General features: G+C 60.6%; 50 protein-coding genes, 1 pseudogene and 1 riboswitch (1 of these 52 running past the window's edge). Of the genes and pseudogenes, 34 read left to right on the plus strand and 17 right to left on the minus strand.

All coding sequences use genetic code 11. The features are described 5' to 3' along the window. Positions 1–377 precede the first annotated feature (377 nt). Positions 378–629, plus strand: coding sequence for a HypC/HybG/HupF family hydrogenase formation chaperone (locus tag BUB04_RS13585; protein WP_073040420.1), 252 nt, complete (start codon positions 378–380; stop codon positions 627–629). Between the two features lie 73 nt (positions 630–702). Here BUB04_RS13585 and asnS read toward each other — a convergent pair whose 3' ends face one another. Further along, on the minus strand, positions 703–2,109 hold the full coding sequence (asnS, locus tag BUB04_RS13590; RefSeq protein WP_073040423.1) for an asparagine--tRNA ligase: 1,407 nt from the start codon (positions 2,107–2,109) through the stop codon (positions 703–705). Positions 2,110–2,278: 169 nt separating this feature from the next. Here asnS and BUB04_RS13595 point away from each other — a divergent pair, with 169 nt between their 5' ends. From BUB04_RS13595 to BUB04_RS13605, 3 genes are read left to right on the plus strand one after another with little or no spacing between them, the layout of a single operon-like run. Continuing rightward, positions 2,279–3,526: a 3-deoxy-D-manno-octulosonic acid transferase gene (locus BUB04_RS13595; protein ID WP_073040425.1), complete on the plus strand. Its 1,248-nt coding sequence runs from the start codon at positions 2,279–2,281 to the stop codon at positions 3,524–3,526. Positions 3,527–3,535: 9 nt separating this feature from the next. Beyond that, positions 3,536–4,363: a nickel pincer cofactor biosynthesis protein LarB gene (gene larB / locus BUB04_RS13600; RefSeq protein ID WP_073040427.1), complete on the plus strand. Its 828-nt coding sequence runs from the start codon at positions 3,536–3,538 to the stop codon at positions 4,361–4,363. 10 nt (positions 4,364–4,373) lie between these two features. Then, complete coding sequence (locus tag BUB04_RS13605; protein ID WP_245795198.1) at positions 4,374–4,766, plus strand: hypothetical protein; 393 nt, start codon at positions 4,374–4,376, stop codon at positions 4,764–4,766. A 9-nt stretch (positions 4,767–4,775) separates the two neighbouring features. On the opposite strand, the gene BUB04_RS13610 is transcribed toward BUB04_RS13605, so the two are convergent. Continuing rightward, the gene (locus BUB04_RS13610) at positions 4,776–6,737 is read right to left on the minus strand and encodes an ATP-dependent helicase (protein ID WP_073040429.1); all 1,962 of its coding nucleotides are present in this window, start codon (positions 6,735–6,737) and stop codon (positions 4,776–4,778) included. Positions 6,738–6,878: 141 nt separating this feature from the next. On the opposite strand from BUB04_RS13610, the gene BUB04_RS13615 reads away from it, so the two are divergent. Beyond that, the gene (locus BUB04_RS13615; RefSeq protein WP_218588467.1) at positions 6,879–7,850 is read left to right on the plus strand and encodes a pyridoxal-phosphate dependent enzyme; all 972 of its coding nucleotides are present in this window, start codon (positions 6,879–6,881) and stop codon (positions 7,848–7,850) included. A 42-nt stretch (positions 7,851–7,892) separates the two neighbouring features. Here the strand turns inward: BUB04_RS13615 and BUB04_RS13620 are convergent, their stop codons facing one another. Genes BUB04_RS13620 through thiW form a run of 6 tightly spaced genes read right to left on the minus strand, consistent with a single transcriptional unit; the run spans position 7,893 to position 12,258 of the window. Next, positions 7,893–8,354, minus strand: a complete 462-nt coding sequence (locus tag BUB04_RS13620; RefSeq protein ID WP_073040433.1) for an inorganic phosphate transporter — start codon at positions 8,352–8,354, stop codon at positions 7,893–7,895. Next, positions 8,354–9,007: a DUF47 domain-containing protein gene (locus BUB04_RS13625; protein ID WP_073040435.1), complete on the minus strand. Its 654-nt coding sequence runs from the start codon at positions 9,005–9,007 to the stop codon at positions 8,354–8,356. Before BUB04_RS13625 ends, BUB04_RS13620 begins: the two co-directional genes overlap by 1 nt. A gap of 56 nt (positions 9,008–9,063) precedes the next feature. Then, positions 9,064–9,645 (minus strand): hypothetical protein, encoded by a 582-nt coding sequence (locus BUB04_RS13630; RefSeq protein WP_073040437.1) that lies wholly within the window; start codon positions 9,643–9,645, stop codon positions 9,064–9,066. Then, on the minus strand, positions 9,645–10,319 hold the full coding sequence (locus BUB04_RS13635) for an energy-coupling factor transporter transmembrane component T family protein (protein WP_073040439.1): 675 nt from the start codon (positions 10,317–10,319) through the stop codon (positions 9,645–9,647). Before BUB04_RS13635 ends, BUB04_RS13630 begins: the two co-directional genes overlap by 1 nt. Beyond that, positions 10,316–11,779 (minus strand): ABC transporter ATP-binding protein, encoded by a 1,464-nt coding sequence (locus BUB04_RS13640; RefSeq protein WP_073040441.1) that lies wholly within the window; start codon positions 11,777–11,779, stop codon positions 10,316–10,318. Before BUB04_RS13640 ends, BUB04_RS13635 begins: the two co-directional genes overlap by 4 nt. Next, a complete protein-coding gene (gene thiW / locus BUB04_RS13645) occupies positions 11,776–12,258 on the minus strand; it encodes an energy coupling factor transporter S component ThiW (RefSeq protein ID WP_073040443.1) in 483 nt (160 codons plus the stop codon). Before thiW ends, BUB04_RS13640 begins: the two co-directional genes overlap by 4 nt. Before the next feature lie 117 nt (positions 12,259–12,375). After that, positions 12,376–12,478: riboswitch (TPP riboswitch) on the minus strand. A gap of 183 nt (positions 12,479–12,661) precedes the next feature. Here thiW and BUB04_RS13650 point away from each other — a divergent pair. The 11 genes from BUB04_RS13650 to BUB04_RS13695 all read left to right on the plus strand — a co-directional run bounded on the left by BUB04_RS13650 (position 12,662) and on the right by BUB04_RS13695 (position 24,130). Then, positions 12,662–13,624: an ABC transporter substrate-binding protein gene (locus BUB04_RS13650; protein ID WP_073040445.1), complete on the plus strand. Its 963-nt coding sequence runs from the start codon at positions 12,662–12,664 to the stop codon at positions 13,622–13,624. Between the two features lie 629 nt (positions 13,625–14,253). Further along, entirely contained in the window at positions 14,254–15,183 is a 930-nt protein-coding gene (locus BUB04_RS13655; RefSeq protein WP_218588468.1) for an ABC transporter permease, read from the plus strand. Between the two features lie 20 nt (positions 15,184–15,203). Then, entirely contained in the window at positions 15,204–16,001 is a 798-nt protein-coding gene (locus BUB04_RS13660) for an ABC transporter ATP-binding protein (RefSeq protein WP_073040515.1), read from the plus strand. Positions 16,002–16,039: 38 nt separating this feature from the next. Next, positions 16,040–17,302 (plus strand): glycosyltransferase family 4 protein, encoded by a 1,263-nt coding sequence (locus tag BUB04_RS13665; RefSeq protein ID WP_073040449.1) that lies wholly within the window; start codon positions 16,040–16,042, stop codon positions 17,300–17,302. 238 nt (positions 17,303–17,540) lie between these two features. Further along, the gene (locus BUB04_RS13670) at positions 17,541–18,608 is read left to right on the plus strand and encodes a mannose-1-phosphate guanylyltransferase (RefSeq protein WP_073040451.1); all 1,068 of its coding nucleotides are present in this window, start codon (positions 17,541–17,543) and stop codon (positions 18,606–18,608) included. Next, entirely contained in the window at positions 18,609–19,181 is a 573-nt protein-coding gene (locus BUB04_RS13675) for an NUDIX hydrolase (RefSeq protein ID WP_073040453.1), read from the plus strand. 119 nt (positions 19,182–19,300) lie between these two features. Beyond that, positions 19,301–20,383: a dTDP-glucose 4,6-dehydratase gene (rfbB, locus tag BUB04_RS13680; RefSeq protein ID WP_073040455.1), complete on the plus strand. Its 1,083-nt coding sequence runs from the start codon at positions 19,301–19,303 to the stop codon at positions 20,381–20,383. Between the two features lie 39 nt (positions 20,384–20,422). After that, positions 20,423–21,526: a glucose-1-phosphate thymidylyltransferase gene (locus tag BUB04_RS13685; RefSeq protein ID WP_218588470.1), complete on the plus strand. Its 1,104-nt coding sequence runs from the start codon at positions 20,423–20,425 to the stop codon at positions 21,524–21,526. A 267-nt stretch (positions 21,527–21,793) separates the two neighbouring features. Further along, positions 21,794–21,964 (plus strand): hypothetical protein, encoded by a 171-nt coding sequence (locus BUB04_RS19410; protein WP_178371994.1) that lies wholly within the window; start codon positions 21,794–21,796, stop codon positions 21,962–21,964. Between the two features lie 345 nt (positions 21,965–22,309). Next, complete coding sequence (locus BUB04_RS13690) at positions 22,310–22,513, plus strand: hypothetical protein (protein WP_073040456.1); 204 nt, start codon at positions 22,310–22,312, stop codon at positions 22,511–22,513. A 258-nt stretch (positions 22,514–22,771) separates the two neighbouring features. After that, positions 22,772–24,130, plus strand: coding sequence for a phosphomannomutase/phosphoglucomutase (locus BUB04_RS13695; RefSeq protein WP_073040517.1), 1,359 nt, complete (start codon positions 22,772–22,774; stop codon positions 24,128–24,130). Positions 24,131–24,796: 666 nt separating this feature from the next. Here BUB04_RS13695 and BUB04_RS13700 read toward each other — a convergent pair. After that, positions 24,797–26,110, minus strand: a complete 1,314-nt coding sequence (locus BUB04_RS13700) for a nucleotide sugar dehydrogenase (RefSeq protein WP_073040458.1) — start codon at positions 26,108–26,110, stop codon at positions 24,797–24,799. 122 nt (positions 26,111–26,232) lie between these two features. Here BUB04_RS13700 and BUB04_RS13705 point away from each other — a divergent pair, with 122 nt between their 5' ends. The 4 genes and pseudogenes from BUB04_RS13705 to BUB04_RS13720 all read left to right on the plus strand — a co-directional run bounded on the left by BUB04_RS13705 (position 26,233) and on the right by BUB04_RS13720 (position 32,174). Next, positions 26,233–27,201, plus strand: a complete 969-nt coding sequence (locus tag BUB04_RS13705) for an NAD-dependent epimerase/dehydratase family protein (RefSeq protein ID WP_218588471.1) — start codon at positions 26,233–26,235, stop codon at positions 27,199–27,201. Positions 27,202–27,352: 151 nt separating this feature from the next. Beyond that, positions 27,353–27,907 (plus strand): annotated as a pseudogene (locus BUB04_RS20315) (superoxide dismutase); the annotation flags it as partial. 551 nt (positions 27,908–28,458) lie between these two features. Continuing rightward, entirely contained in the window at positions 28,459–31,050 is a 2,592-nt protein-coding gene (locus tag BUB04_RS13715; RefSeq protein WP_073040464.1) for a [protein-PII] uridylyltransferase family protein, read from the plus strand. A gap of 104 nt (positions 31,051–31,154) precedes the next feature. Further along, positions 31,155–32,174 (plus strand): J domain-containing protein, encoded by a 1,020-nt coding sequence (locus tag BUB04_RS13720; protein ID WP_073040466.1) that lies wholly within the window; start codon positions 31,155–31,157, stop codon positions 32,172–32,174. Between the two features lie 301 nt (positions 32,175–32,475). On the opposite strand, the gene BUB04_RS13725 is transcribed toward BUB04_RS13720, so the two are convergent. From BUB04_RS13725 to BUB04_RS13745, 5 genes are all read right to left on the minus strand, one after another. Beyond that, complete coding sequence (locus BUB04_RS13725; RefSeq protein ID WP_073040468.1) at positions 32,476–34,023, minus strand: methyl-accepting chemotaxis protein; 1,548 nt, start codon at positions 34,021–34,023, stop codon at positions 32,476–32,478. 20 nt (positions 34,024–34,043) lie between these two features. Further along, positions 34,044–34,511, minus strand: a complete 468-nt coding sequence (locus BUB04_RS13730) for a cytochrome c family protein (protein ID WP_073040470.1) — start codon at positions 34,509–34,511, stop codon at positions 34,044–34,046. Positions 34,512–34,734: 223 nt separating this feature from the next. Beyond that, positions 34,735–35,691, minus strand: a complete 957-nt coding sequence (meaB, locus tag BUB04_RS13735) for a methylmalonyl Co-A mutase-associated GTPase MeaB (RefSeq protein WP_073040472.1) — start codon at positions 35,689–35,691, stop codon at positions 34,735–34,737. Between the two features lie 135 nt (positions 35,692–35,826). Then, positions 35,827–36,246 carry a cobalamin B12-binding domain-containing protein gene (locus tag BUB04_RS13740; RefSeq protein ID WP_073040474.1) on the minus strand — a complete coding sequence of 140 codons (420 nt, stop codon included), beginning with the start codon at positions 36,244–36,246 and terminating at the stop codon, positions 35,827–35,829. Between the two features lie 107 nt (positions 36,247–36,353). Then, positions 36,354–38,042, minus strand: coding sequence for an acyl-CoA mutase large subunit family protein (locus BUB04_RS13745; protein ID WP_073040518.1), 1,689 nt, complete (start codon positions 38,040–38,042; stop codon positions 36,354–36,356). 1,222 nt (positions 38,043–39,264) lie between these two features. Here BUB04_RS13745 and BUB04_RS13750 point away from each other — a divergent pair. The 13 genes from BUB04_RS13750 (at position 39,265) to BUB04_RS13805 (ending at position 52,471) form a co-directional block, all read left to right on the plus strand. Continuing rightward, positions 39,265–39,501, plus strand: coding sequence for a hypothetical protein (locus BUB04_RS13750; RefSeq protein ID WP_073040476.1), 237 nt, complete (start codon positions 39,265–39,267; stop codon positions 39,499–39,501). A gap of 10 nt (positions 39,502–39,511) precedes the next feature. Further along, positions 39,512–41,107 (plus strand): sodium:solute symporter family protein, encoded by a 1,596-nt coding sequence (locus tag BUB04_RS13755; RefSeq protein ID WP_073040478.1) that lies wholly within the window; start codon positions 39,512–39,514, stop codon positions 41,105–41,107. A 61-nt stretch (positions 41,108–41,168) separates the two neighbouring features. Further along, positions 41,169–41,399, plus strand: coding sequence for a hypothetical protein (locus tag BUB04_RS13760; protein ID WP_073040480.1), 231 nt, complete (start codon positions 41,169–41,171; stop codon positions 41,397–41,399). Then, positions 41,396–42,319 (plus strand): hypothetical protein, encoded by a 924-nt coding sequence (locus tag BUB04_RS13765; RefSeq protein WP_073040482.1) that lies wholly within the window; start codon positions 41,396–41,398, stop codon positions 42,317–42,319. The genes BUB04_RS13760 and BUB04_RS13765 overlap by 4 nt, the downstream gene beginning before the upstream one ends. 43 nt (positions 42,320–42,362) lie before the next feature. Next, on the plus strand, positions 42,363–43,706 hold the full coding sequence (locus BUB04_RS13770; RefSeq protein ID WP_073040484.1) for a CaiB/BaiF CoA transferase family protein: 1,344 nt from the start codon (positions 42,363–42,365) through the stop codon (positions 43,704–43,706). 42 nt (positions 43,707–43,748) lie between these two features. Continuing rightward, positions 43,749–45,071 (plus strand): CaiB/BaiF CoA transferase family protein, encoded by a 1,323-nt coding sequence (locus tag BUB04_RS13775; protein WP_073040487.1) that lies wholly within the window; start codon positions 43,749–43,751, stop codon positions 45,069–45,071. 691 nt (positions 45,072–45,762) lie between these two features. Further along, complete coding sequence (locus BUB04_RS13780) at positions 45,763–47,568, plus strand: DUF294 nucleotidyltransferase-like domain-containing protein (protein WP_073040489.1); 1,806 nt, start codon at positions 45,763–45,765, stop codon at positions 47,566–47,568. Next, positions 47,568–48,170, plus strand: coding sequence for a 3'-5' exonuclease (locus tag BUB04_RS13785; RefSeq protein WP_073040491.1), 603 nt, complete (start codon positions 47,568–47,570; stop codon positions 48,168–48,170). Before BUB04_RS13780 ends, BUB04_RS13785 begins: the two co-directional genes overlap by 1 nt. A gap of 160 nt (positions 48,171–48,330) precedes the next feature. Beyond that, positions 48,331–48,483, plus strand: a complete 153-nt coding sequence (locus tag BUB04_RS19415; RefSeq protein ID WP_178371993.1) for a hypothetical protein — start codon at positions 48,331–48,333, stop codon at positions 48,481–48,483. A 97-nt stretch (positions 48,484–48,580) separates the two neighbouring features. Then, entirely contained in the window at positions 48,581–49,408 is an 828-nt protein-coding gene (locus tag BUB04_RS13790) for a transporter substrate-binding domain-containing protein (RefSeq protein WP_073040493.1), read from the plus strand. A gap of 96 nt (positions 49,409–49,504) precedes the next feature. Continuing rightward, positions 49,505–50,506, plus strand: coding sequence for an amino acid ABC transporter permease (locus BUB04_RS13795; RefSeq protein ID WP_073040495.1), 1,002 nt, complete (start codon positions 49,505–49,507; stop codon positions 50,504–50,506). Then, the gene (locus tag BUB04_RS13800) at positions 50,503–51,234 is read left to right on the plus strand and encodes an amino acid ABC transporter ATP-binding protein (RefSeq protein ID WP_073040497.1); all 732 of its coding nucleotides are present in this window, start codon (positions 50,503–50,505) and stop codon (positions 51,232–51,234) included. Before BUB04_RS13795 ends, BUB04_RS13800 begins: the two co-directional genes overlap by 4 nt. Positions 51,235–51,610: 376 nt before the next feature. Next, positions 51,611–52,471 carry a universal stress protein gene (locus BUB04_RS13805; RefSeq protein ID WP_178371995.1) on the plus strand — a complete coding sequence of 287 codons (861 nt, stop codon included), beginning with the start codon at positions 51,611–51,613 and terminating at the stop codon, positions 52,469–52,471. Between the two features lie 78 nt (positions 52,472–52,549). Here BUB04_RS13805 and BUB04_RS13810 read toward each other — a convergent pair whose 3' ends face one another. The 3 genes from BUB04_RS13810 to BUB04_RS13820 all read right to left on the minus strand — a co-directional run bounded on the left by BUB04_RS13810 (position 52,550) and on the right by BUB04_RS13820 (position 57,179). Then, complete coding sequence (locus BUB04_RS13810) at positions 52,550–53,575, minus strand: uroporphyrinogen decarboxylase/cobalamine-independent methonine synthase family protein (protein WP_073040502.1); 1,026 nt, start codon at positions 53,573–53,575, stop codon at positions 52,550–52,552. Positions 53,576–54,150: 575 nt separating this feature from the next. Next, positions 54,151–55,782: a hydroxylamine reductase gene (gene hcp / locus BUB04_RS13815; protein ID WP_073040504.1), complete on the minus strand. Its 1,632-nt coding sequence runs from the start codon at positions 55,780–55,782 to the stop codon at positions 54,151–54,153. 251 nt (positions 55,783–56,033) lie between these two features. After that, complete coding sequence (locus BUB04_RS13820; protein ID WP_073040506.1) at positions 56,034–57,179, minus strand: radical SAM protein; 1,146 nt, start codon at positions 57,177–57,179, stop codon at positions 56,034–56,036. Positions 57,180–57,522: 343 nt separating this feature from the next. Between BUB04_RS13820 and BUB04_RS13825 the strand changes: the two genes are divergently transcribed. Then, positions 57,523–57,671, plus strand: the start of a protein-coding gene (locus tag BUB04_RS13825; RefSeq protein WP_073040508.1) for a recombinase family protein. It continues 172 nt past the right edge of the window; only the first 149 of its 321 coding nucleotides appear in the window; it begins with the start codon at positions 57,523–57,525; the stop codon falls past the right edge of the window.

Below are 57,671 nucleotides of genomic sequence, written 5' to 3' on the forward strand. Positions count from 1 at the left end.
GTATTTTGACTTTTACAACAACGAACGTCCCCATCAGAGCCTGAAAGGCAGAACACCGGCGGAGGTTTACCGGGGAAAAGCCCTAGAGAATGCGGCATGAATGGAGCCTTCCGAGCCGTCGCGGAGGGCCGCCTCCGACGAGCCACGGTTGGGCCCATTCTCGGCGCCCCTCCGCGACTCGGTCTACCGCGAGGGCACGTCTCTTAATGCATATTGGGAACCCGGCCACCCAATCCGGGACCAGAGAGCCAAGGAAACTGGAGGCGGGGTTGTGAAGAATCAAGGCAACACCTTAAATTTCTCCAAACGTTGTCTTGACAATGGGGTCCACCTTAAAGACCCCTTCACCTACGGACGAAAACGAGGATCGATGAACCATGTGTTTGGCTATTCCCGCTGAAATCGTGGAAATCCAAGATGAGATGGCCACCGTGCGCGTGGGGGACGCCGTGCGGCGCGCCTCCCTCACCCTGCTCCCCGAACCCGCCCAGGTGGGCGACTATGTGATCGTCCATGCCGGCTTTGCGCTCCACAAGGTGGACCCGCAGGAGGCGCAGGAGTCTTTGAGGCTTCTTCGAGAGTTGGCCGCCCATGCGGACCCGCTCCCGCCGGAAGGGGATGTGGACTAGGAGTTTGAATGTGGTCGGGGGCCTCCGCCCGGCGACCACACAAAACCACCCCTCTGCATCTCTTGAGACGGCTTCAGAACTCCGCATGCCCCGGGGTTCTCGGAAACGGGATGACTTCCCGGATGTTGCCCAGTCCCGTGGCGAATTGCACCAGCCGTTCCAGTCCCAACCCGAAACCCGAATGGGGTGCGGATCCGAACCGGCGAAGATCCACGTACCACTGATACTCTTCCACCGGGATGCCCTTGAGTTCCATCTGCTGGAGCAGCACGTCCAGCCGTTCCTCCCTTTGCGACCCGCCGATAATCTCTCCCACCCGGGGGACCAGCACATCCATGGCCGCCACGGTTTTTTCGTCCTCGTTCACCCGCATGTAGAAGGGCTTGATGGCGCGCGGGAAGTGGATGATCGCCACCGGTTTTCGGAATTTTTTCTCGGTCAGGTACCGTTCGTGTTCCGACTGCAGGTCGGACCCCCACTCCACCGGATAGTCGAAGGATTCGCCGGATTTTTTCAGCAGCTCCACGGCTTCCGTGTAGGTGATGACCTCAAAGGTTTCCCTAACCAGGGTTTCCAGGGTTTCCATGAGGGTGGGTTCCACGAACCGGGCGAACAGCTGGAGATCCTCGGCGCAGTCCTCCAGAACGGCCGAGATCACGTATTTGATGAAAGATTGGGCCAGCTCCAGATTGTCCTGCAGGTCGTAGAAGGCCATCTCGGGCTCGATCATCCAGAATTCAGCCAGATGGCGGCTGGTGTTGGAATTTTCCGCCCGGAAGGTGGGCCCGAACGTATAGACCTTGCCCAGGGCCAGGGCATAGATCTCGGCCTGCAGCTGTCCGCTCACCGTGAGAAAGGCGGGCTTTTCGAAGAAGTCCAGGCTGTAGAGGTTCCCATCCCGGCCTTGCGGCGAGGGCGGGTTGGCGGGATCCAGCGTGGTCACCCGGAAGACCTCGCCCGCCCCTTCGCAGTCGCTGGACGTGATGATGGGCGTGTGCACATAGACAAAGCCTTCCTTTTGAAAAAACTGGTGGACGGCGAAGCTCAACCGATTGCGCAGGCGGGCCACGGCGCCCAGCGTGTTGGTGCGCGGGCGAAGATGGGCGATGGTCCGCAGGAACTCGAAGCTGTGCCGTTTCTTCTGCAAGGGATAGATGGCGGGATCCGCCCACCCGAAAAGGACGATTTCCCGGGCATGGACTTCGATGCTTTGGCCCTTGCCGGGGGAGGGCTTCACCACGCCCCGAACCTGAACGGAACAGCCCGTAGCCAGCCGGTCCACCACCCGGGTGAGTTCCGGGTCGGTTCTTTCGGCGATCACCTGGAGGTTCCTGAGGCACGAGCCGTCGTTGACCTCGATGAAACTGATGCCGGCCTTGGAATCCCTCCGGGTGCGGACCCACCCCTGGATGGTCACTTCCTTTTCCTTGTGCGCCTCTTCGTTTTGAAAGAGCTGGGCGATGCGGACGGCTTTTTCCATGGGTGTTTTCTTCCCTTTCTTTCTTTTGCATGAACAACCCGGCGTCTTTCCCATTCACAAATGACGCCGTTGCTGCTATCGGTGCCTTCACGCCGGTGTGATTTTCCGGAAAACCGAGCGTGTTTGAAAAGATAGAATGAAATTTGACGGGAGGGCAAGGATAGAGTTCATGAAAGGCTGGGAGCGCCGATTCTGGCAAAGGCGCCTTTTCCCCCGGATGGATGGTGCGGCGGGGAGGGGCCGCCCCCGACTGTGGCTTCACGCCTCTTCGGTGGGGGAAGTCACGGGCGCCCTGGCGGTGATCCGTCGGCTTCGCGCCGCGCGGCCCCAGGCCGCGATTTTTCTTACCGTGGGGACGCCGCAAGGGTGCCGTTTTGCGCGGGCTCAGGTGCAGGACGAAGTGACGGTCCTTCCTGCGCCGATGGATTTTCCCTGGTCCGTCCACCCCCTTCTCTCTTCCCTTTCTCCGGATCTCTTTGTGGCCTTCGAAAGCGAATTCTGGCCGGTGCTCCATGGGGCTCTCAGGAGACGCGGCGTGCCCGTCGTTCTTCTCAACGGCCGCCTTTCCCAAAGATCACTGGAAAGTTATCGAAGGTTTCAGGGAATCTTCCGCCCGCTCTTTCGATCGCTACGCCTGGCCGCCATGAAGTCCGAGGAGGACAGGCAGAGGCTGCTGCTCCTGGGCGTTCCGAAAGACCGGACGCATGTGACGGGAAGCGCCAAGGTGGACACGCTCATGGACCGCGCCGATCCGCAGGCGGAGATTCTCTGGCGCGAGCGCCTGCAGGTGCCGGAGGGCGTGCCGGTGATGGTGGCGGGAAGTCTTCGGGGCCGGGAGTGCACGGATCTCCTCCAGGTTTTCAGCCGCCTCAAGGAATCCACGCCCGGCCTTCTGGGCGTGTTCGCTCCCCGCCACCTGGACCGGGTGCCGGTCTTGCGGGAATGGCTTCGTGCCAGGGGGATTCCCTACGACGATCTCTCCACATTTCTGGAATCCGAGAAGAGGCGGCGATCCGCGGACGTGATCGTGGTGGATCGAATCGGCCATCTTTTCGACCTCTACGCCTTGGGGGACTTGATCTTTTGCGGCGGGAGTCTCGTGCCCGTGGGCGGCCACAACATCCTGGAGCCCGTCGCCTGGGGCAAGACGGTTTTTTACGGGCCGCATGTGCAAACCGTGATGGAAGAGCATGAGATCCTGAGCCGGGCCGGGGTGGGGGTGTGCGTTGCAAGCCGGGAGGATCTGTTGACCCGCTGGAGGGCTCTCTTGAGCGAACCGGACCGCATGGGGGTGCATCGGCGGAGGGCTCTGGAGGCCATCCGGAAGATGGCGGGGGTGGCCGACCGACAGGTGGCGTTGGTTCTGTCAGTCCTGGATGACCCGCGCGGACGGCGGGCCGAACACGGGGAAAGCTGAGAGGACAGGATGCGTCGACTGGTGGAGATTTTGGAAGCGTACAAGCGGGGCACGGTGGATCTGGAGGCGGTTCTTGCCTTTCTCAAGCGGTTGCCCTTTGAAGACCTGAGCTTTGCCAAGGTGGATCACCACCGGAGCCTGCGCAGGGGCTATCCGGAGGTGATCTACGGCGAAGGCAAAAGCGCGGAGCAGATACTGAAAATCCTGCAGGCCATGGACCGAGCCGGCGGGCCGTTATTGGCCACGCGGGTGAGTTCGGAAAAGGCCGAAGAAGTGCTGAAGCATTTTCCCGATCTCTCTTATGACGCCGCGGCCCGGGTGATCTACCGGAAGGATCCCCGTGGGTGTGAGCGCCCCCCGGCCAGGAGGTCGGTTCAGGTGCTTTGCGCCGGGTCCAGCGACCTTCCGGTGGCTGAGGAGGCGGCCATTACGGCCGAGGTTTTGGGGCAGAAGGTGGAGCGCTTTTACGACGTGGGGGTGGCCGGCCTCCACCGCCTGCTCAGCCTGCGGGAGGAATTGGACCGGGCGGCGGCCTATGTGGTGGTGGCGGGCATGGAGGGGGCGCTTCCCAGCGTGGTGGCGGGCCTGGTGGCCCGGCCCGTGATCGCCGTGCCCACCAGCGTGGGCTATGGGGCCTCCTTCGGAGGGATTGCGGCCCTTTTGGGCATGCTTAACAGTTGTGCTCCCGGGGTGGCCGTGGTAAATATCGACAACGGTTTCGGCGCCGGCTATCTTGCCAGTATGATTGCGGATATGGCGGATGCGGCGCCGCATGAAAGGCTTCGACCTCATGGGCCGGAGCGCGGGGGATGCCATGGCACGAGAATACAGACCTAATGTGAGGGAAATGTCCGTGATCTCGAGGCTGGATCAGGCCAAGGAGGCGCAGCGCGCCCGGGCCCTCCAGCTGCTGAGGGATCACATGGATGCACTGAGCGATCGCATCGCCACCAAGCTCATCGAGACCAAGCTGGTGGAAACCACCAGCAAGTCGGAGCTGGAAGGCCAGATCCACTGGTGCCTGGAGAATCTGCTGAACGCCGAAGAGTTCGACGTGCAGTACCAGGTGGCCAACGTGCGGGATCTGGTGCCTCGGCCGCACTTTGTGAGCCTCTACGTCACGGCCTACATCATCGAGAAGCTCATCGACCACCGATGCATCGTGGACGTTTACGGCACGGACGAAGAGATCTATCGGTGCGTAAACGCTCAGGTGATCCGCTTCATCCCGCTTCAGTAAAGGGGCCTTTCAAGCCTCTCTCCTGACCAGTTCCCCCAGCCGTCCGATTTCAAAAAGAAACCGGGACGGCCCTCCCGTGGCCAGCGAATAGAAGGACGCCGGGCCTTGGACCTTGGGGGCCACCAGATAGAGGTGCCGTTTGGCACGGGTGGCCGCCACGTAGAAAAGGCGTCGTTCCTCTTCGATGCCGTCGTCATCGTTCAAGGCATAGGAAGACGGCAAATGGCCGTCTACCAGGTAGATGATGAAGACCGTCTCCCATTCCAGACCCTTGGCCGAATGGATGGTGGAAAGCACCACATGATCCTTGCGCCGGCGTGGGGTGTCTTCGCCTGCCAGGGCCTGTTCGGGGGATTCCAGGGTGAGGTCCGCCAGGAGGGCCTCCACGCTTTCGTAGCGCTCGGCCATCTGCGCCAGGGATCGAAGGTCCGGGGTCCGCTTGGGCGCGTCGTCGTACTTGGCTTCCAGCAGAGGCTGGTAGGTGGTGAGGACCGCCTCCATCTTTTCCGACACCGGTTCCCGGCCGGCGGCCAGGCGAGTCATGGTGTCGTGGAAGGCCTGGAGGGTCGCCGCGTACTTTCTCTTTTGAAGGGGCTTGGAAACCAGGGCCTCCAGTCCCTTTTTGTGCACGCTTTCGGCCAGCCGTTTGGCGGTGGTGGGCCCCACGCCTTCGATGAGCAGCAGGATCCGATGCCAAGAGACGGCGTCGGCGGGGTTGAGCGCCGCCTTGAGAAAGGCCAGGACGTCCTTGATGTGCGCCGCCTCAATGAATTTCATGCCGCCGTACTTGACGAAGGGAATCCCGTTCTTGTTGAGGAGCACCTCCAGATCGTTGGAATGCCAACCGGCCCGGAAGAGCACGGCGATCTCGTGGGCCGGCACCCCGTCCTGCAGGTGCTTTTGGATCTTTTGGAGCACGTAGAGGGCCTGGGCGATCTCGCTGGAGGGGCGGGCATAGACGGGCTTGGTGCCGCCCGCCGTCCGGGTGAAGAGCTGCTTGCTGTATTTTTCCCGGGCGTTTTGAATCACGGCGTTGGTAAAGCTGAGCACCGGCTGGGTGCTTCGATAATTTTCCTCCAGGGTGACGACGGTGCAGTCGGGAAAGCGCTTCGGGAAATCCATGATGTTTCGGAAGTCGGCGCCCCGAAAGGAGTAGATGCTCTGGCAGTCGTCTCCCACGGCCATGATGTTGCCGTGTTCCGAGGCCAAAAAAGCGCCGATTTCGGCCTGAACCGCGTTGGTGTCCTGGAACTCGTCGATCAGGATGTGTTCGTAGGTCCAGGAAATCCGCCGGCGCACATCGGGATGGTCCCGGAGCAGATCCCGGCACTTGGTCAGGAGATCGTCGTAATCCATGACAGCCCGTTCCTGCTTGTAAAGGGCGTAGGTCTCGGCGATCTTTTCGATTTCCGGCGCCAGGTCCTCATACTGAGGGTATTCTTCGGCCAGCACCGTGCCCACGGGGACCTGGCAGTTGGCGGCGCGGGAGATGATGTTCATGAGCGCCCGCTTCTTGGGAAACCGGGCTTTGTTTTTGTGAAATCCCAATTCGGTGCGGATCAGGTTGACCAGATCTTCGGCGTCGCTTCGGTCGGCGATGGTGAAAGAGGCCGGGTAGCCCAGGAGGGAGCCGTAGCGGCGCAACGTGAGGTTGGCGAAGGAGTGGAACGTGCCCCCGGCCACCATCTCACAGCGGGCGTCCAGGATCCGTGAGGCCCGTTCCATCATTTCCTGGGCCGCCTTGCGGGTGAAGGTGAGCAGAAGGATGGACCGGGGATCCACGCCCCGCTCCACCAGGTAGGCCACCCGATAGACCAGGGTGCGGGTCTTTCCGGTGCCGGCCCCCGCAATCACCAGCAGGGGCCCGCCGGGGTGGGTTACAGCCCGGTATTGCGCTTCGTTCAGCGCCGACGCGAAACGGGTGCCCGGCGCTTGTCCGTGATTCGGTATCGGGCTCGGGTCTTTGCCCATGGAATGTCTCCTTTCGGCGGGATGCCGGTTCTGAACCTTCAATATAGCGCATCCCCTGGGATTCTGTCAGTATGGAAGCCGGGCCCGGAGGATCTTGGAGGAGACGGCACGCCTCGTTCTTGATTGCAGGGAGGAAAAGAGTTGAAGACGGCGGCAGATCTTTTCAAGCGCATCCTTGATGCTCAGGAGCGCCTACGCGGACAGGCCCACGTGACCCCAGTCATGGGCTGCCGAACCTTGGACAAAATGTTGGGAGCGCGCTTCCATTTCAAATGTGAGAACCTGCAGCGGATAGGCGCTTTCAAGTTCCGGGGAGCCTTCAACGCCTTGAGCCGGCTTTCCCCGGAGGAGAGACGCCGGGGCGTGGTGACCATTTCCAGCGGCAACCACGCCCAAGCCGTGGCCTTGGTGGGGCGTGAACTGGGAATCGACACAACCGTCCTCATGCCCGCCAATGCTCCGGAAATCAAACGCAGGGCGGTGGAGGGCTACGGGGCGACCATTGTTACCTACGATCCAGCCACAACCCGCCGGGAGGAGGCGCTGCGGGCGGTGGACGGCGGGGAGAGGGTCTTTATCCCTCCCTTTGACCATTGGGATGTGATTGCCGGCCAGGGTACCGCCGGCTTGGAACTGGCCCAGGCGGTTTCCCATCTGGACATGCTGCTGGTGCCGTGCGGCGGCGGGGGGCTGTTGAGTGGTTGTGCGGTTGCCGTCAAAGGCTACTTCCCGCGGTGTCGCGTGGTGGGCGTGGAGCCGGAGTCGGCGGACGACGCCACCCGCTCCTTTCGCATGGGAACTTTGCAGGAAGTCCACAACCCTCCCACCATCGCGGATGGTGTGAGAACTCCTCGGCTGGGCGACATCACCTTTCCTCTCGTCCTGGCCCATGTGGACGACATGCGGACCGTTTCGGAAGAAGCCATTCGGGAGGCCGTGCGCTTCTTGTTCTATCGCATGAAGCTGGTGGTGGAGCCGTCCGGCGCATTGGGTTTGGCGGCGCTTTTGAGCGGTGCAGTTAAACCTACAGGGGATGTGGGAATCCTTTTGAGCGGGGGGAATGTGGACGGCCAAACCATGGCGGGGATTCTGTCGGAAAGTCCGGGAAGTTGAGCGAAGCCGCACCGGGGCGGTTCGGCGGCCTCTTGGGCGCCCTTATCCGGCATGGGGGACGTACTGGAGATGGACCAGGAAGTCGAGCATTAAGGTGGTCAGGCAGGCCACCGCCGGTGTCACGATCCAGGCAAAAAGGATGTTGCCCAAGGTGCGGATCCGGATGGTCTGGGCTCCCTTAAGGATCCCGATGCCCAGGACCGCCCCCACCACGGCCTGGGAGGTGGAGACGGGAAGGCCCAGCAGGGTCATGAGGGTCACCGTGAGGGCGGCGGCCACGGAAACCACCATGGCGTGGGTCATGTCCACTTGGGTCAAGGACTGAAGGGTCGCGATGCCCCGGTGGCCCTCCATCCACGCGCCCGCCACCACGAAGACGGCCGCCAGCACGGCCGCCGTCCAGAACCGCACCATGCGCGACGATACGGCGGTTCCGAACACGTTGGCCGCATCATTGGCCCCCAGGGACCAGCCCAGAAAGATTCCACCCAGCAAAGACAGCACTACACCCGCCTTTTCATGTCAATGATGTGGAGGCGCCGAGAGACCTTGTCGGCCATATCGGCTAGCTTGCCCACCAGTCCGATGAGTTCCTTGATCTGTAGCTTGACGAAGGGGTTCAGTTCATGGTCGGCAAAAAGCCTGGAGATGAGACGCCGCTCCAAGTGGTCTCCCTGACTTTCCTTCTTGTCGATCAGATCCCCCAGGGCCTTGAGATCATCATCCCGCTGGAAGAGTGCCCGCACCTGTCGAGCCGCCAGGTCGCAGGCATCCATGGACAGGTCGATGAGTTCCATGAAGTCCTCGCGGATGAATTCCGGGATACACAGCCTTTGGGTCTGGATCGTGTAAAGGATGGTCTCCAACTGGTTCGGGATGTCGTCCAGCGCGTCCAGCAATTGCAGCATGTCTCCGCGGGACTCGGGAATCAGGGCCTTGGCGTAGATCAGATCCTTGATTTCGTCCCGAATGTCGTCGGCGCTGGACTCGAACTTGTGCGTCCTTTCGATGTGAAAATCGAAATTCTTGCACTGAGGATTGACCAGGCATGTCTGCAGGGCCTCATAAAAGCTCGCCTGGGTCTTTTTGAGTGTCTCCAAATACTTAAAGATCAAGTCGATGACAATCTGTTCCCGTTTGAAAAGAAAACTCAACATGCCTCGCCCCTTTCATCCTTCCGCGATTCTTCCCTATGCAGGGGAATCGGCAGAATCTAGTCTTCTTTTGAATGCTTTTCCAGAAATATCAGATGATCGCAGTGGAGCATGAGGGTCCACATGGCCGAGCGTTCCCGTTTGGAGAGGGCGTCCTCGCCCAGGCTCGTGCCGAAGTAGCCGTTCACGACCCGGGTTTCCACGCGGGAGAGCCAGTCCAGGAGTCGCAGGGGGGAGCCGCCCTGGAGGTAGAGGGAGGCATCGTTCACAAAAAGGTGGGTGGGCTTCAGATCCAGGGCTTGGACAAAGAGCGGTTCGATTCGGCGGGCGTTTTCCCGGGCCAGGGCGGCCTTTTCCTCGTCGTCCCGGCCGGTGAGGCGGGGAGCGTGCAGTTCCGTTGTCAGGACATGGACGTGGGGCGCCGAAGGGGTCTGGAGCCTTCCTCCGATCCCCGGCCTGCCGATGCGCCGGGCCAGGTCGGGCGGAATCTGCGGAGCCAGGTCCACCACCACCAGTGGCCCCGATTCATGGCGTGCCACTTCGTGGAGCAGATCCCGGGTCAGAGTGGTCTTTCCGCTGTTCACCTCTCCGACGATGAGCGTGAAGCGGTCGCGGATCCTATCCGGAGTCGGTGTTTCCATCACAGACCACCCTTTCGGTCCCACCAGATCAGCAGAGTGCACAGAAGGGCGGCGGCCAGTGCGGCCCCCGCATCCCTGATTCCCAGCCTGCCCGAAGGCGTCTCCGTTCGCTCCCTTCTGGAAAAGCCACGGGATTCCATGGCCAAAGCCAGGTGATCGGCCAGGATGAAGGCCTGGAACAGCAAAGGGATCACCAGGGCGGTGAAGTGGCCGATGTTGCCCGGGCGGAACCGAAGGTCGATGCCGCGGGCCGTCTGGGCGTCGCGGATGTTGCGGATTTTCCGTCCCATGAGAGGAACGTATCGCATGGCCGTGGTCAACATGAAGACGAAGACGTAGGGCACTTTCATGGCCCGTAGAGCCCCTGCCAGCTCTTCGGCCGTAAGCATCCGGAAGAAGACGAAGGAGGCGGCGAAGAGATTGTGCAGCCGGACAGAGAGGTCCACGGCCGTTTTGAGATCGAAGGCGAGCAAGGAGACGAGGAAGACGATGGCGATCATGGGCAGCGTCAGGCGGAGGGAAGCGCCCCAGGGTCTCAATAGGCCCAGGAGCGGGATGAGCGTCAAGAGTCCGGCGGCTTCCAGCAGCAGAACGGTCCGGGAGTGGGTGGCCAGCACCGTTGCAACGAAAAGAAGGCCCAAGCCCAGTCGGATGCGAGGATCCAATGCCTTCATGCCGAAAACCTCAATTTCTTCATCCCCTCTTCCGGCAGGGAGGTGTCTTGGGTGAGCCGGCCGTCTTCCAGCAGCAGCCATCGGGTGCACGTGGCTCGGGCGAATTCCAGGTCGTGGGTCACCACCAGGGTGGTGGTGCCGCGCTTCGAAAGTTCGCCCATCAGCCGGGCCAGATCCTGGCGGAACCGGCCGTCTTGACCCGCGGTGGGCTCGTCCCAGATGAGGACTTTCGGGGCCATGGCGGCGATGGAGGCCAGAGCCACGCGCTTCTTCTCGCCTTCGCTCAGGCGATACGGGGACCGTTCCCATAGCGGATCGATCCGGAAAAGACGGCGGACCTCCTCCACCCAGCTTTCGGCAGGGGCCAATCCCTTGGAGGCGAGCAGGCGGACTCCGGCGAGCACCTCGTCCCCCACCCGGGGTTTGAAGAACTGGTCGTTGGGATTTTGAAAGGAGACGCCGATTCGGGAGGCGACCCGGTGGGCGGGTAGGCCATGGACCGGTTTGCCTTGGCAGAGCACTTGGCCTCTCGAGGGTTTGAGAAGGCCGCTCAGGTGCTTGACCAGCGTGGTCTTGCCCACGCCGTTTTTTCCCAGGATGGCCACCCTTTCCCCCCGGCGAAGGACGAAGGAGACGTCTTCCAGGATCGTCCTTCCGGAACGTTGGCAGGTCAGATCGAGGACCTCCAGCAGGATTTCGGCGGCGGGGTTCGGTTCCGGGCGTGAAATCGGAGGATAAGCCGGCACGATTCCCGCCGCCTGCAGATGGGCCAGGCACCGGTCCGGGGGGCCGTCGAAACGGATGGAGCCGCCGTCCAGCACGATCACCCGGGAGACGTCCTGCAGGTAGGCGTCGGAGAGATGTTCCGCCACGACAAGGGTGGTGCCGGCCGAGTGGATGTCTCGGAGGATCTTTCGAACCAGGGTCCTGTTGGGCGGATCCAGGTGAGCGAAGGGCTCGTCCAGGATCAAGACCCGGGGCCGAAGGCACAGGACGGAGGCGATGGCCACCAGTTGCTTTTCGCCTCCGGATAGATCGTGAGGGGGGCGATCCAGGAGATGTTCCAAGGGGAGCCGGCGGCACATTTCCAGGGTACGGGATTGAATTTCGGCAGGGGGCAGTCCCAGGCTTTCCAGACCGAAGGCCAGCTCGGTCCGGACCGAGCCGGAAAAGAGGTGGGCGTCCGTGTTCTGGAGGACCAGCCCCACATGGGGCAGGAACTGAGACGGCGAAGTGTGTGCCACGTCCAGGCCGCACACCGAGGCCCTGCCTTTCAGCTTGCCGCCGAAAAAGTGGGGGATCAGGCCGTTGAAGACGTAGGCCAGGGTGGATTTTCCGGAGCCGCTGGCGCCAAAAAGAGCCACATACTCGCCCTGCCGGACTTCCAAGTGGATGTCGTTCAGAACCCACGGGGGAGGCGAGGGATGGTAGCTGTAGGAAAGGCCCTCCAGAAAGATCACGGATGCCAGATGCCTCCCTTCCGAAGGACATGCAGGGCCGCGATGCCCAGGATGGTGCCGCCCAGGGTACTCACGGAAAAGGCGATCATCAGGGTGGCCAACGGCATGGTTTTTCCCATGAAAACGGGCGCCACCAGCCAGACGCTGGCCAGGGATCCCAGCAGTCCGGTGCCTATCACCTCACCGAGTCCGGCCGCATAGATGTTGCGCGTGGCCTTGTAGGCCAGTCCGGCCAGCAGGGCGCCGATCATGCCCCCGGGAAAGGCCAACAGGGTGCCCAGTCCCAGGAGGTTGCGGATCACGGCCGCAAGGGCCGCCACCGCCACGGCGTATCCGGGGCCGAGCATCACGGCGCTCAGCACGTTGATCATGTGCTGGGCGGGAAAGCACTTGGAAATGCCCACCGGGATGAAGATGGGGGACAGGGCCACCGCGATGGCCACAAAGATAACGGCTCGTGCCACTTTCCGCGTTTCCATGCAAGACTCCTTTCCGCTTCGGGTTTCGACAAAAGAAAAACCGCATTTCCCACGGGAAAGCGGCACGTCAAAGCCCGCCCCGCACAAGAACGGTCTTCGTGCGGGTGCCTTCGGCAGTCTTTGTCCGTGTCACTTCCCTACGCTGGTATTACCCAGATCAGGTGATGAGGGTTGCCCCGCCGCCGCGGGACTCTCAGCAAAACCACCCCTAGTGACCCTTCGGCTCATATCACGACGGCCTTCGGGAATCAATGTTGCCATGGTCCTTTTTGACGAAAAGGAATGGCGCATTGCGAGGTTGACAGAAAAGGGGTGCAAATGTATTTTCCTGCCAGTGTTTTTGAGGGCTTAGAAAGGTATGGGGGGCAGTTGTCGGATTCTTCGGACACAAAGGAGCGGGACCATGAAGATTGTGAAGGCCATCGGGTTGTGTGCCCTTGTCTTGGCGCTGGTTGTTCCGGCCGCGGCCCAGGACAAGATGATCACCATCGGCATCAGCCAGATCGTGGAACATCCGGCCCTGGATGCGGCCCGTCAGGGCTTTATCGACGCACTGGCCAAGCACGGCTATGTGGAAGGCAAGAATGTGACCTACGATATCCAGATCGCCCAGGGCAACATGGCCACCGCCAACAGCATCGCCAAGGCGCTGGTGGGGAAGAAGGTGGATCTCATCCACAGCATCGCCACCCCCACGTCCCAGGCGTGCGTGAACGCCACCAAGGAAATTCCCATCATCATCTCGTCCGTGACCGATCCGGTGGGCGCCGGTCTGGTGGAAAGCCTGGAGCGGCCGGGGGGCAATGTGACCGGCACCACGGACCGGAGCCCCGTGGACCGGCAGGTGGACCTCATCCTGGAGGTTGTGCCGAATCTCAAGAAGCTGGGCTTCATCTACAATTCGGGCGAGGACAACTCCATCTCGTCACTCAATCAACTGAAGGAGGAATGCGCCAAGCGCGGCATCGAAGTGGTGGAGGCCACGGTGAGCAATTCCAGCGGGGTCTTCATGGCCGCCAAGAGCCTGGTGGGGCGTGTGGATGCCATCCACATTCCCACGGACAACACGGTGGTTTCCGCTTTCGAGTCCGTGGTCAAGGTGTGTGAAGACAACAAGGTCCCGCTTTTTGCCGCCGATATTGATTCGGTGCCGCGGGGCGCCATCGCCGCCTTGGCCATCGACTACTACCGTTTGGGCCTGCAGAGCGGTGAGATGGCCGTGCGGGTGCTGCAAGGGGCGGATCCCGCCACCATGCCCGTAGAAACCCTGAAAGACCTCAATCTCTACGTGAATACCCAGGCCGCCGAAAGGATGGGAGTGAAGCTGCCGGAAGCGGTCGTCAAAAGGGCGGACAAGGTGCTCTAGGGCGAACTTCGGATAGAGGGGCGAAGGGGAAAGGGACGGCCAAGTCCCTTTTCCCCTTCTTTTTGTCACGAGATGAAGACCTAGACGGAGCGTTTTTTCCATCGGGTTTCTCTATCTCCGCGCCCTTGGCGGGCGGGGATAAACTCTGCCCCTATCCAGGGTGTTAATGGGTTTTTGCAGGGGCGGGCTTTACGCCCGCCCTTCAGGACCGCGCCGCGAGAATTAATTTGAAAGAGAACCGCGAATGAACGCGAATAGACGCAAATCTTCTTAGTTGTAGAAACTGCGAAGGCTGCAATGAGGATGCCCGGCAATGCAAGGGGCGCGCAGCGACTCATAGAGAATGGCATATCGCGGCGTTCCGACAAATGCCCTTGCTCCGGCCCGCTCTTTCATCCATGCGGGGTGGCGCAAGGGGGACCATGACCGTTAATGTGAAAGAGAACCGCGAATGAACGCGAATAGACGCAAATCTTTTTAGTTGTAGGAACTGCGAAGGCCGCAATGAGGGTGCCCGGCAATGCAATGGGCGCGCAGTGACTCACAGAGAATGGCATATTGCGGCGTTCCGACAAATGCCCTTGCTCCGGCCCGCTCTTTCATCCATGCGGGGTGGCGCGAGGGGAGCCATGACTGTTAGAGAGAAGGGATCGACCGAAGGAACCATGTCCTTTTATGCCTTTATCGGAGCGTGGGAGCAGGGCCTGGTCTACGGGCTCATGGTGTTGGGTGTCTACCTCACCTTTCGGGTGCTCGACTTTCCGGATCTGACGGTGGATGGATCCCTGCCGCTGGGGGCGGCCGTTTCCGGCGCCATGATCGTTCATGGCATGGATCCCTTTGTAAGTCTGGGAGCGGCCGTGTTGGCCGGAGCGGCGGCGGGGGCGGTGACGGCGCTTCTGGCCACCAAGCTTCGCATCATGAGCCTGCTGGCCAGCATCATCACCATGACGGCCCTCTATTCCATCAACATCCGGATCATGGGCCGGCCCAACCTGACGCTGCTGAACAAGCCCACCATCTTTGATGCGCTGAACTTTTTCGGGCTTCCCCAATATGTCCTGGTTCCCTGCATCTTCCTGGTCATCGTGGTGGTCTGCAAGGTTCTGCTGGATCTTTTCCTCCACACCCAGGTGGGGCTGGCGCTTCTGGCTACGGGAGACAACCCCCAGATGATCCGCTCCCAGGGCGTCAATACGGACACCATGATCATTCTGGGCGTGGCTCTTTCCAACGCCTTGGTGGCGTTGGCCGGAGGGCTGGTGGCCCAGAGCCAGGGCTTTGCCGATGTGGGCATGGGCATCGGTACCATCGTGGCCGGCCTGGCATCGGTCATCTTGGGTGAAAGCCTTGTCGGCAAACACTCCGTGGTGCGCCACACCCTGGCGGTGCTGGCCGGTTCGGTGGTGTATCGGCTGGCCATTGCGGTGGCCCTGTCTTATCAGGTGGGCTTCCTGCGGCTGACTCCCAGCGACCTCAATCTCATCACGGCTGTCCTGGTGGTCATCTGTTTGACGGTCCCGCTGGTGCGGGAAAAGATACGTTTCAAGAGAGCGTGAACGAACAAAAGGGCTGGAACGTGCTGGAGATCAGCAATCTGACCAAGATATTCAACCGGGGAAGCATCAACGAAGTCACCGCCATCCGTTCCCTGAGCTGCTTTGTCAACAAAGGGGATTTTGTGACCGTGATCGGCAGCAACGGTGCCGGCAAGTCCACCCTGCTCAACCTGGTGGCGGGCACCTATCTGCCCGATGAGGGGTCCATCCGGCTGGGGGGTCACGACGTGACCTTCTGGCCCGAGCACAAGCGGGCGGCCTATATCGGGCGTGTTTTTCAGAATCCCTTGTCCGGAACCTGCGCTTCCATGAGCATTGAGGAGAACTTTGCCATGGCATCCCGCCGCGGGCTGGGGGTGAGCCTGAAATGGGGGGTGACGCGCCGGGACAGGGAGTTTTTCAAGGAAAAGCTGCGGCTCCTGGGACTTGGCCTGGAGCACCGCCTCAGGGACAAAGTGGGTCTCCTTTCCGGGGGTCAGCGCCAATCCTTGACCCTCTTGATGGCCACGCTGCGCCGCCCGCGGCTTCTGCTCCTGGATGAACACACGGCCGCCTTGGACCCTCGAACGGCCCAGCAGGTGCTGCAGCTGACCGAGGAGATCATCCGGGAGATGGAGCTGACGGCGGTCATGGTGACCCACAACATGCGCCACGCCTTGGAACTAGGCAACCGCTTGATTATGATGCATCATGGTCGCATTATTCTGGACGTGGCCGGAGAGAAGAAGAAGGCTCTTTCGGTACAGGATTTGCTCCACGAGTTTTCCAAGTTGCGAGGCGGCGATGAGATAGCCGACGACAAGATGCTGCTCATCTGACGGGTGTCAGTCGGACGAGCGAGGGGAGGAGGCTTTCCATGGGAAAGAACATCGGATTCGTATCCACCCGGTTTGCCGGTACGGACGGGGTTTCCTTGGAGGCCGCCAAATGGGCCCAGCTCCTGTGGGACCATCAGCATGTGTCCTATTGGTTCGCCGGGGAGTTGGACCGTCACCCGGACATCAGCATGCTGGTTCCGGAAGCCTTTTTCGATCATGAGGAAAACCAGTGGATCAACAAGCGGGTGTTCGGTGTTCAAAAGCGCACGCCCTACATCACCGGGCGGATCCATGCTCTTCGAGATTACCTGAAGATCAAGCTCTACGAGTTCATTGAGCGGTTTCGCATCGATATCCTCATCATCCAAAACGCCGTCACCATCCCCATGCACGTGCCGCTGGGCCTGGCCATCACGGAGCTGGCCGCCGAGTCGGGCATCCCGGTGGTGGCTCACCACCACGATTTCTATTGGGAGCGGACCCGGTTTTCGGTCAATGCCGTCCAGGACTATCTGCAGATGGCTTTCCCGCCCAAGCTTCCCAACATCCAGCACGTGGTGATCAATTCCATCGCTCAGGAAGCGCTGGCCCTGCGCACCGGCATCTCCTCCATCGTCATTCCCAATGTGTTGGATTTTGAAACGGCCCCCGAGATCGACTGGGAGTTTACCAAGGATTTTCGGGCCGAAATCGGGGTGAGCGATGAGGATGTGCTGATTCTGCAGCCCACGCGCGTGGTGCAGCGCAAGGGCATCGAGCACGCCATCGAACTGGTTCACGAACTGGGAGATCCCAAGTACAAGCTGATCATTTCCCATGCGGCGGGCGACGAAGGCTTCGAATACCTGCAGTGGCTCCAGGATTACGCCGCCGATCACAATGTGGACATGCGCCTCATCTCCCACTACGTGAGCGACAAAAGAGGGTACTCGGAAGACGGCAGGAAGCGCTATTCCCTGTGGGACGTCTATCCTCACTGCGATTTCGTCACGTATCCCAGTACCTACGAAGGATTCGGCAATGCCTTCCTGGAGGCCATCTACTTCAAGAAACCTCTTCTGGTGAACCGTTACGATGTATTTGTGCGGGATATCGAGCCCCAGGGGTTCGACCTGGTGGTGATGGACGGTTACGTTTCCGAGCGGGTGGTGGAAGAGGTGCGGGAGGTGTTGGAGTCGCCGGAACGGCGGGAGCGGATGGTCAATCACAATTACGCGGTGGCTACCCGACACTATTCCTATTCGGTGCTTCGCAAACGGCTGGCGTTCCTGATCTCCAATTTCTTCGGTATTGAAATCTAATGTGAAAGGGGTGCCGGTGATGTGAACGAGGTCCCTGCTAGGAGTCTGTCCAACAATGGCCAATTTGCCTAGTTCAACGCCCATTCGTCATCCCCGCGAAAGCGGGGATCCAGAATTTCCAATAGGTTATGGACTCCCGCTTGCGCGGGAGTGACGGTTTGCGGAGTTCTCGGGCAAGCTCATAGGCGGTCACCGGTTCGTTCGTGTTCTTGCCCGTGAGCGAAAGGATGGAGGTCCCATGATTTCCGTCATCATGGCAGGTGGTTCCGGAACGCGGTTTTGGCCTTTGAGTCGCGCGTCCTACCCCAAGCAGTTCCTGAAGATCGTAGGAAACGAGCCCCTTCTTCGCGCCACGTACGAACGGATCCGACCCCTTTCCACTGACGAGGAGATTCTCGTGGTGGTGGGCCGCGAGCACGAAGAGGAGACCCGGCGCATCCTGGCCGATACGCGGGTGAAGATCCTGGTGGAGCCTTTCGGCCGCAACACGGCACCGTGCGTGGGGCTGGCGGCGCGCTACGCCGCCCATCTGGGTGCGAAGGGGCCCTTGGCCGTTCTTCCCGCCGATCACTACGTGGCGGACCCGGAAGCCTTTCAGGATGCCATTCGAAAAGCGGCGTCCGTGACGGAAAACGGAGGGATCGCCACCCTGGGGATCGTTCCCACCCGACCGGAAACCGGATACGGGTATATCGAGCGGCAAACGGAAGGGGCCCTGGACGGGGTCTATCGGGTGCGCCGGTTCGTGGAAAAACCCCCGCTGGAAACGGCTGCCAGGTACTTCCAGAGCGGCCGTCACTACTGGAACGCGGGGATCTTCGTGGCCACGGCCGCCACGTTGCTCAAGGAATTCGCCCTGCACATGCCGGATTTCGCCGCGGGCGTGGACGCCCTGGCGGAAACCTTCGATACGGACCGGTTCGCTCCGGCCCTGGAAACCCTCTACGCTGCCACGGAAAATATCTCCTTTGACTATGCCATCATGGAAAAGACTCAAGAGGCGGTCTACGTGGTGCCCACCCATTGCGGTTGGAGCGACGTGGGATCCTGGTACAGCCTCTACGATGTGCGGCGTTCCGAAGCCGATTCGGGCGGCAATGTACTGGAAGGGGATGTGGCGGCGTTCGACTGCAAGGATTCCTTTGTGGTGGGACAGGGGGGGCGCTTTGTGGCGGCGCTGGGCCTCAAGAGGGTGCTGGTGGTGGATACCGCCGATGCCCTGCTGGTGGCCGACCTGGACAGGAGTCAGGAGGTGCGCCGGGTGGTGGAGGATCTCAAGGACAAGAAACGCCAGGATCTCCTTTAGATGCCGGCTTCCCGGATATCCGATGGCTCCGGTTCCTACCGGTTCTGCCCCCACTGCGGGCAAAGACTCGCCCGGAACGCCTCTGGAAGGCCGTGGTGCAGGCGGTGTGATGTGGTCTTCTACCGCAATCCCACGGTGGGGGTGGCCGTCATCGTGATGGATGGGGATCGGCTCCTCCTGGTGCGCCGCCGTGGATCTTACGACGGGCAGTGGTGCATCCCATGCGGGCATGCGGAATGGGGCGAAGATGTCCGCCAATCCGCCCGCCGGGAGCTTTGGGAGGAGACGGGGCTGGAGGTGGCCGTGGGTCCCGTCTTCGCTGTCCATTCCAATTTTCATGACCCCCGGCAGCTCACGGTGGGCATCTGGCTTTGGGGGGAGCGTGTGGGAGGCCGATTGCGGGCAGGTTCCGACGCACGGGAGGCCGGGTTTTTTCCATTGGATGCCCTGCCGGAACCGCTGGCTTTTCCCACGGATCGGCTGGTGTGTGAAAAGCTCTCCCGTTGGCTGCGGGACGGGCGCCTGAAAGCCTGGCTTCGCCTTTCAGAAGAAAACATTTGCAAGGGCGAATGATTCTTCGCCGGAGGAACAGTCCAAGAACGGGCAAAATGGGTGCGTGAGGGCTGCGCGGGAGGCGGTCCGGCGGTTGCCGCGTCCTGCGCGACGCCCTTTGCAAATTCGGAGGTTCCTGGATGAAAACCTGGATGGTAACGGGCGGAGCCGGCTTCATCGGCTCCAACTTCGTGCACATGGTCCGCCGAAGGCAGCTGGCCCGGGTGGTGAACCTGGACAAGCTCACCTATGCGGGGCACCTGGAGTCCCTGGAAGGGCTCGAAGACGACCGGGACCACATCTTCGTCAAGGGCGACATCGGAAACCAGGAGCTGGTGCTCTATCTTCTCGCCACCCACAAGGTGTCGGCCGTGATCAACTTTGCGGCCGAATCCCACGTGGACCGATCCATCGACGGTCCGGGCGATTTCATCCAAACCAACGTGGTGGGCACTTTTCGGTTGCTGGATGCGGCGCGCCATTACTGGAATGTTCTGCCGGATGAGGAAAAGGCGCGATTCCGGTTCCTGCACGTATCCACGGATGAAGTGTACGGATCGTTGGGCCCCGAAGGCTCTTTTACGGAAGAAACGCCCTATGCCCCCAACTCCCCCTACTCGGCTTCCAAGGCGGCGTCGGACCATCTGGTGCGGGCCTACCGGGAAACGTACGGCCTGCCCACGCTGACCACCAACTGTTCCAACAACTACGGGCCGTACCAATACCCGGAAAAACTCATCCCCCTCATGATCCTCAATGCCCTGGAAGGAAAGCCGCTGCCCGTCTACGGAGACGGCCTCAACGTGCGGGACTGGCTCTACGTGCTGGATCATTGCGAAGCCATCGTGCGGGTGCTGGAGGCGGGACGGCCCGGAGAGACCTACAACATCGGCGGTCACAACGAAATGACCAACCTGGAGGTGGTCCGCACCCTGTGCCGCTGCCTGGAAGAAGAGGTGCCGGCTGCGTCCAATCCCGCCATGGACGGGAAGGGAGCCTACGAGGACCTCATCACCCACGTGCCGGACCGCCCCGGTCACGACCGAAGGTATGCCATCGATGCTTCCAAGATCGAACGGGAACTGGGATGGCGGCCCAAGGAGACGTTTCTCAGCGGCATTCGGAAAACGGTTCGATGGTACCTGGACAACCGGGACTGGTGCCGGCGGGTGACCGAAGGGATCTACGATCGCGGGCGACTGGGAACCGGGTCAGCGCGCTGAGATCCGCCGCGCCCTGGCCGAATAAGGAGATACAAACGGATGGACGTGAACCCCAAGAATTCGGATATGAAAGCTTTGGTTCTTTCGGGCGGCTCGGGTACCCGGCTTCGCCCCCTCACCTACACGGGCGCCAAGCAGCTGGTTCCCGTGGCCAACAAGCCGATTCTCTTCTATGTGCTGGAAAACATCGCGGCGGCCGGTATCCGCCAGGTGGGAATCGTCATCTCTCCGGAAACGGGCCAGGAAGTCATGGAGGCCGTGGGAAACGGTTCCCGGTGGAACGTGGCCGTGGAATACATCCTCCAGGAACGCCCCCTGGGACTGGCCCACGCCGTGCTGACCGCCAAGGAATACCTGGGCGATTCCCCCTTTCTCATGTATCTGGGAGACAACCTGATCGGATGCCGGGTGACCGATCAGGTGGAGGCGTTTCTGAAGGATGCGTCTCTTTCGGCATCCATTTTCCTCAAGGCCGTGGCCAACCCACGGGCCTTCGGGGTGGCCGTCGTGGACGGGGACGGAAGGGTGGTGGACCTGGTGGAAAAACCGGAAACTCCCCCTTCGGACCTGGCCCTGGTGGGCATCTATCTTTTTCGCCCGGAAATCTTCGAGGCCATCGACAACATCCAGCCTTCCGCCCGCGGGGAACTGGAGATCACCGACGCCATCTCCTGGCTCATTCGAAATGGCCGCAAGGTGCAGAGTCACACCATTGACACCTGGTGGCTGGACACCGGCAAGAAGGACGACCTTCTCCTGGCCAACGATACGGTCATGGACGACTGGCTTCGCAGCCGCGTGGACGGGACCATCGACGCCGAAAGCCGGGTGACGGGGCGGGTGCACATCGAGGAAGGGGCCCGACTGATCCGGTCCGTCGTGCGGGGCCCGGTGATCATCGGCCGGGGCGCCCGGCTGGTGGAGGCGACCGTGGGGCCCTTTACGGCCATCGGCCCGGGCGTGGTGATCGAGCGATCCACCGTGGACCACTCCGTGATCATGGAAGGCTGTCATATCCGGGACATCGCCCGGCTGGAAAATTCCGTATTGGGGCGCCGGGTCCGGGTTCGCCCCACCAGCACCCACCACGACACCATCAGTCTCATGGTGGGGGACGACTGTGTCATCGAGGTGAAAAAGTAGGTGCCTCTTGACAGGTGGATGAAGAGGCGGTATGTTGGCATTGATCTTGGTAAGTATGCTTGGTGAATCCTGATAGATGGTTGGAGATCGGTTTTTCATGGACGACCCGAGTAGTAGTCGGAAGATCCAAAAGAAAGCGAGCCTGATTCCGTTCGGGGTGAGGTGGATTCCGCCTTCCATGGGGGATGAACCCTGACGAGCGACGCCCTTTAGGCGGCAATTCGACCCCGAGCATGGCTCGGGGTTTTTTTATGCCAAGGAAAGGGGGTGATTCCATTGAAGACGGTGGTGATCAAGGGCCGAAATCGACAGGATGCCCGAAAGAAGATGCTCAGTTTTTATTTCAGCCATCGGGATCAGTTCGAGTGCACCATGAAGGATTTCCTCAAGCGGTGCAGCGTGGATCCCAGCGGCAGGGTGATTCTCTACAAGGAGTAAAAGATGGATCCCAGCGATTCATGGCCTGAACACGGCCGGTTTGAATGAGAAGGGGTTGGAGCACGAAAGGCTGCAACCCCTTTTTTCATGCCCGCCCTTTATTGTCTTCCGGAATCCCCCATGCCCTCCTTTTTCCCGGCTTGTTGCCGGGCGAAGCATCTTCCTTCGCCGTGAAACAAAAATCGTCTTTCCGCAGCCGATTTTTCCATGCCCTGCGCAATAGGAATTGACCTTGGGCGCCTTGTTTGCTAAATGTATCACAAGCTTGAGCAGCCATGAGGCCTGATCCAGGCTTGAGATGTGCCGAAGGAAGGCTCGGAAGCCATCAACCGGGAGGAGGCGTCCATGTGGGGCATCGATTTTCTGTGCGCGACACTCAAACGTAGCGTTTCCAGCATGTTGCCGTGGGACATACCTTGGTATGATCCAAGCCATGCGGTCTTTTTTACCGCCCTCTATGGGGCTCTTACGGTGATCGGGCTGGGAGTGCTGATCGCGGTGGTGATGACCTTGAAGCATCTCAAGGAGGGCAACGGGGATCACCACTGAGGAGGTCCCGGGCCCCCCGGCGGCCGATACGGGATCTCCCACCTAAGCCGGATCTGATTTTCAGGATCTTCAGGGTTTGTCGATCTTTCCAAGAGGCGGCGCTTTGAGCCGCCTTTTTTGTTGATTCCCTCCGCAGCCGCGGACCATAATGATTCATGCGGCATGGGCGATGCCGCCTCGCCATCCCGGAACCTCTCTCATCTGAGCGTATCGGTAGTGCATCTGACCCGGGTGTTCCTGGAGAAAGGAGGAATCGACGTGGATCCGAGAACCTTTCGCGAGTACGATATTCGAGGCTTGGTGGACAAGGAAATCCATGATCAAGACGTGGTTTTGCTGGGAAAAGCCTTCGGGACCTACATGGCGGATCAGGGCAAGAGCCGGATCGTGGTGGGGCGCGACTGCCGGTTGAGCTCCAACAAGTATCGGGATCTCCTGATGGAAGGGCTGCTGTCCACCGGGATGGACGTGGTGGATGTGGGGGTGTGCCCGACGCCGCTGCTCTACTTCGCGATCCGCCATTTGGATCGGGAAGGCGGCGTGATGATCACCGCAAGCCACAACCCGCCGGAATATAACGGCTTCAAGATCTGCAACGGCTACGACACCATTTCCGGCGCCGAGATCCAAAAGCTGAAGGCGGTGATGGATGCCGGCCAGTTTGCGGCCGGTTCCGGTTCGGTTTCGTCTTACGACATCGTCTCGCCGTACATGGATTATGTGGCCGGCAATATCCGCCTGAACCGGCCCCTTCGGGTGGGCGTGGACGCCGGCAATGCGGTGGGAGGGCCCGTGGCCGTTCCGCTCCTGGAACGTTTGGGCTGCACCGTTTATCCCATCTACTGCGACATGGACGGCACCTTCCCCAATCATGAGCCGGATCCCACCGTCCTGGAGAACCTGAGGGATTTGATCGACCTGGTTCGCCGTGAAAAACTGGACGTGGGAGTGGCCTACGACGGGGACTGCGACCGCCTGGGGGTGGTGGACCACGAGGGCAACGTGGTTTACGGAGACAAGCTCATGATCATCTTCGCCCGGGAAATCCTTTCCCGGAAGCCCGGGGCGGTGTTCATCTCCGAGGTCAAATGTTCCAAGACCCTTTATGACGATATCGAAAAGCACGGGGGCAAGGCCATCATGTGGCGCACCGGCCATTCCCTCATCAAGGCCAAGATGAAGGAGGTGGGGGCGGATCTGGCCGGCGAGATGAGCGGTCACATGTTCTTCAAGGACCGCTACTTCGGCTTCGATGACGGCATCTATGCCTCCTGCCGCCTTCTGGAAATCCTGGCCAATTCCGGAAAAACCATTCCTGAACTCCTGGAGGGAGTGCCCAAGACCGTGACCACGCCGGAGATCCGCGTGGATTGCCCCGACGATGAAAAGTTCACCGTGGTGGAAAAGGCGGTGGCCTATTTCAAGCGGGAAGGCTACCACGTCATCGACGTGGACGGGGCTCGGATCGTCTTTCCGGACGGATGGGGGCTGGTGCGGGCTTCCAACACCCAGCCCGTTCTGGTGCTTCGCTACGAGGCGGAAACGGAAGAGCGCCTGAAGGAGATCCAGGATCTCATCGAAGGCACCATCGAAAAGATCAAGGCCGGCGCCATCTGAGCCCGATCCGGGAGTCCGAAAGTTGTCGGGGCGAACCCTGATTCGCCCCCATCCCTCCCCTGGGAGCTTGTCTGACAACGGTAGATTTGCGCCGTTCAACGCCCATTCGTCATCCCCGCGGAAGTGGGGATCCAGAATGTTCAGTGGGTTATGGGCTCCTGCTTGCGCGGGAGCGACGGTTTGCGGAGTTCTCGGACAGCCTCCTGGGAGCTTGTCTTAAAATGCCTAGGGGTGAGCGCATTTCTCGTAGCGCAGCCCTCTAGGGCTGCGGAGGAATCCCCGGGCGTCGGATGGCCCATCGGGTATGACCGGTCACCTCATTGGGTTACGGTGGCCCCTTTCCGCGGGGCTGAAGCCCCGCGGCTACGAAAGAAGTCGTGTCCCTTGGCGATTGATGAGGAAAACCTGAATTGGACGGTTCTTTCTCATGGACAGGTCCTGACGGGCGGGCATAAAGCCCGCCCCTACAAAAAGCCCCGGACCCATTGGGTAGGGGCGGGGTTTATCCCCGCCCGCTAATCACGCAGTGTAAGAGACACCCGAAGAAAAAACCGCTCAGATTAGGGAAAAACCCGTTTCGGACAAGCTCCCAGGGCGCAGGGCTTTGTCCTGCGACCGGCCGGCCCCCCCTCGCCCCATCCCGCATCACGAATTACGGATCACGGATCACGCCTTGACGATCTTTTCCCGCCCCTCCTGCACGTTCTTGGTGGCGTTTCTCGTGTCGATCACCAGGGTGGCATGCTTCACGATCCAGGGGTAGTCGTAGGCGCTGTGATCGGTGAGGATGACCACGGCGTCCATGGCCCCCAGCGTTTCCTCCGTGAGCTCTGTCGATTCCAGCTGAAAGGCGTGCTTGCGGCCGGGCTTCAGCTTGGGGATGTGCGGGTCGTTGTAGTGGATGAGGGCGCCGCGCTTCTCCAGAAGCTCCATGATGGCATAAGACGGGGACTCCCGGTCGTCATCGATGTCCTTCTTGTAGGCGACTCCCAGAACCAGGATCTTGGATCCCTTGAGACACTTGCCCTGCTCATTGAGCGCCTCCATGATCCTTTCCAGAACGTAGTAGGGCATGGACACGTTTACTTCGCCGGCCAGTTGGATGAAGCGGGTGGCGAAGTCGTATTCCCGGGCCTTCCAGGAGAGATAGAACGGGTCGATGGGGATACAGTGTCCTCCCAGGCCCGGACCGGGATAGAAGGGGGTGAACCCGAAGGGTTTGGTGGAGGCCGCTTCGATCACTTCCCAGATATCGATTCCCATGCGCAGGGCAAGAACCTTCAATTCGTTGACGAGAGCGATGTTGACACTGCGGTAGATGTTTTCCAGCAGCTTGGTGAGTTCGGCAACGCGCGTGCTGGATACCGGCACCACGCGGGTGACGGCGTGGGCGTAAAGGGCCTTGGCGCATTCCAGGCACGGGGGGGTCACGCCCCCCACCACCTTGGGGATGTTTCCCGTGTGGTAGTTGGGGTTTCCCGGGTCTTCCCGTTCCGGGGAAAAGGCGAGGAAGAAGTCTTTTCCCACACGGAGTCCCGTCTTTTCCAGTTCCGGAAGCATGAGCTCTTCCGTGGTCCCGGGATAGGTGGTGCTTTCCAGGACCACCAGTTGCCCGGGTCTCAGGTGTTTTGCTATGGTCTTCGTGGTGCTTTCGATGAACCTCAGGTCCGGTTCCATCTTGTCGGTAAGCGGCGTGGGTACGCAGATGATGATGCAGTCGGCTTCCCGGAGTTTTTCGAAGCTGATGGTCACGTCCAGTTGGCCGGCGTCCAGGAAGCGCTGGATCGGTTCGATGGGAATGTGGCGGATGTAGCTTTTGCCGTGCAGCAGGGCGTTGATCTTGGCGCTGTCCACATCGAAGCCCATGAGGGGGAAACCCGCCTCTCCGAATCGAATGAGCAGGGGCAGGCCCACGTAGCCCAGCCCGATGATGCCGACGGTGGCTTGCTTTTCTTGGATCTTCCGGAGCAGTTCGTTCATCGTGTGTCGCCTCCAGGAAAACAGAACATGGTCCAACGGATCATGGTGTGCAATTGAGTGCATTCTGCCAGCGGGGGGATGAAAGAGCAATGCCAAAAGAGGGATCAGGGAACGGGACTTGCGTGGTGACGGGAGCCGCGGGTTTTGTGGGCAGCCACCTCTGCCGGCGTCTCTTGGATTTGGGATGCCGCGTGATCGGTGTGGACAACTTCTTTTCCGGACATCGGGATAACATGCAGGAGTTCCAGGACCATCCGCGCTTTTTCTTCCACGAGCGCTCCGTGACGGAGAGGAACCTGCTCTCGGACCTGGCGGTGGACTACGGCCCTCCCTCCGTGATCTTTCACCTGGCGGCCATTGTGAGTGTTCCCTATTCCGTGGAGCATCCGCAAGAAACTCGCGAGGTCAACTACCTGGCCACGGTCCGGCTGTTGGAGGAAGCCCGTAACCTGGGCTGCTCCCGGTTCGTTTTTGCAGGATCGGCCGCGGAATACGGAAACGACATGCGGCTTCCTTTGAAGGAGGCCTATGCCGGAGGCGAAACCTCCTGGCTCAGCCCCTACGGAGAGGCCAAGTACCGGTCGTCCAAGGCCGTGGGCGCTTGTGGCTATGGGCCGCGGGGGGTGGCGCTTCGGTGCTTCAATATCTACGGGCCCCGGCAGGATCCATCCAGCCCCTACAGTGGCGTGATTTCGCGCTTTGCGGAACTGGCCGTTCAGGGCGAGCCACTCACCATTTTCGGGGACGGCCGACAGACCCGGGATTTCGTCTATGTTTCCGACGTGGTGGAGGCCTACTGCCGGGCGGCGGGGTTGGATCCTTCCGCACCGAAGGTTCCTGCCGGCATCTACAACGTGGGGTCCGGAACCCGCACGTCCGTCCTGGAGCTGGCCCGCCTGATTCTGAACTTGACAGAACGCGGGGAATCCATCAGGTTTTACCCAGAGCGTCCAGGCGACATCCGCCACAGCGTGGCTTCCATCGACGCCATCCAGGCGGCCATGGCCTGGCGTCCCCACATCTCTTTGGAAGAGGGTCTCAGAAGAACACTCCGTTGGATGCAAGGCCGGAGGGCGGTGAAACCCGCCTGAGGCGATGGCGTGACACAAGGAGGAAGCCGTGAAGAAGAAGCTTTTCATCTGTTTGGTGCTCTTGGCTGTCGCGGCGATCGTGGTCACCTGCAAGGATTCGGAAAAGGGGGCCAAACTGGGTTCCAGTCGGGCCCTGCAGCCGTATCAGGCCATGGACTTCAGTCACCTGCTGGGCATGGAGGGGTTCAGCGAAGCCCTGCTCAACACCCACTTCGCCCTCTACAAGGGATACGTGGCCAACACCAACGATCTCCTGGAAAAGATCCGGTCCTACGCCAAGTCCGGCCGCACCGATACGCCGGAATATGCGGAACTGAAACGCCGGCTGGGCTTTGAATTCAACGGCATGAAACTCCATGAGCTCTATTTCGGAAACCTGGGCGGCGCCGGCGTTCTGCCCGAAGACAACGCCCTCTATGATGCCATCGAGGAAAATTTCGGATCCTTCGAAAACTGGAAGAAGGACTTTACGGCCACGGGCAAAATGCGCGGGATCGGCTGGGTGATTCTCTACCAGGATCCCGCCACCGGGAGGCTCGTCAATACGTGGATCAACGAACATGAAACGGGGCATCTCACCGGATGCGTTCCCCTGGTGGTCCTGGACGTGTTTGAGCATGCCTACCTGACCGACTACGGCCTGGACCGTGCCGCCTACATGGACGCTTTCTTCAAGAACCTGGACTGGAAGGCGGTGCTGGAACGGTTCGGCGTGGAAGTGCCCGAAGGGGCCATTCCGGAAAAACCCAAAACGGTGGAAAAGGAGAAATCGGCGGAGAAAGAAGCTCCTCCCCCCGCTTCCACCACCAAGGAAGAACACCACGGCGGTGAATCGTCCGCCGAAAAAGCAGTAAGAACTCATGAAGGTAAGACCGGACAATCGGGTCACGCTTAGGAGGCTGCCCGAGAACTGCTCAAACCGTCACTCCCGCGCAGGCGGGAGTCCATAAGTTGCCGGAAATCCTGGATCCCCGCTTCCGCGGGGATGACGGATGGACGTTGGAAGGGGCAAATGAGCCATTTTCAGACAAGCTCGCTTAGGAGCTTGTCTGAAAAAGCTGGGGATCGGCGATTTTCTCGTAGCGCAGCCCTGCAGGGCTGGCTGCGCGAGAACCGGTCACCTTGACATTTGGTTGTGATGACGAGGACGGAGGCGTCACTCCCACGTCCTGCCGAGCTCCTAACCCTACCCGCCCGGGCGGCACCTCCAGGTGACCGGGCGGGCTTTTTCATCCGCCTCTCGTGGAAAGGTGAGCCATGGAAAACATTGTGGAATCTCTGAAACGCCAGCGGGAACAGATCCTTCAGAGCGCCGATGAGGGGATGCTTCGTCGGCACATGAGCCTTCTCGAGATCGCCATCATCTCCCTCCACAACCGGCTGGTCAACCGGATGGCGCCCGATTCGGAAAGGTTTCGCTCCAGCGGCGCCATTGCGGCCTTGGGGGCCCTGGGGCGCGGCTTTCTGGGACCTCGGGACACGGTGTCGCTCCTGTGGCTTCGAGCGGAAACCTTCCCCTGGGGGGAAGGGTGGCAGGAAGACATCCTGGACCCGCTTCGGGAAGCGGGCTGGGATGTGGAGATGCGCGTGGCATCCATTCCCGAAGTCCTGGAGGAGGCGGAAAAGGATAAGGACCTCTTCTTCCAGTTGATGGAAGCCCGTTACCTGTCCGGAAACAGGCAGCTGGTGAACGAACTGGACTACTCCCTGGACGATTTCGTGGCCCGCAACCAGGAGCGGCTCTTTTCGCACCTCTATGAAGGCCTCCGTCGCCGTCAGACACGCCTTTCCCAGCCGGAAAACTGGCTGGAACCGGACCTCCTGGAAAGCCCCGGCGGGCTGAACGATATCGACACCATCCGTTTCGCCGCCAGGGTGTTGCTGGGAGTGCGGTGCGTGGAGGATGCCATCTTCCAGGGGTATCTCACGCGCTGGGAAGCCGACCGCCTGGAGACGGCGGAAAAGAGCCAGCGGAAATGGCTAGGGCTATTGCGCGCCCTGAAGGGGGGCAAGGAGTCCGTCCTGGATTTCGACGTGCAGGAGACGTTGGCCGAAAAGCTGGGTTATTCCGGCCGCTCAGGCTTTCTGCCGGTGGAAACCTTCATGCAGGAAGTGCATCAGACCTTCCACGACGTCTTTTGCGTCTCTTCCGAATTTTGCGAACGCCTCCAGGAGACCGGAAAGCTGGCCGAGGTGCCCATGGAGGGCCCGTCCTTCACCCTGGAGGACGGCCTTTCGGTGGTGCACGGGAGGATCCAGGTGGACCCTTCCAGGTATCAGCCCACGGCGTCCAATGTCCTGCGGCTGTTTGTCCTGGCTGCTGAACATCAACTGGGGTTTTCCAGTTCCACGCGCCGGTGGATCCTGCATCACAAGAACGTGGTGGATTCCGCCTCCGAGGACGAAGGGGTGCGGGACGCCTTCCTGGACCTGCTCCGCAAGGACGGCCCGGGCATTGCCTCTCTTCGCCGTTTTTCCAATTACGGTCTGCTTCGGGCCCTCATCCCCGAAACGGCCCTGGTTCATGGGCTGGTCCAGCACGATGCCTTCCACGTCTATCCGGTCCATGAGCACCACCTGCGCACCCTGCGGGAAATCAAGCGCATCCTCCGGGGAGATTATGAGGACGAAGAACCGGAGGTGACCCGCCTTGCCAGGAGTTTGCCGGACGTGACCTGGCTCTATCTGGCCGCTCTATTGCACGACATCGGCAAACACGCGGGAAGAGACCACGCCCGGCACGGGGCCGATATGTTCCCCGTGATCGCGCAAAGGCTGGGGCTGGAAAAGGCGGGTACCGAGACGGTGGCCTTTCTCATCCGCCATCACCTGCTTCTCATGGACACGGCCGCCATGCGGGATCTGGGGGACATGGAGATGCTGCTCCAGTGCGCCCGCATCATCGGGGAACCCGACCGCCTCCAGCAGCTCCTGGTGCTCACCATGGCCGACATGATGGCCACGGGCCCCAAGGCGCAGCAGAAATGGCAGGAGACGCCGGTTCACGACCTCTACGAACGGCTGCTCTATCTGCTGGAAAAGGGCGAGCCCAGCGAAGAAGTGCTGGCGGATCGGGTGGAGAGGATCAAGGACGTGGTCTTTGCCCAGGTGGCGGACGTGGTGGACCGGATGCGGTTGGAAGAGCATTTCGCCCAGTTGCCGCCTCGATATCTGCTGTCCATCGACCCGGAAGAGATGGCAGCACACCTGCGCCTGGAAATGCGCCTGGGCGGGGAGCCGGACGCCTTCGTTTGGGACGTGCGCGAGGAAAACGGGACGGTGGCCATCACGGTGGTGAGTCGCGAGATGCCGGGACTTCTGGCGCGTGCGGCGGGCATTTTGACCCTGCACCACCTGGATATCCGGGACGCGCGGGTCTTCACCAAGAAGAACGGCGTGGTGCTTCTCCTCTTCCGGTGTCTTCAGGAGGAAAATGCCGATGCTTTGGCGGTGGACTGGAGCCGGGTGCAGGAGGATATGGGTCGGCTTCTGGAAGGAAAATTGGCCCTGGATTACCGGATCTCGGCCCATGCGGCCGCCATGGGACGGCGGGCGGCCGCGTCTTCCCCCAAATCGGCCAGTCAGGTGTACGTGGATAACGAATCCGCTCGGGAATACACCATCGTGGAGGTCTACACGGCGGACCGGCCGGGATTGCTCTATGCCATCACCCGCACCCTTTTGGAGCTTCACCTGCGGATCTATGTAGCCAAGATCACCACCAAGGTGGATCAGGTGGCGGACATCTTTTATGTGAAAAATCATCGCGGTGAAAAGATGACGGACCCGGAACAGATCGAAGAGCTCCGCCGGGCGCTTCTCTTTTGGCTGGACGGCCCGTCCCTGTGATTCATCGCCTTGCCCGATGGGGAAAAGAGATTAAGTTGATCTAGAGACGGCATTGGTGGATGGAGATCCCATGGGGAGCACCGTGAAGGGGCCGAGGAGTTCTCTTGTACATTCGCTACGTTCGATACCGGGGTGCAGCCCGTTACGTGCTGAGGACCTCCTACTGGGACGGAACCTGCTACAGGTGTCGGGACATCCTGGACCTGGGGGATGACCCCGAGGCCTACATCGTCTATGTGGGCGGAAACGGCTTCTACTTCCGCCCGGAAGTGGAAGAGGCGCTGGCGGAGCGGGGGATCGAATGGGAAACGGAGGACTTGGAACGGGCCTTTCTTCCCTACCTGGATCCCCACATCCGAAGGATCATTGAAAACTTCACGTTTTCGCCATCCCGGAAGGCGAGGCCCGGTGGGGGCCGACGGAAGGCCGCCGATCGGCAGGACCATCTTCACCCCTTCGACAAGCGACGCATGCACTTTCTTCGGTGCGGCCGCATCGACATGGGCAACCTGGAAGGACGGCCCTGGAAGTTTCTAAACATCCTCCTGGGGAAAAGTCGCGACGAAATGGAACATGTCATCGAAGGCATGGAAGCGGACCTTCGGCCCCACGAGAGGCGAAGCTACCTTTTTACGGCCCTGGAACTGCAAAAGTATTTCCCCCATCACCTGCTCAAGAACAACCCCGCCGCCCTGGATCCGGAGAAGGTGGACGGGTGTTTTCTGGAGGAAATCTGCCGGCTCAATGAAAGCCGCCGGTTCTTCGCCGGTGTGGACGACCACGATCCCCGAAGGCTCCATCCCTACCTGGTCAAGTACGTGATCATGTACTTCGATCATTCCTTTGCGCCCGGATCTTTTCTGGACGAGATGCTCCGCGATTTCATCTGGAACCGCCAGTTTCGGTTCCCCGGCGGCCCGCCTAAGGCGTCCATGCCGGAAAAGGAGGCGTGTTCCTGCCTGGGAATCAGCGAGGCGGAGTACCGGGCCATGAGCCCGGAGGCCCTGGCCCGTTGTTACAAGCGCTGCGCCAAGAAGCATCATCCCGACGCGGGAGGCGACCACGAAACCTTCATTCGCATGACCGAGGCCTACGAGGTCCTGGCCCGCCGCAAGGGCCGGTAACGGACGTTGGGAAACGGCTGCAGCATCCTTCGCCCCCATGTTTCAGGTGCGGGGCCAGAGATCGCGTTTCATATAGACCCCAAAAAGGCGACTCACGTCTCCGGTTTCTTTGTCACCGCAGGATAGCCGGGCGGGGCTAAACCCCGCCCCTCCCCAAAAGGTTGACTCGCTTTCGTAGGTGCGGGCTTTACGCCCGCCCGGCTGCACCGCACGATAGGAAAGAAACGGCTATCTCGCCATGAATTCAAAAGATACCTTCCAAGTGGGTTCGTTTGGCGAAAAAGACATTTAGCCCTTTATTTCATCCCCTTGTGCGATGAGGGTCGGCGAGATCCCGGCCCGGAAGGAGCGCCAGGGGTGAGCTGATCCCGCTTTGTTCCCCGTTGGTTCTGAAAAAGTCCATCATCTGGGTGAGCTGGTCCGTGACCGTGGTGAAACTCTGAATCACCTGTTCCAGCTCGTGCATGGCTCGGCTGATCTGTTCCACCCCCAAAGACTGTTCCTGGCCGGATGCGGCCACGTCCTTGATGAGTTGACTCACCTTGCGCGCTTGGATGGCCACCTCCCGGTACGCCGCATCGGTTTTCTGGACCAGGGCGCGGCCTTCCTGGGTTTTGATCTGGGCCGTGCGAATGAGATCACCGGTGGATTTGGCTGCTTCCGAGGCGCGGCGGGCCAGGCCGCGCACCTCGTCGGCCACCACGGCGAAGCCCTGGCCGGCTTCTCCCGCCCGGGCCGCTTCCACCGCCGCGTTGAGGGCCAGAAGATTCGTCTGGAAGGCGATTTCGTCGATGTCCTTGATGATGCCCGCCATGGTTTCCGTGGTGGCCACAATCTGGTCGAACGAGGCCATACAATCCTTCATGACCTTGTTGGCTTGCACCAGTTTCTCGTCGTTGTCCCGCATCATGGAGTCGGCTTGGGCGCATTTGTCCGCCCCTTGGCGGATCATGGAAGTAATCTCCTCCAGGGAGGCGGACGTCTCCTCGATGGAGGCCGCCTGGGAGCTGGTGCCCTCGCTGACCCGGACGGCCGTCTCACGGGCCTGGCGGAGGGTATCGCGGAAATTTTGGGACAACTGATTGACGGAGTCGGCCAGCTGTCCCAGTTCGTCCCGACTTCGGTGTTTGATCTCCACGGTGAGATCGCCTTCGGCCAGGCGCCGAATGGCGCCCACGATGCGTTCCAGTGGGCGGGTGACAAAGAAGGAGAGAATGAGAACCAATGCCCCGGCCAGGACCATCGTTCCGAGCAGGCTTCCCACGGCGCTCAAGGTGCGCATCTTGGCCAAGTGGGCGAAAAGGGGCGAGGCGTCCCGTCGGACCAGCAGGCCGCCGAGAACCTTTCGGGATGCTCCGTGGCAGTGGTAACAGGAGGGTTCATTGAGAATGGGGGTGACGACGGCAATTTTCGGGCCGCTTGGGGCCTCCTCCAAGGCGACCGTCTGCTCCACGCTCTGTCCCGACAGGGAACTTTCGATGTTCGTCAGAATGTTTCCGGAAAGACCCAGAGAACGCAGATCGCTTCTCAGCTGATCTTCTCGTGTGGCGTAGGTGACTTTGCCCACAAAGTCATAGATGTAGATGTCCAGGTCCTGGAACTTCGCTCCGATATCCATCAGTTGCTGTTCCAGGGCGCCCTCGGCCCCCGTGGCCATGGGGTGCTTGATGGAAGCGTAAACCGAATCGGCCAAGAGGCGCCCCGTTTCCAGGCCTTCTTGAAGGAGCCTCTCCCTCTGCATCCACCAGTTGGCTCCGGCTGCACCGAGAAAAACCACCAACACCGTGGAGGCCACGATCATCAAGACCTTGCCCTGAAGACTGAATAGCAATTGCCTGACTCGCTGCATGGAACCCCTCCCCGCCTCTTCTAGTGCGCACCGCTGCGGATCAGGGGTTGGAAGTTGAACGCGCGGACCCGTTCTTCGTTGTGGCATCGGCGGCAGTCTTGGATGGTCAGATCCCCTTGAATATGCTCCGGGTCCTCGGTTTCCACATGGAGGGATCCCGGGCCGTGGCAGGATTCGCAACCCAGGTCTTTCATGGTCGGAGTGGACACCGGGTCCACGAAGCCCCCGGGCTGCCCGAACCCGGTGGTGTGACAGCCGTAGCACTGCTGCAGCTCCTGAGGAGTGAGGCCGTCCTGGAGTTTTTCGATGCTTTGGAAGGAATGGTGCTTTTTGGAGTATTCGGTGAAGCGCCGGTACTCGGCCTCGTGGCATTGGGCGCACGTTTCGTTTCCCACGTAGCTCTTGGGGGCGTCCTGGGCATGGAGGGCGGCCCCTCCCCAACAGACCAGCACGGGCATTGCCGCGGCCAATAGAAGTCGTTTCAGCATGGCTCCTCCCTCTTCGCAAGCGACACGGAAGACACGGAAAGGGGCGTTCCATCCCGGGTGCACGGGACCTCACGCGGCTCCACTTCGAAGAATCGGCAGGGCACGCAAAAGACTTAAAGAATTTGTGCACAATTTGCAGCGATGGCTCAAGGCAGAAAAAGGTCCGCCCGCGGAGCAGGTCGCGCAGGCGGATATTACGGTGGGGGGGATCGACGGGAGGCGGTCAGCGCAGCTCACACTGCAGCAGGTCTTGCACGACGGTGTAGGGATCGGTCTCTTTGGCCGTGACCTTCCGGACCAATTCATCCAGGTTTTCACCCCGCGCTTCCATGCGGCGCAACAGCTCCCGCAGGGCTTCTTCGCGGAGGGTGTCCAAAAGCTGCATCTTGGCCCGCTTGGCCACCACCGCGTCCCATTGGCCCCGGTCGTTTTCGGTGAGAAACCGGCGGTGCTTTTCGATGGCGTCCATGAGCTCCGGGATGCCCCGGCCCTTGAGTGCCTCCGTTTCGATGATGGGCGGCTCCCAGCCTTCGTCGTCCCGGCGCCGCAGGCCCAGCTCAATGAGGTTCTTGAGCTCCCGGATGGTCTTTCTCGACCCTTCCCGGTCGGCCTTGTTCACCACGAAGATGTTGCCGATCTCCATGATGCCGGCCTTGATGGCCTGGATCTCGTCGCCCATGCCCGGGATGGTCACCAGAACGGTGGTGTGGGCGCAGTTGGCCACGTCCACCTCGTCCTGACCCACGCCCACCGTTTCCACCAAAATCACGTCCTTTCCCATGGCGTCCAGAACGGTGATCATGTCGTTGGTGGACTTGGTGAGTCCCCCGAAGTGGCCCCGGGTGGCCAGGCTGCGGATGAAGACGCCGCTGTCCGTGAAGTGGCGCTGCATCCGGATGCGGTCCCCCAGGATGGCGCCGCCGGTGAACGGGCTGGTGGGGTCGATGGCCAGGATCCCCACGGTGAGGCCCTGCTTGCGGTATTCCAGGGCCAGCTGGTCCACCAGGGTGCTTTTCCCCACCCCCGGAGACCCCGTGAAGCCGATGATGTAGGCCTTGCCCGTGTGCGGGTAGAGCTGCTTGAGGGCTTCGCGGGCCGAAGGAAGCTGGTCGTCGATGTCGCGAAGAAGCCGGGCGGTTGCGCGCACATCCCCGGCCAGGATCTGTTCCACAAGGTTCATTGTCCATACCTCTTGCCTAGAGCTTGTCCGACACTGGCTCTCCCGTCCCAGATACCGTGAATTCAGGATCTTTTCGCAGCCCTAAAGGGCTGCGCTACGAGAAAAGCGGCTATTTTGTCGTTTTCGGACACGCTCCTAAGCCACCATGGCCTTGCGCGGCTTGATGTGGGTGCGCACCCAGTTCACGATGTCTTCCAGTTTGGCGCCCGGCTCGAAAATCTCCTTGATGCCGATGGCCTTCAGCTTGGGAATGTCCTCCAAGGGAAAGATGCCGCCTCCGATGACCGCAATGTCTTCCGCGTTGTTTTCCTTGAGCAGTTCCATCACCCGGGGGAAGGAGTACCGGTGGGCCCCGGACAGGATGCTCAGCCCGATGAGGTCCACGTCCTCCTGGATGGCGGTGTTCACGATCTGCTCGGGCGTCTGGTGGCAGCCGGTGTAGATCACTTCAAAGCCCGCATCGCGAAAGGCCCGGGCGATCACGCGCGCCCCGCGATCATGTCCGTCCAAACCCGGTTTGGCGATCAATATGCGAAGTTTCCTTTCCTCGCTCATGGAAACCGTCCTCCTGTAAGATAACGTCGCTTGACAGATCTGGAATCCCCTTTTTAGTTCTCCTCTCCCCTGGAGCCCGACCTCGCCTGGGGGAGGGCCGTGGGGGCCTAGAAGGTGCCGGGGTCCGTGTAGGTCCCGAAGACCTCTCGATAGAGGTCGCAGCACTCCTGTTCCGTGGCGCCCGCCCGGACGGCGTCGATGAGGGCCGGCATCACGTTGTTTTCCCAGCACGGGGGGCCTTCGCAGCGCCGGCGCAGCTCGTCCATGGCCTTCTGGAGCTTGACCTTATCGCGCTTTTCCTTGAACTGCCGGGTGCGCTCGATCTGGAAGTTTTCCAGCTCGTCGTCGATCCGGAGTACGAACTCCAGCTCGGGCCGTTCGCTGGGGAACTTGTTGACGCCAATGATGATCTTCTCGCCCCTTTCCACCTGCTGTTGGAACTGGTAGGCCGCGTCGGCGATCTCCATCTGGGGGTAGTCCTTTTCGATGGCCGCCACCATGCCGCCCAGCTCATCCAGTTTGCGGATGTAGGCCATGGCCTCCTCTTCCATCTTGTCGGTGAGGGCCTCCACGAAGTAGGAGCCAGCCAGGGGGTCGATCACGTTCGCCACGCCCGTCTCGTCGGCGAGGATCTGCTGGGTGCGCAGCGCGATGCGCACGGCCTCCTCGCTGGGGATCATGTACACCTCGTCCAGGGAGTTGGTGTGCAGGGACTGGGTGCCGCCCAGAACGGCCGCCAGCGCCTCGGTGGTGGTTCGGATGATGTTGTTGTAGGGCTCCTGGGCCGTGAGCGAACAACCCGCCGTCTGGGTGTGGAACCGGCACAGCATGGATCGCGGCTTCTGGGCCTTGAAGCGCTCTTTCATGATCCGGGCCCACATGCGCCGGGCCGCGCGCATCTTGGCGATTTCTTCAAAGAAATCGATGTGGGAATTCCAGAAAAAGGAGAGGCGCCCGGCGAAGTCGTCCACCTTGAGGCCACGCTTGATGCACTCCTCCACGTAGGTGATGCCGTCGTAGATGGTGAAGGCCAGTTCCTGGACCGCCGTGGCCCCGGCTTCCCGGATGTGGTACCCGCTGATGCTGATGGTGTTCCAGCGGGGAACTTCGTAGGTGCCGAATTCCACCGTGTCCACCACCAGCCGGAGGCTCGGTTCCGGGGGCAGCATGAGGGTCTTCTGGGCGATGAACTCCTTGAGGCAGTCGTTTTGGATGGTGCCGCCCAGTTTCTTCCGGTCGTAGCCCTCGTTTTCCGCGTTGGCGATGTACATGGCCCAGATGACCGAGGCCGGCGGATTGATGGTCATGGAGGTGGTCACCTCTTCCAGGTTGATCCCGGCGAAGAGGCGCCGCATGTCGTCGATGGTGTCGATGGCCACGCCGCACTTCCCGCATTCGCCGCGGGCTACCGGCGCATCCGTGTCGTAGCCCATGAGCGTGGGGAAGTCGAAGGCGGTGCTGAGCCCCGTCTCGCCGTGTTCGATCAGGTAGTGGAAGCGCTTGTTTGTGTCCTCGGCCGTTCCCAGGCCGGCGAACATGCGCATGGTCCAGAGCCTCGCCCGGTACATGGTGGGCTGGACGCCCCGGGTAAAGGGATACTGGCCGGGAAAGCCCAGGTCCTCGAAGTAGTCCTTTTCCTTGATGTCCAGGGGCGTGTAGAGGGATTTCACCTCCATGTCGGAGACGGTGGAGAATCGTTCCAGCCGTTCGGGCAGGCGCTGAAGCGCCTTCTGGTATTCACCCAGCCAGTCCTGGTACTCCCTCTCCATTCTTTCCAGCTGAGATTCCGAAAACATGCCTTTTCCCATATCTCTTGCCCTCCTCACATGGTCCAAGCCGGAACCGGATGCAACCTGCGTTCAAGGCCGGCGTAAAAGAAGAAGGGCGCCTACGGGCGCCCGCCACATATCTTTCTGTTATCACACGGCAATAAAAAACACACAGCTCCCGCTCGTCGCACCGGGGAAAACGCAGGGGGTGGGCGTCTGGAAAGAGAGCTCCGTCTGATCTTCTCGTCTCCCCCGCATCTTGTGGAGCCACGCCGCGTAAGCTGTATATCCCATGGGCAAGACCGTGAGAACCGTTCCAACAAGAGACTGAGCAGTACGTTCGAGTCGGTCCAGAGTCGTGCGAGAACGTGATCCCTCAAGACAGATTCCGCAGGAACACGGAGCGGGAGAATGGGAGCTGGAGCAGGCAGCAAACTGAGGGTTTTCCGAACTTAAAAGAGGCTGTTGTGCGTTGTCAAACAAATTTTTTTTTGCTTGACCGGCTTTCCCGGGCTGTTGTAGGAGTGGCTTGAACTCGCTTCGCGTGCCCTGTTTTCGCTCTGCGCAAACTCTACTTCCATCTCCTGCGGTTTTTTCTCCTGCGCGCTCACACGGCCTTTTCGCCATCGCACCTGTGCACACCTACCCTCCGGGGCATGGGCGATTCCCTTCTCGCGGGCCGCCGTGGCGGTCGCAACCAAGTGCTGTGGGTTTGGGCAATCGTGAGGAAGCGGTGATTCCTGGCTCCCTATCGAAAAGTTTGATGGTGTTCCCTTTCGGATGGAAAGCGTCGCGCACATGCGACAACGATGCATGATAGGCGTTTGGAAGTCAGAGGCGGTAAAACCGCGAGGAAGCCTGGCCTTTCGCCTGAAACCGCGTTTCCCCGGCTGCGGAACCTTCTCTTCCCGTTTGGGAACGGATCGGCGGGAGTCGTTTTCTTGTGCCCGGAAGCGCCCCTTCGTTGTTCGGGTAACGACCTTTTGCCAATGGTTGAACAGCTCCAGTGGGTGCAGGCATTTCGGAGCCATGGGGGTTAGCGGTTTTGGAGGCATGTGATCCGGCGTGGTTCGGGCGCTGAGCGCTAAGGAAAGGAGGTGGTGGTCAAGAGGTTCTTTTCACGCGGTTTCAATCTTCTTGGAACACCGGACCGGACGGAGCACGAAAGAGGGGAAAGGAGGTGAGGGCACAACTCATGGCATAGGAATGGATCCACCGTTTGGAATCCTTAACGACTAGGAGGGTTGCCATGTTTAAGGGTTTACCGAAAGTCTTTTGGGCCGGCATGGGGCTTCTCTACGGCTGGTTCTTTCTCTTCTTCCTTCTGGAAATCACCGTTCCCGGCTTCCCGCTCAAGAAGTTCCTCGGCATACCCGGATGCTACCTCTACAACTGGATTCTCGCCCTGTGGGTTTTGAACATGATCGTGGCCGTCATTTTCTACCGCTCGGAAGAGACTCGCGAAGAGCGAAAAGCCAAGAAATGAGGAGGGGGAAATGGGAGCGAATCCGGTTGTTATCCTAGGTGCACTCATCTATTTTGCCATCATGATCGCCATTGGTTGGTATTCCAGGAAGGCGGCCCTGAACGCGTCCGACTATTACGTGGCGGGCCGTAAGGTGGGGCCCTTTGTCAATGGAGCCGCTCTGGCGTCCACGTACCTCAGTCCCGCCAGCTTCCTCGGTCTCCCGGCGTTCATCTTCCTGTTGGGCTATCCTTTCTGGTGGGCCCTCGTGGGGATCATCGGCGGCATGCCCATCGCCACGCTGCTGACGGCGGCGCCGCTTCGTAAGTATGCCCCCACCTCTTTCACTGACTATTATGCCGATCGCTATGACAGCAAGTGGCTGCGTCTGGTTGCCGGGATTCCCACGCTCATCGCCGGCATCGCCTACGTGACCCTGTCCATCGTGGGTACCGCCCTCTTCATGCTCGCCATCCTGAAGCTCAACTTCAATGTGTCCGTCGTCATCGCGGCCCTCGTGGTCTTCGTTTACGTTTACTGGGGCGGCATGGTGGCCACCACCTGGTCGGCGGCTTTTCAAGGGGTCACCATGGCCGTTGCGGCGGTGGTGGGCGCCATCTACACCATCGCCCATTTCGGGGGCATCAATGGCATGACGGAAGCGGTGCTGAGCATTTCCCCCAACTTCTTCAACACGCCCTACGCCAACGAGAAGGCCAGCCACGCCCTCATGGGCATGTGGACCGGCGTGGTGGGCTTCTACTACACGTGGCACTTCGGCTTTGCCGCCATGCCCTACACGGTGGTGCGCTTCTTCACGGCCCAGGACATCAAGTCCGCTCGTCGAAGCGTCTTCTGGGCCGTTTTCTTCGGTGGTGCCATGTACATGGGCCTGACCATCATCGGCACGGCGGCACGCACCCTCATCGAAACCCTGCATCCGTTCATGCAGGTGGAGGGGGTCAAGAACGCTGTGGACGTGCTCAAGCACATGAAGCAGGTCTACGGCGTGGGCGGTGCGGCGGTGACCGACTACTCCATGATCGCGGCCATGGAAGGTCTGAAGAGCCCCTTCCTGCTGGCGGTCATCTGTGCCGGCGGTTTGGCCATCGCCATGTCCACGGCGGCGGGCTGGACCATGGTACTCAATGTGCTTCTCGGCCGCGACCTGATCGGCAAGGTTTTCGGGAGCAACTGGCCGGAAGAAAAGCCGGTGCAGGTCACCCGCATCATGACCACTTTGGTCATCGTTATTTGTACTCTCATCGCGTTCAATCCGCCGGCGCTGGTGCTTGACATTTCGGGTGCGGCGTTCATAGTGATTCTCGCCTCCGTGGGTCCGCCGCTCATCCTGGGCATTTGGTGGCACCGGGCCAATACCACGGCGGCCGTCGCAAACATCCTGGTCATGACCTTCCTGTCCACCTACTCGTGGATGTATGCCAACACCAAGCTGGGAAGCGCCCACTGGTTCTTCCTGAGCAAAAAGGGAGGCATCGTCACGCCCCACCAGTTCTATTGGGTTTTCGTGGGATTCGTGTTCTTTATACTCATCAGTTTGATCACGAAGCCCAACAAGGATGAAATCGTGAAGAAATACTCTTACGATCTTCGACCTGAAAACTAGGAACCTTGGGGGCCGGGGCGCCGCCCCGGCCCCGGATCCGCAACCTGTGCGAGGATGATGCATGGACGACAAGAAGGCTTCCAAGCTTCAACATTGGGAGCGCCACTGGAGAAAGTGGTACCTGCTCTACTTCTACGTGGGCGTGGGGATCAATTTTCTGCTCTACTTCACCAAGCCCTACGGCTTTGATCCCAGTGGCAGTATCCTCTGGGGGTCCTTTTACGGTATCGGTATTCCTTTGAGCACCATGTTTGTCGGTGCGCACATCCATCGGAAGATCTGGGGAATATGACGGGGCAGCGGGCGTACATGCCTGAGCGGCGTCTGTTGTCAATCGTGGCCTGCATCTTCCTGGGGGTCTTGACCTGGGCCGGTCCCGTTCCCGCCGATGTGCTCTACGTTCACAGCGTGGAGGCCAACCGTTTTTGGACCGGCGAGGAAAAGGGAACTCTTCGAGTAGCCTACAGGCGGGACGCCGTCCTCTACGATCTCCAGAAGGCCTATACGGGAAGCTGGATGCAACGTCTTTTCGGTGAGGCCAAAAAGGAGAGGAGGTCCACACTCTTTTTGATCGACGCCGGAGAGATCCGCGATGTGGCCTGGGCAAGCGACAAGGCCTTCGTTTATCCGCTGGAGCGGGTGAAGGATGCGCAGTGGCTGCGGTCTCTGGTCCAGACGGTTCCGGAGGTGGAAGAGGTCGTTTCCCAGCGTTACGAGGTGCGTCCGCCTCGACTGACGGTGACCGAAACGCGGGAAGAACAGAGGGTCGAAGGCTACCCATGCCGGAAAGTGGTGGCGCATCTGCAGCTGGAAACCTTCGACCGAAAGAAGAACGCGGTGAGTATCACCGAGGTGCGGCAGGTGATGTGGTTGTCTCAGGATGTGCCGGGGGCGGCGGATCGCCTGGCCGCACGCCGGTCTCTTTCCCAGCGTCTGGGCTTGGATGCCGAGCGGCTGGGAAATTTGGGTTCCCTGCTGGAGTACTGGGAGGGGCCGCTGGATCCCATCCGCTCGGAGCTGGAAAAGGTTCACGGGTATCCCGTGAAGACCCGGGTGGAGGTGGATGCCCGATATGAGCCGCTGGATGGCAAGGGCAGGCGGGTGAAGAAGCGCATCAAGGAGGAGGCCCTGGTCTTGAAGGAGGTTCTTACGGAAATTCCCGAGAATTTTGCTGTCATTCCGTCTCACTTCAGTGTTGTTCGCGTTCGGTAATGTTTCTTGAGCAAACCTTTAGACCTTACGAGGGAGCGACTCAATGGCGAGAGAAGAGTATTTCAAATGGGCGGAGAGTCTTTTGGATCCGTCAAAGACCTTCGACAAGCCGGAGGCCCTGGCGGACATCAAAATCGTTGAACTGTGCACCCTGATCCTGGGACCCTCGCTTCCCAGCTACCTGTCGGAATTGGGGGCCACGGTCTTCAAGGTGGAACTGCCCGGCATGGGCGACACCATGCGCTCGCTCACTCCCTTTGCCAAGTTTTTCAACGGAGCCGCTCTGGGCTGGCTCAAGGAGGCGAGAAACAAGTACCACCTGGCCATCGATGTGCGGGTTCCTGAAGGGGTGGAGCTTTTCAAGGAACTGGTCAAGCGGGCCGACGTGGTGGTGGAAAACCTGCGGGCCGGCACCATGGACCGATGGGGGATCGGCTACCGCCAGCTTCGAGAAATCAATCCCGGACTCATCTACATCGCCCTGAACGGTTTCGGCCAGTGGGGGCCTTACCTGGAACGGCCGTCCTACGACGCCATCGCCCAGTCGGAATCGGGCATGGCCTGGATCAGCGGTTTTCCGGACCAGCTCCCCATGAAGGCGGGCATCTGGCTGGCGGACTATTACGGAGGCCTGGTGGGCGCCGTGGGGGTTCTGGCCGCTCTCGCCTATCGGGACAAGACGGGCAAGGGCCAGTTCATCGAATACTCCCAGGCGGAAAACCTCATGCGGGCCATGGACTGGACCTGGCTCTACCAGCACTTTACCGGCAAGATGCGCGAGCGCTACGGCAACCGGGACGTGAGCATCTGTCCGGCGGACATCGTCCCCGACAAGGACGGCCAGATGGTGGCCATCGGCGCCGCCACCGACCAGCAGTTCCAGGGACTGTGCCAGGCCATGGGCAAGCCGGAGCTGGCTCAGGACCCGCGCTTCGCCACCCACCTGGAGCGCCTGAAGGAAGAAAACGCCGTGGAGCTTCTGTCCATGATCCGAGCCTGGGTGGCGGAAAAGACCTACGCCGAGATCGACGAACTGGCCGGAAAGTACGGATTCGGCGCCCACAAGGTGGCCAACGGCAAAGACCATTTCGAGGACGAACACCTTCGGGCCCGCAATTTCACCTACTACGTGGACGACCCCATCTACGGCGAACTCTACGAGGAAGGTATCGCGCCCAAGCTTTCGGAAACGCCGGGCCGCATCAAGTGGGCCGGCAAGCCCGTGGGCTTTGACAACGAGTACGTGCTCAAGCGCTTCCTGGGCCTCAAGACCAAGAAGATCAAGTACCTCAAGGAAAAGAACGTGATCGGGAAATGGGTGGACGTGCCTCCGGGCCGCAAGCCCCCCGAAGGTTGGGACGGCAAATCCGGTGTTCTCTTGGTCTAGAACGAATCCGAAAAGAACCCCTCGCGACAGGGAGGAACATAGATGCACATGGAAAAGGAAAAATCCTGGGGCGACTGGATATACGAGCTGGATAATCCCGAGAAGAACCGGGAAAAGCCGGAGGCTCTGGACCATATCACGGTGCTGGACGTGAGCTATGCCAACATGGCGGGCTGTTTCGCCACGTCCACCCTGGCGGAATTCGGCGCCACGGTCATCCGCATCGAGCCGCCCGGAGGCGACCCGGCGAGGACCTTCACCCCGTGGGGATACCTGCACAAGGACACGGGCCTGGGTTATCTCAACGAAGGCCGCAACAAGTTCCACGTGACCCTGGACCTGGAATCGGAAGAAGGCCGGGAGATCTTCCTCAAGCTGGCCAAACGCGCGGACGTGGTGGTGGAGACCTTCCTGCCCGGCACCATGGACGAGTGGGGCATCGGCTACCGGCAACTCAAGGAGCTGAACCCGGGCCTCATCTACTGCGCCCTCTACACCTACGGGCAGTTCGGGCCCAAGGCCGCCTGCGGCAAGGCGGACGTGGACGTGGTGGACCAGGCCTATTCGGGAGTGGTGTCGGTGAGCGGCGAGCCGGTCTTCGATCCGGACAATCCCAAGCCTTCGGAAGTGCCCACCAAGCAGGGCAACTGGATGGGCTGGTACGCCGGCGGCGCGTGGGCGGCCGTGTCCATTCTGGCCGCCATCCATTACCGTCACAACACGGGCAAGGGCCAGTTCATTGACGTTTCTCCGGCGGAAGCCTACGGGCGGTGCATCAACTACGGCATCACCTATTACTACGGCTTCAAGGAAACCATCCCCCGGGTGGGCAACTACGACGTGGGCGTCTTTCCCTACACCTACTTCCGGTGCAAGGACGGCTTCGCCTTCCTTTCCGGATTCGCCGATCCCAACTGGAAGGCACTGTGCACCATCATCAACCGTCCCGATCTCCAGGAGCAGTTCCCCACCATCTTCGAACGGCTCAACGTGGACAACATGAAGATCATGTACAAGGAAATCGAAAAGTGGACCATGGCCCACACCTATGACGAGATCTTCGATGCGGTCATGGACTACAACAAGAACATCGGGGAAGGCGTGGTGGTCCCCGGCCGGATCTCGTCGCCCATGGACACCATGAAAGCGGAAAACTGGTGGGTTCGCATGGCGCTGGAGACCATCGACGACCCGCACTACGGTGAGGTCACCATCGCCAACCACGCCCACAAGATGACCGAGTCGCCGCCCCGGGTCAAATGGGTGTGCCGCCCTGTGGGAGCCGACAACTACTACGTCTATGCGAAGATGCTGGGCTACGGCCCCAAGCGCCTGGAGGAACTGAAGGAAAAGGGCGTCATCTAGGAGCCTGTCCGACAACGGCTAATTTGCGCCGTTCAAAGCCCCTTCGTCATCCCCGCGAAAGCGGGGATCCAGAATTTCCAGTAAGTTATGGACTCCCGCTTGCGCGGGAGTGACGGGTGGCGGAGTTTTCGGACAGCCTCCCAGGAAGCTGTCTGACAATGGCTCTCCGACTTACAAGACCGAGGAATTTTGGTCCACCTCGTAGCCGCGGGGCTTCAGCCCCGCGGAAGGTGCCATCGTAATCCCTTGAATCGCAGGCTGGATGCGATGGCATATCCGACGTCCGGGGGTTCTTCCGTAGCCTTCCACTATGAAGTGTGACAGGGAGCCATGCGTCCACGGGGAATGTAGGGGCGAATGATCATTCGCCCCTACGGCTGTCCGCTTTTCAAAGGCCTGCTTCATCCTTCGTTATGCGACATGGTGGAAGGGTCCCATGAGCGTTAGGGCTACGAAAAGAGCGGAGACGACCACCGAAGGAGACTCTCTCATGCAGGGGCGGTTCGCCTGCCGCCCCTATTCAAATGGCAAAGACACGGCACCCCAAAGAGGGAATGACATTCTCGGTTGATCTCTCGGGGCCGATGCGCCCGGTCAGGCCGTGGCTATGCAAACGCGGAAACGAGGGAAGGCCACTCGGCAGGGTGGCCTTCCTCCGTCTTGACGTCCCTTTCGCCACGGAACGGAAACCATGATCCCTCCCAAGGAATTCTTAAGAAAAATCAAACCATTCTCTTTTCTTGAAGACACCCGGCTCAATGCCCTGGTGAGCGGTCTGGATGTGGTGATGTATCCGCCCGATACGGTCATCTGCCGACAGGGGGAGATCAGTCCGGCCGTCTATCTGGTCTTTTCCGGCCTGGTGGGTCTTTACGACGGAGAGGATGTGGTGGATTACGTGGCCAAGGGAGAGATCTTCGGCCTGCTGTCCGCCATCCATCAGGCTCCGTCCTACTACGAAGCGCGCACCCTGGAAGAAACCATCTGCTATTCCTTCGATGCCACCACCTTTGCGGAGGTGTACCGGACCCACTCCGCTTTCGCCTCCTTTTTCAGCGCCTTTGTCGAAAGGCGCTTCCGCGCTTTCTCCCGCCTGGCCCGGGAAGGAGAGGGGTCGGAAGAGGCGTCCAGCCTGGTGGAAGTGGGCACCCTTCTTTCGAAAGCGCCGGTGACGTGCACGGCGGACGCCACGGTGGCCGAGGCGGTGAGCCTCATGGAACGGCACAAGGTGGGGTCCGTCATCGTGGTGGACGGGACACGGCCGGTGGGCATTCTGACCAATCGGGACATACGGCGCGTCTTGATCCACGGGGAGAGAGAGAGCCCGGTGCGGGAATTCATGAGTGCTCCGCCGATCTGCCTGGATCGGCGATCCCCGGTCTTTGACGCCTACACGCAGCTTCTTCGGACCGGCATCGATCATCTGATCGTGGTGGACGGAGACCGCGTGGCCGGTGTGGTGACCAGCAAGGACATCCTGGCTCAGCTGGAGCCCTCCTCGTCCATCCTGGCGCTCTATCGCAAGGTGATCAAGGCCACCGATCTGCAAGCCCTTCAGAGCGCCTTCCGAGCCATTCGACTGGCCGTCTCGGAGATGGCTCTGAAGGGAATGCACTTCTACCAGCTCTCCCGCATGATCACTTCCGTCTACGACATGGTGGTCGTCCGGATCATCGAGTTCCTGAAGGATCCCGAAGAGAAGGGGGACTTCCTCTGGATCCACCTGGGAAGCAGCGGCCGGAAGGAACAGGTCATCACAACGGATCAGGACAATGCGGTGATCCTGAGCCCCTCGGGACCTCAGCTGGAACTGACCCAGCGCATCAACGACGCCCTGGAGCAGGTGGGGGTCCCCAAGTGCCCGGCCCAATACATGGCCTCCAATCCCAGGTGGCATTTGACGCTCGAAGAATGGAAAGAATTGTTTTCCCGCTGGTTCGAAGAGCCCACGCCCGATCACATCCGGTACCTCACCGTTTTCCTGGATATGCGAACCGTCTATGGAGATGCGGCCCCGCTGGAGGAGCTGCTGGAGCACATCCACGCCTCGGCCACCAATCAGGCCGTTCGGTTCCTGGCCCACGACGCCACCCTGAATGAGCCGCCCATTGGAATTTTCGGCATCAAGCACCTGGATAGGGGCGTCAACCTCAAGAAGTTCGGTATCTATCCCATCGCCAACGGCGTTCGGGTCCTGGCCCTGGATCACAAGCTTCTGCACGTCACCAACACGCGGGAAAGGATCGAGGCCCTGCGGGACATGAAGGCGCTCGGGCAAGAGAGGGCGGGGGATCTCCTGGAGGCCTACGCCTTCCTGCAGGACCTCAGGCTCCGCCATCAGGCCCACGCCCTGAAAAACGGATCGGCCGGAGACAATCTGATTCGCGTGGAGGAATTGGACAAGATGGACCTGCTGGTTCTGAAGGAATCCCTGAAAATCACCGCGTCCTTTCAGAAGATGCTCAAGGCGCGCTACGGCGTGGAGAGGGGGCTCTGATGCGCCTCGAGGACGCCCGCTTTGCGGCCGTGGACCTGGAAACCACTGGGTTGGACGTGAGGAGAGATCACATCGTGGCCGTGGCGGCCGTCCCCATGGAAGGCACAAGGATTCGGGTGGGCGATGCGTTCTATACCACGGTGCGGCCGGAAAAATATCGCCTGGACGGAATGAAGTATCACGGCATCGCCGCAAACGACCTGGAAACGGCACCAACCTTTGAAGAGATCGCGGATCGGCTGTGGAAGCTGTGTGATGGGATCCTGGTCGGCCATTGTGTTCACATCGATTCTCAATTCTTGAGCCGCTTCTTCGGCAAGATGGGAAGATCTTTCCAAAGACCGCTGGTGGACATTGCGGAGCTGGAAAAGTGGATCGGACGACGGGAGGGTCGGGCCCGCAGTGCGGAAGAACTCAGCCTGGACGCCCTGATGATCCGCTACGGTCTGAAGGAGCATTTCCGGCACAATGCTCTGGCCGATGCTTTCTTTGCGGCCCAGATCTTTCAGATCCAGGTCATCCGAAACGGCATCCAAACGGTGGAACAATTGCTGGGAATCCTGAAGGATCAGCGGGTCTGCAATGCCCATTTCCTCCTGTGATTCTTCCGTGACGCGCTATCCGGGAACGTGGCCTCCTTCTGCTCGGAAACGAGAGCTGGAGGGGCGAATAGTCATTCGCCCCGCAATTGGCTGCTCCTGAAAAGACTTTGTGATTCGGGGTCGTTGTGCTACTTTTGCCGTACTTTCAGGGAGGTGCACTGTGCGAGAAAAGGTGGAGGCGGTGGAGGTGATGTGCCCCAAGTGCAGGGAAACGCGCATCATCTACCTGCCCAAGGAAGAGATTCCCACGTGTCCCCGATGCCGGGTGCCCATGGTCATCCGGGAACTGTTGAATGAGGGGAAGGCGTATTGACGGGCCCTGAGTCAGGCTTCCTGCCCATGGGAGTGCGGCGAGGGGCTTTTGGGTGGTCCTTTTCGGAACGTTTAACCAAGAAAGGAGGAGGTCGGTTATGAGAAGAGCGTTGCAGTGTATGGCGGTGGTGTTCGCCCTGGTGCTTGTGGCGGCCATGCAGGTGTCGGCGGCCGACATCGAGCTGGCCAAGAAGTCCACCCTGGAAGAGATCCTCAAACGAGGGGAGCTTCGTGTGGGCTTCGAGGCCGGTTACATGCCCTTTGAGATGACCGACAAGAAGGGCAACTTCGTGGGCTTCGACATCGACATGGCCAAGGAGATGGCCAAGGCCATGGGAGTCAAGTTTGTGCCGGTGAATACCGCCTGGGACGGCATCATTCCCTCCCTCATCACGGGCAAGTTCGACATCATCATGAGCGGCATGACGGTCACCCAGGAACGGAACTTGAAAGTGAATTTCGCCGATCCTTACATCATCGTGGGCCAGACCATCCTGCTCAACAAGAAGCACGAAGGGAAGGTCCTCTCCTACAAGGACCTGAACGATCCACAGTACATCGTCACCTCCAAGCTGGGCACCACGGGGGAACAGGCCGTCAAGCGCATGATCCCCAAGTGCCAGTACAAGTCCTTTGAGACGGAAACGGAGGCGGCCCTGGAGGTGGTGAACGGCAAAGCGGACGCCTTCGTCTACGACCTTCCCTTCTGCGTGGTCTTCATGGCTCAGCAGGGCGCCGGAAAGCTGGTCTTTCTGGATCAGCCCTTCACCTATGAACCGCTGGCCTGGGCCGTCAACAAGGGCGACCCCGATTTCCTGAACTGGCTCAACAACTTTCTGCGCCAGGTCAAGAACGACGGCCGCTATGAGCGGATCTACAACAAGTGGATCAAGGGAACGGAATGGATCAAGGACGTGGCTCAATAGGAGACCGCGTTTAGACCTGGACGGGGAGGCCCCGGCGTGTCGGAGCCTCCCCGTTGTCGCGTGCAGCGTTCCACCTAGAATAACGTCGAGAATCTCATGGCACGAGCAACCAAGCAACTGAGCCGCGGGGCCTACTTTTTCTGGGCCGCCGTCTTTTTTGTGGGCATCTTTTCCGTCATGGCCCTGCTCTACTACGCCACCCGCAAGGTGGACTACGTGTGGCGTTGGTACCGGGTGCCCCAATACTTCTACTACAAGGACAAGGTGGAGATCCGCTCCGAGATCGAAGGGGAAGTGGCCAAAATCTCCACAAGCGACGGAACCACCATCGTTGTTGTGAAAGGCCAGGGGGAATCGGAACAATACTCCATACCTGGAACGGATGTGCGCGTCGGAGAAGGGGACTACCTCTATCCGGGAGACATCCTGGGGGTGCACCAGAAGTGGAAGGTGGGAATCCTGCTGCAGGGCCTGTGGTTGACCCTCAAGGTGAGTCTCATCTCCATCTTCTTCGGCATCCTGATCGGCCTCATCGCCGGGTTGGCCCGTATTTCCGATAATCCGGCGCTCAAGTGGTCCGCCATCACCTACATCGAGCTTATCCGCGGATCCCCGCTGCTGGTGCAGATCTTCATCTGGTACTTCGTGCTGGGGACCGTGATCAATACACTCCTGGCCAAGAACGGCATGTCCCAGCTGCCTCCTCTCTGGTACGGAGTGGCCTCTCTGGCCGTCTTTGCCGGTGCCTACGTGGCGGAAATCGTCCGAGCCGGGATCCAGTCCATCCATCGGGGGCAGATGGAAGCCGCCCGATCCCTGGGCATGACCTATCCCCAGGCCATGCGCCACGTGATCCTGCCCCAGGCGTTTCGGCGCATCCTGCCGCCCCTGGCGGGTCAGTTCATCAGCCTCATCAAGGATTCGTCGCTTCTTGGCATCATTGCCATTCGAGAGCTCACCAAGGCGACCCGGGAAGTGGTCACCACAAGCCTCCAGCCCTTTGAACTGTGGTTCGTGTGTGCCCTGCTCTACCTGGTGCTCACCTTTGGGCTCTCCATGTTTGTTCAGTACCTAGAGAGGAGGACGGTGGTCTCGTGATCAAGGTGGAAAACGTCTCCAAAACCTTTTACGCCCCCCACGAGGTCCGCGCCCTGCAAAACGTCTCGTGCCAGGTGGACAAGGGAGAGGTGGTGGTGATCATCGGCCCTTCGGGATCGGGGAAGAGCACCCTGCTTCGGTGCCTCAACCGTCTGGAGCATGCCGATTCGGGCCACATCTACATCGACGGGATCGACATCCTGGACCGCAAGACCAACATCAACAAGGTGCGGGCCGAGGTGGGTATGGTCTTCCAGTCCTTCAACCTCTTTCCCCACAAGACGGTGCTGGAGAACGTGACCCTGGCCCAGCAGGTGGTCCGCAAGCGCGACAGGAAGGAGGCCGAGAAAAAGGCCATGACTCTCCTGGAGAAGGTGGGGATCCCCGACAAGGCGGGAGTGTATCCCGACCAGCTCTCCGGAGGTCAGCAGCAGCGGGTGGCCATCGCCCGGGCTCTGGCCATGGATCCCAAGGTGATGCTCTTCGATGAACCCACCTCGGCCCTGGATCCGGAGATGATCGGCGAGGTGCTGGACGTCATGAAGACGCTCGCCAAGGAAGGCATGACCATGGTGGTGGTCACCCACGAGATGGGCTTTGCCCGGGAGGTGGCGGACCGGGTCATCTTCATGGACGAGGGCACCATCGTGGAGGTGGGAACGCCGGAGCATTTCTTCCGCAATCCCACGCACAAGCGGACCAAGCTCTTCCTGAGCCAGATCCTGTAGTCGCGCCGGGAAACCTCCAAAGCGGGAGCTCATGGTTTATTGTGAAACCTAAACTGAGCAATTTTTTCTTCGGGTGTGTCTTACACCGGGTGATTAGCGGGCGGGGCGTAAACCCCGCCCCTACCAATGGTTCCGTGCGTTTTTGTAGGGGCGGGCTTTACGCCCGCCCTTGAGGACCTGCCCATGTGAAAGAATCGTCCAATTCAGGTGAAACGCGACCTGGTTTCGTTGGTGCCAGCGCCCTGTAGGGGCGAATAATCATTCGCCCTTACGGCCGCGCGGTGCGGTGATCTCGTGCCCCCCGGAGGGGTTCAGGACGGGAGCGGCCGTTTGTGTTCATTGCCGTTCATTGGGGGTTCTTTTTCGGAGGGACGCCGTGGAACGACATCTTCTGGTGACCGTGAGCGAAGAGACCGCCTGCCTCTGCGGCGTGCGGTTCGTGGCGGACTTTCTGGAAAACCGCGAATTCCTCCGGGTGACGCTCCTTTACGTGGCGCAGACCCACGCGCCGGATCCCTGGAACAACCGGGAATACCTGATCCGCGGTCCCCACATTTCCGAAGAGGTCCGATGGCGGGGGGAACGTGCCCTGACGGAAGCCAAAGAAATCCTGGTCCGCAAGGGAATGTCCCCGGAGCACGTTGAGACCCTGCTCGTTGCCAAGACCATGAACGTGGCCAAGGAGGTGGTGCGGGAGGCCGCGCGGGGCAGCTACGATGCCCTGGTGCTGGGACGCCGGGGATACGCCGCCCTGTCGGGGCTCTTCTCCGGAAGCGTCACCTCGGACGTCCTGGAACAGCCCCTCGCCTGTCCCGTGTGGATCTGCCGCAAGCCTGCGGAAGGCCCCCGAAACGTGCTGCTCTGCGTGGACGGGTCTCCGGCGAGTCTTCGCATGGCGGACCACGTGGGGTTCATGCTCCAAAGGGAATCCCACCGCGTCTGTCTGTTCCACGTGATGAACGATGAGGGGGGTCTCGACGCGTCCCGGATCCTGGACGAGTCGCAGCGGGTTCTTGAAGAAAACGGGGTGGCGTCGCAGCGCATCGACCGGAAACTGACGGTCGGGGGAAAGGTGGCCGACCTCATCCTGGGAGAGGCGGCCCGGGGCGGTTATCCGGTGATCGCCGCCGGTCACCAGAATGAGTCCAAGGGGCTGCTTCAAGCCATCTTCACCGGGTCGGTCTGCACCTCGATTCTGAAGAAACTGGAGCACGGAGCCCTTTGGGTTTCCAAGTGATCAGGTGACAGGAAACCCATCGACGATTCTTTCCCGTGGTGCGACCCGGAAGGGCGGGCTTGATCCTCCGCCCGCTCGTCAAGACAGCCCGAACCGCTTCCTTAGGCGCGTGCTCAGCTCCCGAATGGCCTCAAAGGCCTTCTCCACGGTGGCCGTTCCGTCCGGGTTGACCAGGCAACACGTGGCGGGAGACAGCAGACTCCGGGATACCAGGTAGTCCGTATCGATCCCCTTCTCATCCAGCCTCTGCCACAGCACCAGGAGACGTTCCTCCAAAGATTCCACCGTTTCGCTTTCGAAGGGCTCGAAGTTGGTGGGAACCATGCCCCAGATGAGGATCCCGCCCCGGTCCAGGAAGCGGCGGATGGCGCCGGTGTACGACACGAACACCTCGCCGTTGGAGTACATGTCCAGAGAAAGCACGTCCAGGTCCAGGTTCAGCAGGAAGTCCCAGTCCGGATTGCCGCACAAGTGAATGCCCCGCGGGCGGTCGATGAGGGAGAAAAAGAATTCCAGGTCGTTTTGGGCCGTCACGTGGTTGTAGCCGCTCATGGCGCTGAAGATGAACTGAAGGCCCGGCTCATCCACGAACATGAAGGCGTTGGGGTGGATTTCCTTGAGTCTCGCCAGCTGCACGTTTACCCGCTTGGCCATGAACTCCAGCATGAAGGGGCGGACCGTGTCGTTGAAGAGGATGGGCCGCTCCTCTTCGTCCAGCACGTTGAAGCCGAAACTGACGGGCCCTTCCAGCTGGCCCCGGATGGCGGGCCGCTCGCTCAGGTCCAACTGAAGAAAGCGGTGGTAGACGGCCGAATAGGCGGGGCTGATGTCGAAAAGGGAGGGATCGTCGAAGCGGGCCAGGATGTCCGGCAGCTCCTGGATGAACTTTTCCGTGGAAAAGCGAAGGGTCCGGTTTTCCATGTCCAGCAGGATGCCGGGGAAGTGTTCCGAGGCCTGCACGTACATGTCTTCGTAGTAGTTGAGGTGAGGCAGCTGGGGCCAGAAGGGGATGTCCAGGGACAGGGCCGCCTCCAGGGCGCGGTCCACGTCCCGGTGGGGCATGACCGCCATGGCCGTGGTCAGCAGGTTTCCGGGAATGGGCATGGGCGTCTCCTTGCGTCGTTTGTCCTTGAGCGCCCTCTAAACACGACCTCCGATACGGCCGTTTCGAAAGACCGGCGGGTGGTGTATCACGATTCGGAGGCTCTCCGGGAACGGGCAAAATCGCTTCTTCCATCGTAGCGCAGCCCTTCAGGGCTGCGAAAAATGCGTTCCGGGCGTAGGATAAGCCGCTTGGATCTATTGAAACGCGACCTGGTTCCGTTCGGCCGCTCGGCCTGTAGGGGCGAATAATCATTCGCCCCTACAGGGACCCAATTTTCGAAGGTACGATTCATCCTTCGTTGTCATGGGCCGTCCGTGATAGGGGTTTATGGACTTCAGAACGCCTGGTCCCGCGGGGCTGAAGCCCCGCGGGTACGATGAGAAGGGGGTTCCCGGCCTTCTAAGCCGGAAAAACATTCTCGGACAGCCTCCTAGGAGGCTGTCCGAGAACTGCTCAAACCGTCACTCCCGCGCAAGCGGGAGTCCATAACTCACTGGAAATCCTGGATCCCCGCTTTCGCGGGGATGACGGATGGACGTTGGAAAGGGCAGATTAACCATTCTCAGACAGGCTCCTAGGCCGCCAGGATGGCCTTCAGGTCCTCATCGGGCGTGCTGATGGGCTTGATGTCGAAGTTCTCCACCAGCACCTTGAGCACGTTGGGCGTGATGAAGGCCGGGAGCGAAGGCCCCAGGCGGATGTCCTTGATGCCCAGGTGCAGGAGACTCAAGAGAATGGCGCAGGCCTTCTGTTCGTACCAGGAGAGCACCAGAGACAGGGGCAGCTGGTTCACGTCCACGTCGAAGGCCTTGGCCAGCGCCAGGGCGATCTGGACGGCCGAATAGGCGTCGTTGCACTGGCCCACGTCCATGAGGCGCGGAAGGCCTCCGATGGTGCCCAGGTCCTTGTCGAAGAATCGGAACTTGCCGCAGGCCAGAGTGAGCACCACGCAGTCCTGGGGCACCTTCTCCACGAACTCGGTGTAGTAGTTGCGGCCCGGCTTGGCCCCGTCGCAGCCCGCCACCAGGAAGAAGTGACGGATGGCGCCGCCTTTCACCGCTTCGATCACCTTGTCCGCCACGCCCAGCACGGTGTTTCGGGCAAAGCCCACCATGACCGAACCCTTGTCCACCTCGTCGGTAAAGCCAGGCAGTTCCAGGGCCCGCTGAATGACGGGCGTGAAATCCCGGTTGGAGATGTGGGGCACGCCGGGCCAGCCCACCACGCCGCTGGTGAAGATGTTGCCCTTGTAGGCGTCCTGCGGCTTCTGGATGCAGTTGGTGGTCATGAGGATGGCGCCGGGAAACTGGGAGAATTCCTTGGCCTGGTTCTGCCACGCCGTTCCGTAGTGGCCGTAGAGATGCCCGTACTTCTTGAGTTCCGGATAGCCGTGGCATGGGAGCATCTCGCCGTGGGTGTAGACGTCGATGCCCTTTCCTTCCGTCTGCTTCAGAAGCTCTTCCAGGTCCTTCAGGTCATGGCCGGAGACCAGGATGGCTTTCCCCTTGCGATGGCCCAGCGGCACCTTGGTGGGAACCGGGTGTCCGTAGGTGCCGGTGTTGGCCTCGTCCAGAAGCTCCATGGCCCGGATGTTCACTTCTCCCACCTTGAGGGTGCGGGCCACCCAGTCGTTCAGGGAAAGGTCCGTTCGGACCGTGTCCGCCAGGATTTCATGGACGGCGGCATAGACCGCGTCGTCTTCCCGGCCCAGGATCTGGGCGTGGTCGGCATAAGCGGCCAAACCGCGCAGGCCGAAGATGACCGTGTGCTTGAGCGAACGGATGTCCTCATCCGGCTCGGGATCCTTGTCGAATCCCACCTGTTCGCCCTGGGCCACCATCTCCGCCTGGGTCGAACCGGGCTGGAAGACGGCCGGGCCGTCGCCGAAGTCCACCGAACCGCCGGCGGCCTTCACCTTGGCCTTCAGAGCCTCGCGAAGCTCCACGGTCTTCCGGATGAAGCGGATGATGTCTTCCGGGTCGAAGTTCACGTTGGTGAGCGTGGTGAAGAGGGCTTCGCAGGTGAAGACGTCCACCTGACGGTCCTTGACGCCCACCCGGCGGCCTTCGGTGGCCACCTGGCTCAGGCCCTTGAGAAGATAGGTGAGGAGGTCTTGGAGCGCCGCCACGTCGGGTTGCTTTCCGCACACGCCGATCTTGGTGCATCCTTGTCCTTTGGCCGTCTGTTCGCATTGATAACAAAACATGGTTGCCTCCTTGGATGTTGGGGGACGTTGAAAAAGCGGCTTTCCTAAAGCCTCCCTGTTGCTGTCGACGGTGCTACCATAAGCCCGGTGCGTCTCGAACTCCTTGACCTAGGTCAAATCGGGTCATTTTTTTGTGGACGAACCGTCAACGACCGCGGATGGTTGACAACGGTCCTGCTCACCTTTGGGCCGGACCCCATGAAAAAGCTTCATTCGCGTCTATTCGCGTTCATCCGCGGTTCTCTTTCACGTTAGATGTACTGGTCCCCCAGTTCCTTGATGAGGGCTTCCAGATCCTTTCCCGTTTCCGCCTCCAGCTCCCGCCGGGCCCGCTCCAGGCGGGCGCGCATGGCCGGATCCAGAAGATCGTCCACGGATCGAAGGGCGCCGCCGCGGCGGCCGAGCCGGTACAGAAGCCGGTCTTCGTCCGGCAGGGACAGGTACCGGTCGATGGTTGCGAGCATCCGGTCCTTGTCCTGAGGAAACGTGCCCTCCACGTTTTCCAGAAGATTCATGATGTGGTCGGAGGTGAGGGTGCTGTGGATGCCCTCCAGGTTTTCGATGAGAAGGCGAATCTCCCGCACCGTGTCGTCATCGGAAAGCGGTTCGAAGGAACCGGCCCGAAGATCTTCGTAAAGCGGGGTGTTCGGAGGGATCCGAAGGCTCCGCAAACGGATGAAATGGGGATCGACGGCGTTGAGCACCCGGGCCGTTTCCAGGGCGTGCTCCCGGCTCCACCGCACGCCTCCAAGGCCCGGCATGATGTATTCGGAAAGGGTCATGCCCGCCTCCATCACCTTCCGGCCCGCCTCGATGTGCTGATCCGCCGTGGCGCCCTTTTCCATGAAGCGAAGGACCGTGTCGGACCCGCTTTCCAGGCCGATGTGAATCCGGTCCAGCCCCGCCTCCCGGATCTCCTTGAGCTCCTCCAAGCTCTTTCGGGCGATGGTGTTGCTTCTTCCGTAGGACGTCACCCGGGTGATTCCCGGCACGCGCTCCCTCAGGTAGCGCAAAGCCTCCACCAGATCGCCGGTTCTCATGATCAGATTGTTGGCGTCCTGCAAAAAGACGGTGCCCTCCCCATGGTAGGCCCAGACGGCCACGTGGCGATAGCAGCCTCCCTTGGCGGGGTCGGTGAGCGCCCGGTTGACCACGACCGGACTCAGGGCGCCCCCTTCCCCCAGGGACCAGGAGAGGGCCTTCAGGTCGTCCAGAATGTTTCGAACGGCGTCGATATCCGCCTTGATTTCCGAAAGCGGGCGCCGGCTGAAGGGGCGGCCCTTGTAGACGGGGCAGAACCGGCATCGATTCCAGGGACAGTTCCGAGTGAATCGAAGCAGCAGACTCTTGGCTTCGCTGGGCGGTCGAATGGGACCCTGTTCGAACGTGAACGACACGAAAACTCCCTCCTTTTCTTCAGATTTGGAACTTCTAAAATGTAAGCGTTGTGGGCGGAAAAGCCAATGCCTCCGGGGCGGGTTGCTTTCCTCAAACGCCTCCACTATAGTTGCGCCGAAACTCATCGGCAGAGTGCCCGTTTCGCACATGACAACATGTGGAGAGCCCTTGGTTGGGCGCGTTGACATAAACCCCCGTCACGGGAAGCCCGTGACAACGAAGGATGAAACGCACCTTTGGAAGGCAGGTCCCTGTAGGGGCGAATGATTATTCGCCCCTACAGGCCGCGCGCACGAACGGAACCAGGTCGCGTTTCATATAAGCGGAGGAGACCGAGGAATCATGGACGAGAAGTTCACCGCCATCTATCTCATGGTGCGCCACGACGAACTGACCCCCGAGGACGGGGATTCCTACGAACGCCCGCTGGCTGCCCAGAAGGAAGCCTGCTTGAAACGCCTCAAGGAGGCGGCTCCCGAGGAAGCCGACGA

It is taken from the genome of Desulfacinum infernum DSM 9756, assembly GCF_900129305.1.
GTDB lineage: Bacteria > Desulfobacterota > Syntrophobacteria > Syntrophobacterales > DSM-9756 > Desulfacinum > Desulfacinum infernum.

Excerpts from the sequence above, each read along its gene's own strand:
- BUB04_RS13585 (WP_073040420.1), top strand. The coding sequence starts at position 378 with ATGTGTTTGGCTATTCCCGCTGAAATCGTGGAAATCCAAGATGAGATG.
- asnS (WP_073040423.1), bottom strand. The coding sequence starts at position 2,109 with ATGGAAAAAGCCGTCCGCATCGCCCAGCTCTTTCAAAACGAAGAGGCG.
- BUB04_RS13595 (WP_073040425.1), top strand. The coding sequence starts at position 2,279 with ATGAAAGGCTGGGAGCGCCGATTCTGGCAAAGGCGCCTTTTCCCCCGG.
- larB (WP_073040427.1), top strand. The coding sequence starts at position 3,536 with ATGCGTCGACTGGTGGAGATTTTGGAAGCGTACAAGCGGGGCACGGTG.
- BUB04_RS13605 (WP_245795198.1), top strand. The coding sequence starts at position 4,374 with ATGTCCGTGATCTCGAGGCTGGATCAGGCCAAGGAGGCGCAGCGCGCC.
- BUB04_RS13610 (WP_073040429.1), bottom strand. The coding sequence starts at position 6,737 with ATGGGCAAAGACCCGAGCCCGATACCGAATCACGGACAAGCGCCGGGC.
- BUB04_RS13625 (WP_073040435.1), bottom strand. The coding sequence starts at position 9,007 with ATGTTGAGTTTTCTTTTCAAACGGGAACAGATTGTCATCGACTTGATC.
- BUB04_RS13630 (WP_073040437.1), bottom strand. The coding sequence starts at position 9,645 with ATGGAAACACCGACTCCGGATAGGATCCGCGACCGCTTCACGCTCATC.
- BUB04_RS13635 (WP_073040439.1), bottom strand. The coding sequence starts at position 10,319 with ATGAAGGCATTGGATCCTCGCATCCGACTGGGCTTGGGCCTTCTTTTC.
- thiW (WP_073040443.1), bottom strand. The coding sequence starts at position 12,258 with ATGGAAACGCGGAAAGTGGCACGAGCCGTTATCTTTGTGGCCATCGCG.
- BUB04_RS13650 (WP_073040445.1), top strand. The coding sequence starts at position 12,662 with ATGAAGATTGTGAAGGCCATCGGGTTGTGTGCCCTTGTCTTGGCGCTG.
- BUB04_RS13655 (WP_218588468.1), top strand. The coding sequence starts at position 14,254 with ATGACTGTTAGAGAGAAGGGATCGACCGAAGGAACCATGTCCTTTTAT.
- BUB04_RS13665 (WP_073040449.1), top strand. The coding sequence starts at position 16,040 with ATGGGAAAGAACATCGGATTCGTATCCACCCGGTTTGCCGGTACGGAC.
- BUB04_RS13670 (WP_073040451.1), top strand. The coding sequence starts at position 17,541 with ATGATTTCCGTCATCATGGCAGGTGGTTCCGGAACGCGGTTTTGGCCT.
- BUB04_RS13675 (WP_073040453.1), top strand. The coding sequence starts at position 18,609 with ATGCCGGCTTCCCGGATATCCGATGGCTCCGGTTCCTACCGGTTCTGC.
- rfbB (WP_073040455.1), top strand. The coding sequence starts at position 19,301 with ATGAAAACCTGGATGGTAACGGGCGGAGCCGGCTTCATCGGCTCCAAC.
- BUB04_RS13685 (WP_218588470.1), top strand. The coding sequence starts at position 20,423 with ATGGACGTGAACCCCAAGAATTCGGATATGAAAGCTTTGGTTCTTTCG.
- BUB04_RS13690 (WP_073040456.1), top strand. The coding sequence starts at position 22,310 with ATGTGGGGCATCGATTTTCTGTGCGCGACACTCAAACGTAGCGTTTCC.
- BUB04_RS13700 (WP_073040458.1), bottom strand. The coding sequence starts at position 26,110 with ATGAACGAACTGCTCCGGAAGATCCAAGAAAAGCAAGCCACCGTCGGC.
- BUB04_RS13715 (WP_073040464.1), top strand. The coding sequence starts at position 28,459 with ATGGAAAACATTGTGGAATCTCTGAAACGCCAGCGGGAACAGATCCTT.
- BUB04_RS13725 (WP_073040468.1), bottom strand. The coding sequence starts at position 34,023 with ATGCAGCGAGTCAGGCAATTGCTATTCAGTCTTCAGGGCAAGGTCTTG.
- BUB04_RS13730 (WP_073040470.1), bottom strand. The coding sequence starts at position 34,511 with ATGCTGAAACGACTTCTATTGGCCGCGGCAATGCCCGTGCTGGTCTGT.
- meaB (WP_073040472.1), bottom strand. The coding sequence starts at position 35,691 with ATGAACCTTGTGGAACAGATCCTGGCCGGGGATGTGCGCGCAACCGCC.
- BUB04_RS13740 (WP_073040474.1), bottom strand. The coding sequence starts at position 36,246 with ATGAGCGAGGAAAGGAAACTTCGCATATTGATCGCCAAACCGGGTTTG.
- BUB04_RS13745 (WP_073040518.1), bottom strand. The coding sequence starts at position 38,042 with ATGTTTTCGGAATCTCAGCTGGAAAGAATGGAGAGGGAGTACCAGGAC.
- BUB04_RS13750 (WP_073040476.1), top strand. The coding sequence starts at position 39,265 with ATGTTTAAGGGTTTACCGAAAGTCTTTTGGGCCGGCATGGGGCTTCTC.
- BUB04_RS13755 (WP_073040478.1), top strand. The coding sequence starts at position 39,512 with ATGGGAGCGAATCCGGTTGTTATCCTAGGTGCACTCATCTATTTTGCC.
- BUB04_RS13760 (WP_073040480.1), top strand. The coding sequence starts at position 41,169 with ATGGACGACAAGAAGGCTTCCAAGCTTCAACATTGGGAGCGCCACTGG.
- BUB04_RS13765 (WP_073040482.1), top strand. The coding sequence starts at position 41,396 with ATGACGGGGCAGCGGGCGTACATGCCTGAGCGGCGTCTGTTGTCAATC.
- BUB04_RS13770 (WP_073040484.1), top strand. The coding sequence starts at position 42,363 with ATGGCGAGAGAAGAGTATTTCAAATGGGCGGAGAGTCTTTTGGATCCG.
- BUB04_RS13775 (WP_073040487.1), top strand. The coding sequence starts at position 43,749 with ATGCACATGGAAAAGGAAAAATCCTGGGGCGACTGGATATACGAGCTG.
- BUB04_RS13780 (WP_073040489.1), top strand. The coding sequence starts at position 45,763 with ATGATCCCTCCCAAGGAATTCTTAAGAAAAATCAAACCATTCTCTTTT.
- BUB04_RS13785 (WP_073040491.1), top strand. The coding sequence starts at position 47,568 with ATGCGCCTCGAGGACGCCCGCTTTGCGGCCGTGGACCTGGAAACCACT.
- BUB04_RS13790 (WP_073040493.1), top strand. The coding sequence starts at position 48,581 with ATGAGAAGAGCGTTGCAGTGTATGGCGGTGGTGTTCGCCCTGGTGCTT.
- BUB04_RS13795 (WP_073040495.1), top strand. The coding sequence starts at position 49,505 with ATGGCACGAGCAACCAAGCAACTGAGCCGCGGGGCCTACTTTTTCTGG.
- BUB04_RS13810 (WP_073040502.1), bottom strand. The coding sequence starts at position 53,575 with ATGCCCATTCCCGGAAACCTGCTGACCACGGCCATGGCGGTCATGCCC.
- hcp (WP_073040504.1), bottom strand. The coding sequence starts at position 55,782 with ATGTTTTGTTATCAATGCGAACAGACGGCCAAAGGACAAGGATGCACC.